Genomic DNA, 55259 nt, shown 5'->3' with positions numbered 1-55259 from the left:
CGATGCGGCCGCCGGCGAGCGAGACGGTGTGCCTCGGGTCGAGGCCGGTGCGCGGGACGTCGATCTCCCACTCCGCGAGGGAGGTCGCGACGCCGAAGCCGTACCGGCCGTAGATCGGGTACTCGGCGGCGATCAGGGTGGCGACGGCCTCACCGCGGGCCTTGGCCGCCGTCAGGTCCGCCGCCATCATCCGGCTGAGCAGGCCCTGGCGGCGGTGGGTGGGGACGACGCCGACGCCGGAGACCGCCGTGGCGGTCACGGTGGCGCCGCCGGGCACGGTGAGCTGCTGGGCGAAGGAGCGGAAGGTGGCGACGCACCGGCCGGTGTCGGTGTCGAAGGCGCCCTGGCAGCGGGAGAGGTCGGTGTACTTGACCTTCTGCGCCACGTCCTCATCGGTGACGACGGGCGGGGTGAGGAAGCCCGTCAGCGTCGTCTGCGTCCACTCCTTGACCTCGGACTCGGTGATCGTGCGGATCTCAGCGCTCATTCCGGTCACGCTAGGCCGGGCGGTCCGGAACGTCACGCGAATTTCCCCCGCGCGTGGCGCGTGTTGGACCGGCCCGGCGGCAGCGGCGCGCCGAGCCCGGCGGACGGCCGGTGCCGCCCGCCTCCCAAGCCTCAGGCCAGCAGATCGTCCACCTGTGCCTCGCCCTCCCGGTACCGCCGGGTGATCTCGGCGCTGCAGTCGTCCGCGGTGCGCTGGAGCGCCTGGCGGCGCCGGGAGACCTGCTGCTCGTACCGGACCAGCCGGCCGAGGCCCTCGTGCAGTTCGCCGTCGGTCCTGGCGTCCAGGTCCGAGAGCTCGACGTCCCCCAGCATCTCCGCCGCGAGCAGCCGGTACTCCTCGCCGTGCGGGGTGCCGAGCGTGACGTGCCGGGCGGAGGTGCCCCGGCTGGAGGGCGCGTCGGCGAGGATCTCCGAGAGCCGGTCCACGACGGGCGCCTCCGGGGCGACCGGCGCCTCGGGGTCGGTACGCCGGGCCAGCTCTGCCCGCAGGATGTCGATGCGCCCCTGGAGCAGACGGCGCACGTAGCTCAGGTCCGCCTCGTCGCGCGTCGCCTCGCGGCGCAGCGTACGCAGTTCGGGCAGCCGCAGCCGGCCCAGGTCGTGCCGGGGCACGTCCGGCAGCGTGCCGCAGCCGGGTCGCTCGCCGGTGCGCTGCACGGGCGGGCGCGCGGCCGTCGGAACGGGTCCAGAGGGCTGCCCGGCACCGGAAGAACTCATCACCATTGTTGTCCCCTCGCTTGGGCGCACGGCCTGCGTGCATCGTGCCACTGACGGTGGCCCCGGTGCAGGCGCACTCCACCCGATCGGCCCCAGACGGGTGCACGCCTGCTACACAAGTGGTATGCGAGCAGTGGTTCAGCGGGTCGACGGCGCGAGCGTCGTGGTGGCCGGAGAGACGGTGGGCGAGATCGTCGGCGAGGGACTGTGCGTCCTGGTCGGGGTCACGCACGAGGACACCCCGGAGAAGGCGGCGCAACTGGCGCGCAAGCTCTGGTCGGTGCGGATCCTGGAAGGGGAGAAGTCCTGCTCGGACGTGAACGCGCCGCTGCTGGTGATCTCCCAGTTCACGCTCTACGGCGACGCCCGCAAGGGCCGCCGGCCCACCTGGAACGCGGCCGCGCCCGGTGACGTGGCGGAGCCGCTGGTCGACGAGGTGGTGGCGCGGCTGCGGGAGCTGGGCGCGACGGTGGAGACGGGCCGGTTCGGCGCGGACATGCGGGTCTCGCTGACGAACCACGGCCCGTTCACCGTACTGCTGGAGGTCTGAGCGGGGCCGGGGCGGCGCTACGGCGCGGTGCGGGGCCGGGCGGCGCTACGGCGCCACGACGACCTCCTGCGCGGCGGCCGTCGTGCCGGCCAGCAGCTCGGCGTCCACCGGGACGTTCCGCTTGACCAGCGCGAGGGCGATGGGCCCCAGCTCGTGGTGGCGCACCGAGGTGGTGACGAAGCCGAGCTGGCGGCCCTCCTCGCCGTCCGACTTCAGCCGCACGGGCGTGCCGTGCGGCGGCAGCAGCACGTCGCTGCCGTCCAGGTGCAGGAAGACCAGGCGGCGCGGCGGCTTCCCCAGGTTGTGGACGCGCGCGACCGTCTCCTGGCCGCGGTAGCAGCCCTTCTGGAGGTGCACGGCCGTGCCGATCCAGCCCAGCTCGTGCGGGATGGTCCGGTGGTCGGTCTCCAGGCCCAGCCGCGGGCGGTGCGCCTCGACGCGCAGCGCCTCGTAGGCCAGGAGGCCGGCGGCCGGCCCGTGCTCGCGGGCGAAGGACTCCAGCTCCGCGCGGGGCAGGAACACGTCCCGCCCGTGCGGGGTGTCGCGTACGACGTGCTCCTTGCCGGCCTCGACGGCCGAGCCCGCGGGCAGGTGGACCACGGCGGTGTCGGCGGTCCGGTCCGCGACCTCGACGCGGTAGAAGAACTTCATCGACTCCAGGTAGGCCGTCAGGGCTTCCCGGGTGCCGGGCTCGACGTGGGCCCAGACGGTCTCGCCGTCGTCGACCAGGTAGAGCGCGTGCTCGATGTGCCCGTTGGCGGAGAGGATCAGCGCCTCGGTGGCCTGGCCGGCGGGCAGGTCGCTGACGTGCTGGGTGAGCAGCAGGTGCAGCCAGCTCAGCCGCTCGGGTCCGGAGACGGTGATGACGCCGCGGTGCGAGAGGTCCACGAATCCGCGGCCCTCGGCGAGGGCGCGCTGCTCGCGGAAGAGGTCTCCGTAGTGCGCGGCGACGCCTTCGTCGCGGCCCTCGGCGGGTACGGCACCGGGCAGGCTGAGGAGCGGGCTGGTCGTCATACGGCCAAGCCTACGACCGGGCCGCCTCGCGCTTCGCGGCGCAGTCGCGGCAGAGGCCGAAGATCGCGAAGTGCTTCATGTCGGTCTCGAAGCCGAAGGTGCCGCGCAGCTTCGCGGTGAAGTCGGCGGCGACCTCCAGGTCGGCCTCGATGACCTCGGTGCAGTCCCGGCAGACCAGGTGGATGTGGTGGTGGCGGTCGGCCAGGTGGTAGGTGGGTGCGCCGTGCCCGAGGTGCGCGTGGGAGACGAGTCCCAGCTCCTCCAGGAGCTCCAGCGTGCGGTAGACGGTGGAGATGTTCACGCCGGACGCGGTCTTGCGCACCTCGACGAGGATGTCGTCCGGCGTCGCGTGTTCAAGGGTGTCGACGGCTTCCAGGACAAGCTGTCGCTGCGGGGTCAGCCGGTAGCCGCGCTGCCGCAGATCGCTCTTCCAGTCGGTGCTCACCACGGGGCCAGTGTAAGCGCGCGGAAGGGGACCGCGGCGGGCCGCGGTCCCCTTCGTTTCAGCGTGCTCGGGCTCTTCCGGTCAGCGGAAGAACGCGATGCCGTCGTCCGGCATGTCCGGGAGGTTGCGGGCCATCTCGGCGACCTCTTCCGGGGTGACGACCTTCTTCAGCTGGGCAGACATGTACGGGCGCAGCTCGACGTCCGGGGTCGCCTTCTCGCCGACCCACATCAGGTCGCTGTTGACGTAGCCGTAGAGGCGCTTGCCGCCGCTGTACGGGCCGGAGGCCGCGGTACGGGCCACCGCGTCGGTGACCAGGTCGATCTGCGGCTTGCCGTCGGCCAGCTCGCCGTACCAGACCTCGACGACGCCCTGGTCGCGGACCATGACGATCTCGACCTTGCGGTCCTTGTCGATGCGCCAGTAGCCGGACTCCGACTCCAGGGGGCGGACCTTCTTGCCCTCGGCGTCGAGGACCCAGCTGCGCGAGGTGTACTCCAGGAAGTCCCGGCCGTCGTGGCTGAAGACGACCTCCTGGCCAAAGTTGCACTTCTCGTCGCCGGGGAAGTCGAAGACGCCAGCGCCTTCCCAGGTGCCGAGGAGGAAGGCGAGGGGTACGAGGTCCGGCTTGAGGTCGGACGGGATCTGGATCATGAGCGACTCAGGCGATCTGTGGGTGCGGAGAGGGGTTCCGGGGTGGTCAGCGCTGACCCTGGTACAGCTTCTTCACGGCCAGGCCGGTGAAGGCGAGAACGCCGACGCAGACCAGGACCAGCAGGGAGGTGAAGACTGCCTCAAGCACGGGGTGCTCCTCGGACGAATCGGTTGGTTCCCCGGCCGCACGGCCGGGGGGAGGGCCGGTCCCAGAGTATCGGGCCGGGACCGGACCCTCTCTGCGAGGTGCGCTCCACCGTCACATCGGGGGACGGGGGCGCGTACGAGGGCGGCGGGCTCAGCCGAGCAGCTGGTCTTGGAGTACGACCGTCTGGTGGAACGGGACCGCGGGGGCGGCGCCCTTCCGGGACTGGATGACGAGGGCGATCACGTCGCCCGCTTCGACGTACGCGTGCCGGACGTGCTCGTCGCCGCGCGGCTCACCCTCGTCGAAGACGGTGATGCTCGTGTTGTCCGCCTCCGCGTCCGCCGGGTAGGCCTCGTCGAGCAGCTCGAACGACTCGATGCCGAGGGGCTTGACGACGGCCTCGGAGGCCCCGCTCAGGTTCGTGCGCATGACCTCGGAAACGACCTGGCTGCTGCCGAAGCGGAGCAGGAAAACGCGGGTGGACGTGCCGTCCGGCATCGTCCAGCCGCGGGCGACGACCTGGCGCAGCCCGTGGTCCACCAGCGCCTGGCGCAGCTCTTCCCGGTCGCCCGGGTCGTACTGGGCGAGGAAGCGCTCCGTCGGAGCGACGTGCGTCTTCGCGTCCCCCAGCGTGGTGTCCGGGCGCGCCCCTGCGGGGGACGGGACGAGCAACGCGGCGAGGTCCGCGTAGTGGACCCGGCCGGGGTTCTCGGGGACGAAGGGCAGCGGCGCCCCCGGGGGCAGCGGCGGCCGGGCGACCGCCGGATACGCCCAGCGCCCGTCGTCCCGGGTGCTCAGCGCCGGCAGGTCGGTCCGCTCCTGGGCGGTGATCGCGTACGCCACACCGCTGCCGACCGCTCCGCAGACGAGCACGGCGGCGGTCCAGCGGGCGAGGGCGCGCAGCGCACCGCGGTCCTTCGGCGGCTGCGGGGCGGGACCGGAGGCGGGCTCCGCCTGGGCACCGACCCCGGGAGCGGCCTCCGGGACGGCTCCGGCGACGACCTCGGGGGTGGTCCCGGAAGTCGCCTCCGGCTGGGGAATCGTCTGCTCGGTCACACGCGCTCCCCGGGGGACGTCAGGTGGTCGAGCTGCTCGCGCAGGATCGACGCGGCTTCGGTGGTCTGGAACGGCTTCGGACCGGTCGCCATCATGCTGACGAGCACGTCGCCCTCGTACGCGCTGCAGAACATGCCGTCGAGCTTCGAGCCGTCCGTCTTCGGCAGCAGGAAGCAGGAGGCCTTCCCGTGGCCCTCGATCTTCGGCCCCTTGCGGAAGATGCCGAGCCAGTCGGCGAACTCCTTCTGGTACTGCGCGAGCTTGCGGCCGTCCTTCGCGTTCTTGATCTGCGCGAGCTTGATCTCCACGACCAGGTCGCCGCCCAGGGCCCGGTAACTGCGCATGGCCATGCCGCCCAGCCCCAGCTTGTCCACGGCCTTGCTCTGCTTGCTCCGCTGCGCGGCGGGCAGGTTGCGGGAGGACTCCTTGAACTGCGCGACGGCCTGCCGCTCGGAGAGCTCGACGTCGCGCCCGAACTCGTCGATGTCAGGACCGAGCTCGTAGCCGCCGGGCACGGGGAGGAGGCTGCCGGCCAGGCCCGCGGGCCGCGTCGGGGCGGGCGTCGCCGAGGCGGTCGGAACCGGGGCCTCCGCGAGGACGACGGTGGGCGCGGTGCGGTCGGCTTCGGCGAGCCTGGCGTCGGCCCAGACACCGCCTGCCGCCAGGGAGGCGAGGACGAGGACGGCCGCTCCCAAGGCGACCGCCTTGCGGTGGGCACCGCGCCGGGCCGCGGGGTCGGCGGGAGCGGCGGCCGGAGCCGGCGTCGCCGTGGCGGCAGCCTCGGGGGTCTCAAGAGGGCTCTCGGGCTGCTCGGTCACAGTCGCTCCCACTGTCGCTTCGCCAGGTCCATGAGGGCCTTCTCGGACACCGGGCGGGTGTTGTTCCGGTAGTAGACCCGCATCACCACGTCACCGCGGCGGGCAATGGCCTGGCCCTGGTAGACGGGCTCGTAGCCGGCCTTCCGGAAGGGCTGGTCGTGCACGAAGACGCGTCCGTTGCCACTGCCGGGCAGGGGTTTGCCGTCGTTGCCCGCGTCCTTCTCCTCGTAACCCTGCTGCTGCTCGGCGAAGTCGGCGGCGGCGAGCTGTGTCGTGTCGTTGAACTGCGTGAGTTCGACGACCACGAAGACCTCGCCGCGCTCCTGCCACTCGACCCGGGCCACCCTGCGCAGGTCCTCGTTGGCGAAGTGCCGGAAGGCGCGGTCCGGCCAGTCGAAGTCCGCGGCGTACGTGACGAGGGGCACCCAGTCCGCCTTGCCGGCGCCGAAGTCCTTCGCGCCCTTCGGCTTCTTCACCAGCAGCTCGCGGAGGTCGCCGTCGGACTTCACCCACCGGTGGACGTTCAGGGTCCGGGCGTTGGTGCGGCCGGGCACACCGGGGGCGGTCTTCGACGGAGCCAGCCGCTGGGCCAGCGGCGGGAGCGGGGTGGGCTCGCGGTCGTACTGGACGGCGTAGCCCGTGACGGTGCCGGCGAGGGCGCCGAGGACCGCGGCGGCGGCGATCAGGAGGGTGGTGCGGCCGCGGCGGCGCGGGCGTACGGCGGCGGCCGGTACCGCTTCCGGTACGGACTCCGGCTCCGCGGGCAGTTCGTTCGCCACCGGGAATTCCGGACTAACCGGCTCCGGTCGGACCTCCCCCTGTTTCCGCTGCTCAGGGATGGTCTGCTCTGGTTCCAAAGGGTCCCCCCACAGGACGTTGCGCCACAGGTTTCGTTACCTGTGCACACAGCAGACCACGGGGCGACGAACAGAGTTGTGCCGTTCCGGATCACGGTTTGATCTCCGCGCGGACGCTATTCGTCCCGCCGCCGCTTTCCGTCCAGTTCGTCCCACCACTCGTCGGACTGCGGGTCCCCTGAAGGGTCGTCCCACCAGCGGTCGTCGGGCCCGCGGCGGTTCGCGATCATCGCCGCGACCGGCGGGATCACCATCGCGACCACGCACATCCCGACCGCCGCCTCCACCGACCACAGCCGCACGAAGGCCCAGGCGGAGACGAAGAGGACGAGGCATCCGCCCATCATCAGGAAGTAGACGCGTCGGCGCCGGGCGTACATGTCTCCAGCGTACGGAAATCCCCCCGCACCGGAACGGCACGGGGGGAGCCGGCGACGGCGCGGAGGGCCGCACCCCGTCCAGTGGCGTCCAACCCCCTGGGGTGCGGCCCTCCGGCCTGTTCTGGTGACCGCGGGCGGTCAGCTCACACCGCGATCGCGACGTCCGTCACGCCGCCCTGCTCGACCACGACGACCTTGCGGTCGGCCTGGCTGCCGGGCACCAGCGCGCGCAGCGTCCACTCGCCGGTGGCGGCGTAGAAGCGGAACTGGCCGGTCGCCGACGTCGGGACCTCCGCGGTGAACTCGCCGGTCGAGTCCAGCAGCCGGACGTAACCGCTGACGGGCTCGCCGTCCTTGGTCACCTGGCCCTGGATGGCGGTCTCACCGGGCTTCAGCGTCGCGAGGTCGGGCCCGCCGATCTGTGCTCCACACATGTTCTCTGTCCTGTCCTAGAGAGGTCGTACGAGGGCGTCGCGTGCCCGGATTACTTGTTGGCGCCGAGCTCGATCGGCACGCCGACGAGGGAGCCGTACTCGGTCCACGAGCCGTCGTAGTTCTTGACGTTCTCCTGGCCCAGCAGCTCGTGCAGGACGAACCAGGTCAGCGCGGAGCGCTCACCGATGCGGCAGTAGGCGATGGTGTCCTTCGACAGGTCGACCTGCTCGTCCTCGTAGAGGGCCTTGAGCTCGTCGTCCGACTTGAAGGTGCCGTCGTCGTTGGCGTTCTTGGACCACGGGATGTTGCGGGCGCTCGGCACGTGGCCGGGGCGCTGCGACTGCTCCTGCGGGAGGTGCGCCGGGGCGAGCAGCTTGCCGCTGAACTCGTCGGGCGAGCGGACGTCGACCAGGTTCTGGGCGCCGATCGCGGCCACCACGTCGTCGCGGAAGGCGCGGATGGAGGTGTCCTGGGCCTGCGCCTTGTACTCGGTGGCCGGGCGGTTCGGGACCTCGGAGCCGTCGACCAGGTCGCGGGAGTCGAGCTCCCACTTCTTGCGGCCGCCGTCGAGGAGCTTGACGTCCTGGTGGCCGTACAGCTTGAAGTACCAGTAGGCGTAGGACGCGAACCAGTTGTTGTTGCCGCCGTAGAGGACGACCGTGTCGTCGTTGCCGATGCCCTTGGCGGAGAGGAGCTTCTCGAAGCCCTCCTGGTCCACGAAGTCGCGGCGGACCGGGTCCTGGAGGTCCTGCTTCCAGTCGATCCGGACGGCGTTGCGGATGTGGTTCTTGTCGTACGCGGACGTGTCCTCGTCCACCTCGACGACGACGACCTTGGGGTCGTCCAGGTGGGCCTCGACCCAGTCGGCGTCGACGAGGACGTCGCTGCGGCTCATGGTGATCTCCTCCGGGGCAGTGTGCGGCGGGCTGTGCGGGTGCTGCGGTGTGGTGCGTGCGCGGTTCCGGGTGCGCCCGGGCGTCCGCGGTCCGGCGGCGCGGGGAGGCGGGCCGGGGCGGGGCTGGCGTCGGGGGTGCGTGTCACGCGGGACGGCCGTCGTGTTCGTACGGCCGGGGAGGGAGCTGCGCGCTTACGTGAAGCGCCGGTCGCTCACATCGATCGACAGAGCATGGCGGCGACGCGGCACAGGTCTACTGCCCGCCGCTTCGTGAGGTCCGCCTGTCGCTTCATGACAATGGATCGTAGGGACGATCCGGGGCCCCTGTCACCGGCGTGTCATATATCGAGACGGGATCGTCCGGATTGCGGGATGGAGTGCGGCCCCCGAAGGCACCGGAAGCCCTGCGGGGCCTGGGCGGCAGGGCATCCATCTGCGGTTCGGACTGCGCCGTCTCACTATGCGGCCAAGGCCCGCTCGGGCGGGGCCTGAGCGGGCCTTGGGAGGAGCCGGGGACGGGGGGCCGGGGCGGAGCCGCTGCGGGTCCGTGGGGGCGCGCCCGGGCACGGGGCTCGGCGCGGCCCTCCGGGCGGTTTCCGGGGCGGGCCCGGTCAGCGGGCGCCGAGGTTCACGTCGGTGCCCTTCAGGACGGCCCGTACGCCCTCGCCGTCCGAGGTGACGGAGGTCAGGCCGAGGCCCTTGGGCAGGGCGTCCACCGGCCGGTCGAAGTCGGTCTTCTTCCGGATCAGCTCCTCCAGGCCCGGGAATCCCTCGCCCGGCACGTGCTCGGCGCGCACCCGCACGACGTTGCCCTTCACCAGGCTGACCGTGGAGGTCACGCTGCGGGAGAAGGTGCGGCCGAGGATCTCGACGGAGGCGGTCACCTTCACCTTGCCCGGCGCGCCCCCGTAGGCGACCGTCACGCCGGTCTGCGAGGCCGCGGTCAGGTCGGCGTACGAGAGGAAGGCCTCGCCGTCGGCCCGGGCGGCGGTGCCGCCGTTGTAGTCGGCGCTCAGCTTCACGTCGTGGAAGCTCGCGTCGATCGAGGTGATGCGCACCCTGCGGCCGGCGGTGTCCGCCTCGATGCCGCGCAGGTGGGCGTCGACCTGTTCCAGCTCGTAGCCCACGACCTGGGTGAGGAAGGGGAATCCCCTGATGTCCACGTCCGTGCTGCCCGCCAGGCCCTGGCTGAAGTGGACCCTGGCGGCCAGCTTGTCCTCCGCGTATCCCACGGCGAACCGGTCGACGGCGACCAGCAGGCCCGTCAGGACCACCCCGATGATCAGCAGTATCCGCAGTGCTCGCACGGTGTTGTAGCCCCCCATGTGTGTCCGTGCCGGATCGTGTGGCGGCGCGGTCGGTGGTCCCGCCGCGCCGCCTTCCCGCCTACCCCGTCCTCAGCCGACGACCCGCCCCACCAGGTAGACCGCCGGCGCGGCGGCGGCCAGCGGCAGCGCGACGCCCGCGGTCATGTGGACGAACTTCGACGGGTAGTCGTACGCGGCCACGCGCAGCCCGATCAGGGTGCACACGCCCGCCGCGAGGCCGACGAGCGCACCGCCCACGCCCACGGAGGTGAGCCCCCCGACGGCCAGGCCCGCGCCCGCCGCGGACAGCAGCGAGGCGGCCACGGAGGGGGCCGGGGGCAGCGGCAGGGCCCGTACCAGGGCCGCCACGCCCACGGCGGCGGCGCCGGTGGTGACGGCCGCCGGGTCGGCGGCGAGGTAGCCGGCGCAGACGATCGCGAGGGCGGCCGAGGCCACGCTCGCCATCAGCCCGTACACCCGCTCGTCCGGGTCGGCGTGGCTGCGGAGCTGGAGCACGAGGGTCAGCAGCACCCAGACGCCGAGGGTGCCGATGATCGCTCCGGGCGCGTGGAGCTCGGCCACCGCCAGCACGGCGGCGTCGGCGGCCAGGGCTCCGGCGAAGGCGAGGGCGATGCCCTGGCGGGCCGGCCACATGCCGTTGAGCCGGAACCAGCCCGCCGCGGTCAGTCCCTGGAGGGCCACCAGCGGGAGCAGCAGGGCATACGCGCCGAACGCGGCGGCGAGCGCCATCAGGGCGCCGAGGCCCGCCGTGAGCAGCGCGGACTGCGGGCCCGGGTCGATGATCGGCGACCGGCCCTCGGCCCGCGCCTGCCGGGGGTCCCGGATCCGGGTGTTCCCGAGGGTCACGGGAGAGGAGTACGCGGGGCCCCCGGGCCCGGTCTCCTCGACGGCGGCGCCGGTGCCGGTGCCGTGCGGCGCCGGGGCGTCGTCCCGGACCGGCGGGAGGTAGGCGGTGGCGGCGGCGTCGGTGCCCTGCGCGGCCGGCTCGCCGTCCCGGACCGGCGGGAGGTAGGCGGTGGCGGCGGCGTCGGTGCCGTAGGGCGCGGGAGCGTCGTCCCGGACGGGCGGGAGGTAGGCGGTCGCCGCTGCGTCGGTGCCCTGCGGGGCGGAGCCATACGAGGCGTCCGCGCCCTGCGGAGCCGAGGTGTACGGGGGGTGCGCACCCTGCCGGGCAGGGGTGTACGGGGCATCGGCACCCTGCGGGCCGGCCGCGTACGAGGCCTCCGCGTCCTGCGGGGCCGGGGTGTACCCGGCGTCGCCCGACAGGCGGGCGTACGGGTCGGCGCCCTCGGAGGACGGGGCGGGGCCCGCTCCGGTGCCGGCCTCGGGCCACACGGGCGAGGCGCCGGTGCCGGGCTCCTGCCACCACCCCGAGGCGGAAGCGGAGGTGCCGCCGGTCTCCGGCCACGGGCCGGCTCCGGTGCCCCGGTCGTCCGCGGCGGCCCAGGACGGGGTGCCCGGGGCCGGGGTGCCCGGGGCCGGGGTGCCCGGGGCCGGGGTGTCGTACTGGCGGGCCCACGAGGGGGCCGCGGGCTCCGGCGGGACACCGGGCGCACCCGTACCCGTGCCCCTACCGACCTCGGGCCAGCCGGAACCGGAGACTCCGGCGTCACCGGCACCCGTACCGGCCCCGCCCCACGGGGCGGCCCCGCCCCCGGCCTGCCCGCCCTGGCCGGCCGAGGCGCCGGGCCACGGGGAAGCCGCACCCGCGCCCGTCCCCGCCTCGGGCCAGGCCGCCGCGCCGGAACCCGTCCCGGCTGCCGGCCAGGCGGCGGAGGATCCGGCCCCCGGCCACTCCTGCCCGGCGCCTGAGGCGTCAGGCCACGCCCGCTCGGGCGACGGCGACGGCGACGGCGACGGCGCCGGATACGCGGCGGAAGAAGAGGAACCGGCAGCGGCCTGCGGCGGCACCGTCGGCTGGTAGGTGGTGTCCCAGGTCTCGGAGGACCAGGTCTGCGTGGCGTACGGGTCGGGGTCCCCCGGCGCCGGCGAGGAGGAGGGGCGTTCGGTCATCTCGGCTCACCCTCCCGCGAACGGCGGAAGGACCTCGACGCTGCCGCCCTCGGTCAGCCGCACCGACTCGTGCGGACGCGTGCCCACCGGGGCGTCGTCCACCAGGAACGAGCAGCGCTTCAGCACCTGGACCAGCTCCCCGGGGTGCCGCTCGCGGGCCGCGTCCAGCGCCTCGGCCAGGGTCGCGGCCGCGTACGGCTCCTCCGCGATCCCGGCCGCGGCCTTGGCCGCCGCCCAGTAGCGGATGGTTCCCGCTGCCACAGCAGCTCCTTTCGTCGGGCCTCCATGATGCCGCCTCGTGCTGCGGCTACCTCACAGCCGTCGCGGCCAGCCAGTCCGCCAGCCGCGCGAGCAGGTCGTCGTCCACCGCGTTCTCGGCGTGGCCCATGCCCGGCTCCACCCACAGCTCGGCCGGCCCGGCCGCGGCCAGCATGTGTCCGTGGTCCACCGGGAAGTAGGGGTCCCGGTCCCCGTGCACGATCAGTACGGGCGTCGGGGCGATCAGCGGCACCGACTCGTACGGGGCGAGCGGCACCGGCGACCACCGCGCCCCGGAGATCCGCGTGCCCAGCCCCGCCCGGGCCACCAGGCGCCCGGCCGGCGTGGTCACGACCCAGTGCAGCCGCCGCATCGGCGCGGTCCCGCGGTAGTACCAGCGCGCCGGCGCACTGACGGCGGCCACCGCATCCGTACGTGCCTCCGTGCGCCCCCCTTGTCCCGCGGCCCCGAGCGCCGCGTGCCGGAGCACCACGGAGCCGCCCATCGAGAAGCCGACGGTCGCGACGCGGGGGTACCCCAGGGCCCTCGCCCAGGCCACCGCGGCATCCAGGTCGAGCACCTCGCGGGCGCCCACCGTGGACCGCCCGCCGGACCGCCCGTGGCCCCGGAAGGAGAACGTGATCACGCCCGCACGCTGGGCGAAGGCCGCCGCGGCCCGCCGCACGGCAGGCCGGTCGGCAGAGCCCGTGAAGCCGTGCGCGACCACGATCGCGACCGGGTGCGGACCCGCCGCTCCGGGGCCCTCCGACGGCACCGCGCAGGGCAGGTGGACCGCCTCGATCGGCACCCCGTCCGCCGTGCGGAGCGTGGTGCGGACCACAGAACCGGGTTTCGCTCGGCCCTCTCCAGCGGCATTCATGTGGGCTATTCTGCTGGGCAGAGGATCCGGGCAACGTTGCCCCCGGGTCCTTTTGTGCTTTCAGCACGTTGAACACAGCACGAACACCGGGACCGGTGGAACCCTTGGTTCATACCGCTTCCGGTGGCGGGCCCCAGGGCGCGGGGACCGCACCTCGTACGAAGCAGTGCCGCGAACGTCCTCGACGGGACCGAGGAGGAACCGACGTGATGGGCCAGCGAAACACGCACGACCGTCCGAACCTGGCAGGTGGTCGGCGATGAGCTCCCTCCTGCTTCTGACCAACGCCCTCCAGCCCTCGACCGAGGTGCTGCCCGCCCTCGGCCTGCTCCTGCACAGCGTCCGGGTGGCGCCCGCCGAGGGCCCGGCCCTGGTGGACACCCCGGGCGCCGACGTGATCCTCATCGACGGCCGCCGGGACCTGCCGCAGGTGCGCTCCCTGTGCCAGCTGCTGCGCTCCACCGGGCCCGGCTGTCCGCTGCTGCTGGTGGTGACCGAGGGCGGCCTGGCCGCCGTCACCGCCGACTGGGGCATCGACGACGTGCTGCTCGACACCGCGGGACCCGCCGAGGTCGAGGCGCGGCTGCGGCTGGCCATGGGCCGTCAGCAGATCGGCTCCGACGACTCCCCCATGGAGATCCGCAACGGCGACCTGTCGGTCGACGAGGCGACGTACTCCGCCAAGCTCAAGGGCCGGGTACTGGACCTGACCTTCAAGGAGTTCGAGTTGCTGAAGTACCTCGCGCAGCACCCGGGACGGGTCTTCACCCGGGCCCAGCTGCTGCAGGAGGTGTGGGGGTACGACTACTTCGGCGGCACCCGGACGGTCGACGTGCACGTACGGCGGCTGCGCGCGAAGCTCGGCCCGGAACACGAGTCGCTGATCGGCACCGTGCGCAACGTCGGCTACCGCTTCGTCGCCCCGGAGAAGGTGGAGCGGGCGGCCGAGGAGGCCCGGAGCAAGGCCGCGGCGGACGCTGCGTCCGAGGCCGGAGCCCCCGTCGCCCGTTAGGGGTACGCGATCGTGATCGTCCGGTGGGCAGACTCCCTGCCCACGCGACGGTCACCCCGCGTAGAATTCCGCGCGTGGCCAAGGTGACGCGGGATGACGTAGCGCGACTGGCGGGTACTTCGACCGCGGTCGTGAGTTACGTCATCAACAACGGACCAAGGCCGGTCGCCCCGGCCACGCGCGAGCGTGTACTCGCCGCGATCAAGGAACTGGGGTACCGGCCCGACCGCGTGGCCCAGGCGATGGCCTCGCGGCGCACGGACCTCATAGGCATGATCGTCCCGGACGCCCGGCAGCCCTTCTTCGCCGAGATGGCACACGCGGTCGAGCAGGCCGCGGCCGAGCGCGGGAAGATGGTGCTCGTCGGCAACTCCGACTACCGCACCGAGCGCGAGGTCCACTACCTGCGGGCCTTCCTCGGGATGCGGGTCTCCGGCCTGATCCTGGTCAGCCAGGGCATGAGCGAGCAGGCCGCCAGCGAGATCGAGGCCTGGGACGCCCGGGTCGTGCTGCTGCACGAGCGGCCCGAGGCGATCGACGACGTCGCCGTCGTCACCGACGACATCGGCGGCGCCCAGCTCGCCACCCGCCACCTGCTGGAGCACGGCCACGAGTACGTGGCGTGCATCGGCGGCATCGAGAACACCCCCTCCGTCGGCGACCCGGTCGCCGACCACGTCGAGGGCTGGCGGCGGGCCATGCTGGAGTCCGGCCGGTCGGTCGAGGGACGGCTCATCGAGGCCCCGTACAACCGCTACGACGCCTACCGCGTGGCACTGGAGGTGCTGGCGCGCCCGGACCGGCCCACGGCGATCTTCTGCGCCACCGACGACCAGGCGATCGGCGTCCTGCGCGCGGCCCGCGAGCTGCGCATCGACGTCCCGAGCGAGCTGGCGGTCGCCGGCTTCGACGACGTCAAGGAGGCCGCGCTCACCGACCCGCCGCTGACCACCATCGCCTCCGACCGGCCGGCGATGGCCCGGGCGGCCGTCGACCTGGTGCTGGACGACGCGCTGCGGGTCGCAGGATCGCGGCGCGAACGGCTGAAGCAGTTCCCCTCCGCGCTGGTCGTCCGGCGCTCCTGCGGCTGCGACCCGGTGGGCTGATCCGGCGCACGCCGGACCTCCGCCACGCGTCTTTACATCGGGCATACAGCCTTCTGTCGGGCTTCTCAGCGCGCACTCAGGAAGCTCTCATGATCGGCGGCGAGAGTCGTGGCCATGACCGACAGCCACCGCCGCGAAGGCGAGCACCCGCAGCAGGAGAACCCGACCCAGCAGCAGCCGGTCTTCGGCGACGACTTCCGGCGCGGCCGTGAGCGGCCGGCCCACGAGACCGGAGCCGGCTCCGGCCACCCGGCGCCGCCGCCGTACCCGCCGGCCGCGCCCGGGTGGTTCGAGGCCCACGCGCCGCAGGTGATCCGCGGCGAGACGGTCCCGCCGGCCGGTGCGCACGGGACCGGCGGCGCCGCGGGGCACGGTGGCGACGTTCCCGCCGGCGACGGGTACGGGTACGGGCACGGTGGCGACCTGCACGCCGGCGGCGGCCACGGCGGCTCCGGCCGGGGTACCGGCTGGAGCACTCCGGCGGCCGCGCCCGGCGAGGGTCCGGCCCACGCCGCCCGCGCCAAGCGCCCGGTCGCGCTGCTGGCGGCGGTGGCCATGGCGGCCGCGCTGATCGGCGGCGGCACCTCGGTGGCGATCCAGGAGTTCCTCACCGACGGCGGCACCGCCGGCCCCGGCGTCCCGGGCACGAACGTCTCCCAGACGAGCAACGGCACGGTCAGCGGCGTCGCCCGGCAGGTGATGCCCTCCATCGTGGAGATCGGCGCCACCACCGGCTCGGGCAAGGCCACCGGCTCCGGCGTGATCGTCACCTCCGACGGCGAGATCGTCACCAACAACCACGTGGTCGCGGGGGCGAGCGAGATCACCGTGCGGACCTCGGACGGCAAGACCTACAAGGCCAAGGTGCTCGGCACCGACCCCGACAAGGACCTCGCCCTGATCAAGCTCGAAGGAGCGAGGGGGCTCAAGGCAGCCAGGCTCGGCGACTCCTCCAAGGTGAACGTGGGCGACCAGGTCGTGGCCATCGGCTCCCCCGAGGGGCTGACCGGCACGGTCACCAGCGGCATCGTCTCCGCCCTGGACCGCGACGTCACGGTCGCCAAGTCCGAAGGGCAGAACGAACAGCAGCAGCAGTGGCAGCAGGGCGGCGGCTGGCCCTTCGAGTTCGGCGGGCGCCAGTTCAACGGCGACACCGGCTCGTCGAAGACCACGTACAAGGCCATCCAGACCGACGCCTCGCTCAACCCGGGCAACTCGGGCGGCGCGCTGATCAACATGAACGGCGAGATCATCGGCATCAACTCCGCGATCTACTCGCCCTCCACCGGCCAGTCGAGCGCCGGCAGCGTCGGGCTCGGCTTCGCCATCCCGGTGAACACCGTCAAGAAGGACCTCGACTCCCTGCGCGACGGCGGCAGCGGCGGCTCCGGCGGCTCCGGCAGCCAGGACTCCGGCCGCGGCTCCGGCGGCGGCCTGTTCGGCACCGGCTTCTGACCGCGCCGTGTAAGTCTGGAGGCCCGGGACCCCCCGGGCCTCCACCCTCTTGAGAAGGACCGGACCCGATGAACCCCGCCGACGGCGACCCGCAGCGCATCCTGATCGTCGACGACGAGCCCGCCGTCCGCGAGGCCCTGCGCCGCAGCCTCGCCTTCGAGGGGTACGGCACGGAGACCGCCGTCGACGGGCTCGACGCCCTGGAGAAGGTGGCCGCGTACGAGCCCGACCTCATCGTGCTCGACATCCAGATGCCCCGGATGGACGGGCTGACCGCGGCCCGGCGGCTGCGTGCCGCCGGCTCCACCACGCCCGTGCTGATGCTCACGGCCCGCGACACCGTCGGCGACCGGGTCACCGGTCTCGACGCGGGCGCGGACGACTACCTGGTCAAGCCCTTCGAGCTGGACGAGCTGTTCGCCCGGATCCGCGCCCTGCTGCGGCGCAGCGCGTACGCCGCCCCCGCGGCCGGCGACGGGCAGCCGGAGGACGTGCTGTCCTTCGGCGACCTGCGGATGGACCTGGCCACGCGCGAGGTGACCAGGTCGGGGCGGCCGGTGGAGCTGACCCGCACCGAGTTCACGCTGCTGGAGTTGTTCCTGGCCCACCCGCGGCAGGTGCTGACCCGGGAGCAGATCCTGAAGTCCGTGTGGGGCTTCGACTTCGAGCCCAGCTCCAACTCCCTGGACGTGTACGTGATGTACCTGCGCCGCAAGACCGAGGCGGGCGGCGAGCCCCGCCTGGTCCACACCGTGCGGGGCGTCGGCTACGTGCTGCGCGCGGGCGACGGCGGGGGCGCCGAATGAGCCCGCTGCGCCGGATCCGGAGCTTCCGCGCGCTCCCGCTGCGCTCCCGGCTGGCCATCCTGGTGGCCGCCGCGGTGGCCTTCGCGGTGGCGGCGGTGGCGGCCGCGTGCTGGTTCATGGTGCGCGGCCAGCTCAGGACGCAGTTGGACGAGTCGCTGAAGGCGATAGACCCCGACGCCGCGGCGCGGGCGGCCAACCAGGTCCTGTCCAGCCCGATCGGCTGCCGGCCGACCGCCCCCGCGGAGAGCGTCGAGGTCGGCGGCAACCTCAACGCGAGCGTCCAGCTGGTCCTGGCCGGCGGCTCGCACTGCTGGGTGGCCGGCCCGCAGACCCTGCCCGTCACCGCCGACGACCTCGCCGTGGCGCGGGGCGACCTGGCCTCCTCGCTGCACGACGTGACCACCGAGGCCGGCACGAAGCTCCGGGTCTACACCCAGCCGGCCACCACCACGCAGCCGAACGGCACCCGCCAGCTCCTCGCCCTCTCGATCGCCAAGCCCCTGGCCGACATCGACAAGCCCCTCGGCACGCTGGCCTGGGTGCTGCTGGGCCTCGGCGGCATCGGCGTGGTCGGCGCCGGGGCGGCCGGCCTGTGGGTGGCCCGGACCGGGCTGCGCCCGGTGGACGAACTCACCGGTGCGGTCGAGCACATCGCCCGTACCGAGGACTTGACCGTCCGGATCCCCGACGAGGGCGAGGACGAGATCGCGCGGCTCTCGCGCTCCTTCAACTCGATGACGGCCGCCCTGGCCTCCTCCCGGGACCGGCAGGCGCAGCTGATCGCGGACGCCGGTCACGAGCTGCGCACCCCGCTGACCTCGCTGCGCACCAACGTCGAGCTGCTCGCGCGCAGCGAGGAGACCGGCCGGGCCATCCCTCCGGAGGACCGCAGGGAGCTGCTGGCCTCGGTGAAGGCGCAGATGACGGAGCTGGCCGCGCTGATCGGCGACCTCCAGGAACTGTCCCGCCCCGACGCGGCGGCGCCCGGGCCGCTCCAGGTGGTGGGCCTGCACGACATCGCGGAGAGCGCGCTGTCGCGGGCCCGGCTGCGCGGGCCGGAGCTGGCCTACATGGCCGCGCTGGAGCCCTGGTACGTACGGGCCGAGCCGGCGGCGCTGGAGCGGGCGGTGGTCAACGTGCTGGACAACGCGGTGAAGTTCAGCCCGTCCGGCGGTGCTGTGGAGGTGGAGCTGCACGGGGGCGAGCTGACCGTGCGGGACCACGGTCCCGGCATCCCGGCGGACGAGCTGCCGCACGTCTTCGACCGCTTCTGGCGCTCCCCGTCCGCCCGCGCGCTGCCGGGCAGCGGGCTGGGGCTGTCGATCGTGGCCCGTACGGTGCAGCAGGCGGGCGGCACGGTGGAGCTGCGGCCCGCGGAGCCGGGGACGGTGGCGGTGCTCCGCCTGCCGGGCGCGCCGACCCCGCCGCCCGAGGTGCCGGGGGGCTAGGGGGTGGCGAGGGCGCGTTCCTTCAGTGTCCGGAAGCGGTCGAGGGCGGCGCGGTCGGCGGGGGTGAGCAGGCGGGCCTCGACAGCGGCCTGGACGGTGGCGACGACTTCCGCGAGGTCCGTGTCGGCCTCGCAGCGGGCGTCCGCCTCCGCCGTACGGATCTCCTCGGCGCCCAGCGCCCTGAGCTTCGCGGGGTCGTTGCCGGCCGCGGCCAGCCTGGCCCCCAGGGCCTTGCGCGGAGCCTGGAGGCCGTCCTCGGCGTAGCCGGGGTACCCGGCCTCCGCCATGCAGGCGGCCCAGCGGGCGACCGCGGCGCGGTGGGCGGGGTCCTGCTCGACGGTGGTGAGGACGCGGTTGGCGAGGGCGTGCGCACCCGCCTCCGGCCAACTTGTCGTACTGGAGCAGGTTGGCGTTGTCGTCGTAGACCTTGCCGGGCGTGCCCCCGCCGTTGATCTGCGGGTACGCGCACAGCGCTCCCGCGGGGCAGTCGGACCAGCCCGCGCTCGCGGTCCCGGCGCCCGCCAGAGGCCGTGGGACGCGGGGGAAGCCGCTAGGGGGTGCCTCCCGACGGGTGGGGAGGGATGAGGGCGATGTGGGATGCCGCCGGGATGCGCCGGCCCGCCCGTGCGAGCAGGGCGCCGAGTGCGAGGCCGGCGAGGAAGGCCGTGGCTGCGGCGAGTTCGCGTACCGGAGGCCGGCCGGGTCGCGGCAGGGACCGATCCGTGGCGGGCTGCGCGGGGGCGGGGTGCGCGGGGGCGCCGGCCTCCAGCCGGGCCCTGGCCCACAGGTCGAGCAACTGGTTGGGCTCGTCGCCGAGTGCGGTGACGAGTTGCTCCACGACCTGGCGGGTGACGGGTTTCTTGCCGTTGAGGAAGCGCTCCCAGGAGGACCGGCTGTAGTGGGTGAGGGCGGCGAGCTTCTCGTAGCTCAGCCCTGCGCTCTCCTTCATCCGGCGCATCTCCCTGACGAGGCGGTCTTCCGCGGTGGTGGGCACGCTCATGTCTGGTCTCCTTGTTCGCACGCGAGGTGGGGGGCGGTGCAGGAGGCGGTGCCGAGGCTGTGCGTGGGGCGGGGGGGTGGGGGGTGGGGGGTGGGGGTGTTGGGGGACGTGGGGGTGGGGGGAGCGCCGCCGGGCGCGGTCAGCCGTTGTGGCGGAGCAGCGCGTCGACGAGGCCGGCGCGGGTGTTCGGGAAGTCCATGGGGACGATGCCGAGGCCGGTCCTGCCCGCCATCTCCGCGCCGTCGACGAAGGCGTGGACCTGCGGGTTGAGGCGGTCGGAGTTCCAGCGGGGCGGGAGCAGCGCGGCGGTGCTCGTGTAGTTCACGAAGAGCCTGCCGGGCTCCCGGACGGCCTTGCGGAAGTGCTCCTCGATGCGGGTGCGCTTGGCGAAGGGCTCCGCCGTGTAGTCGTCCTGGATGTCGAAGACCTCGGCGGATCCGTACCTGACGCCGGGCAGCCCTGCGTTGTCGGCGAGCAGGACGACCTTCCCGCGGGCGCCGCCGAGGTCCGGCAGGGCGGGGTCGAGGTGGAAGAGCGGGCGCCAGCCCCGCCGGTCGAGGTAGTCGTCGAAGACCGCCCGGAAGGTGGCGTCGCTCTCCTCGCTGTACTCCTGCTTCAGGCGCATCAGGACGGTCTCGCGGGGATGCGCGGCGAGGAAGTCCCGGCAGGCGGCGAGCACGTCGCCGAACATCAGGTTCTGGTAGTACGCGCCGTGGTGGATCGCGAACGAGCCGCCGGTGACGCGGCAGCGTACGTCGAGGAAGCGGATCCCGTAGGACAGCTGCTCGGCGATCGAGGTGTTCTGGCACGCCACGTAGAGGCCGCCGTAACGGGCCCCGGAGTCGTGGGTGCCGGGGATGGTCATCCGCCGGAGGGGCGTCGTGTCCGCGAGGGCGCCCATCCAGTCCTGGGCCCCGGCGGCGGCCGCCGTACCGGTGCCCAGTGCCACCGAGGCCCCGGCCGCCACTGCTCCGACAAGAAACGCGCGCCGATCCAGGCTCATGGCCCGTCCCCCCTGGGTTCGCTGTCCCCGCAGTCGCGCGAATTATGGCGTGCTCACGTCACACAAGGAACAGGCCCCACTCGGCCACTCGATCTATACAAACGTATTGCACGACCGTCTTATACGCTCGTATAGTCAGAGTCGCCGGCAGCCCGCCGGTCCCGGAACCGCAAGGAGACCGTCATGAGCAGCGAGTTCACGCGTTCCACCCTGTACGTCGGCGGCCGCGCCCTGTCCTTCCTGGACACCGGCGGCGCGGGCCGGCCGCTCCTCGCGCTCCACGGCCACCTCTCCGAGGGCGCCTCCTTCACCGGACTGGCCGCCGCCCTGGGCCCCGGATGGCGCGTCATCGCCCCCGACCAGCGCGGCCACGGCGACTCCGACCGCGCCCCCGACTACACGCGCGCCGGCTACCTCGCCGACCTCCTGGCCCTGCTCGACCACCTCGGCCTCGACCGGACCGTCGTCCTCGGGCACTCCCTCGGCGGCGTCAACGCCTACCACCTCGCGGCCGCCCGCCCCGGGCGCGTCGAGGCCCTGGTGAACGTGGACGCCCCGGCCGACCTCCCCGACCACGGCACCAGCCCGCTGGCCTTCGTCCTGGGCTTCCCGTACACCGCCCCCTCCCGGGAGGAACTCGTCGCCGCCTGCGGCCCGCTGGGCCCCGCGCTCGCCCCGGCCCTGCGCCCGTTGCCCGACGGGGGCGGCTGGCGGCTGCCCTTCCACCCGCAGGACACGGTGGACTCCGAGAACCTGGTGCACGGCGACCACTGGGCGCAGTGGCTGGCGAGCGACTGCCCCGCCCTGCTCGTCCACGGTCTCAAGAGCCAGGCCCTGCCCACCGAGCAGGCCCTCGACATGGCCGCGCGGCGCCCGGGCACCGCGTACACCGCCCTGGAGACCGACCACTTCGTGCAGCTCCAGGACCCGGAGGGGTTCGCGGCGGCGGTGCGGGCGTTCCTCGACACCCTCTGAGGCGCCGGCTCCGGCGCGGCCACCGGGGGGCCGCCGTGGGGGCGCCGGCACCGGGGCGGCCGCGGCCGGGAACGCCGGAGGGGGCGGCCGGCCGGTGTGGCCCGCCGCCCCCTCCGGGACGCGCTGTGCTGCGTACGCCTTACTTGATGACGGTGATGCGGTCCGCGGCCGGGGGCGCCAGCGGGGCGGCCGCCGAGGAGTGCGCACCGAGGTAGGCGTTGAAGACGTCCAGGTCGGACGCGCCCACCAGCTTGTTCTTGTGCTCCTTCAGGACGGTGAAGCCGTCACCGCCGCCCGCGAGGAACTCGTTCATCGCGACGCGGTAGGTGCGCGCCGGGTCGATGGCCTGGCCGTTCAGCCGGACCGAGTCGACGACGATGCGGTCGGCACCCGTCTTCGTCATGTCGAGGGTGTAGGTGAAGCCCTTGGAGACCTGGAGGATCTTCGGGCTCGTGCCGTTGACCGGGCCGGTGACCTGCTGCTGGAGCATGGTGATCAGCTGGGCGCCGGTCAGGTCCACGACGTTCATCATGTTGGTGAAGGGCTGGACCGTGAAGGCCTCGCCGAAGGTCACCACGCCGTCGCCCTCGGCCCCGGAGGCCTTGTACGCGAGGTCCGAGCGGATGCCGCCCGGGTTCATGACGGCCAGCTCCGCGCCGCCCTTGGCGGCCGGGGACAGGGCCTCCAGCTGCGCGTCCGCGATCAGGTCGCCGAGCGGCTTCTCCGGCGCGCTCGAACCGCGGCCGTTGATGTCACCCGAGATGTAGCCGACCGGGCGGTTGGCGACCGGGGCGGCCAGCGCGTTCCAGCGCTGGATCAGCTCGGTCATGTCCGAGGCCTTGGGCTGGTCGCGGTTGACCACGTGGTTGGCCGACTTGACCGCGGTGCGGACGATGTCCTTGGTCGCGCGGTCGTAGGTCAGCGTGGTCTCGGTGAACAGGCGGCCGAGCGAGGCGGCCGAGGTGACCGTGCGCGGCTGGCCGGCCGGGTCCGGGATGGAGCAGGCGTAGGCCTGGTGGGTGTGGCCGGTCACCAGGGCGTCGACCTTCGCGTCGATGTTCTTGGCGATGTCCACGATCGCGCCCGAGATGCCCGCGCCGGCACCCGGGGTGTTGCAGTCGTAGTTGTACGCGCCGGAGGCGGGCAGGCCGCCCTCGTGGATGAGCGCGACGATCGACTTCACGCCCTGCGCGTTGAGCTGCGCGGCGTACTTGTTGATCGTCTCGACCTCGTCGCCGAACTTCAGGCCCTTGACGCCCTCGGCGGTGACGACGTCCGGGGTGCCCTCCAGGGTCACGCCGATGAAGCCGATCTTGACGCCGTCCTTCTTCCACACCCAGGTGGGGGAGAGGAGGGGGCGCTTGGTCTTCTCGTCGGTCACGTTGGCGGCGAGGTACGGGAACTTCGCGCCCTCGAAGGTCTTGCCGTACTCGAAGCAGCCCTCGACGGCGTGGCAGCCGCCGTACTGCATGCGGCGCAGCTCGTTGCGGCCCTCGTCGAACTCGTGGTTGCCCACGCTGGTGACGTCGAGGCCGAACTTGTTCATCGCCTCGATGGTCGGCTCGTCGTGGAACAGACCGGACAGCATCGGGCTGCCGCCGATCATGTCGCCGGCGGCCGCGGTGATGGTGTGGGTCTTGCCCTCGCGCGCCTTGCGCAGGGAGGTCGCCAGGTACTCGACACCACCGGCGGGTATCGCCTTGGTCGTGCCGTCCGCCTGCAGCTCGGTGACGTTGCCGGAGGAGCCCTGCGGGGGCTCCAGGGTGCCGTGCAGGTCGTTGAGGGACAGCAGCTGTACGTCGACCAGCCGGTCGGACGCCGCACTCGGGGCCGCCCCGGCGGGCAGCGCGGCCACGATGAGGGCGCCCGCCCCTGCCGTGACGGCGAGGGCGGCGGCGGTCAACCGGCGTGCCCGGCGGTGTCGTTGGGTGGTCGCTGTCATCAGTTCCCCTTCGAGGCAGCGTGCGATCGGGAGGTCAGGTGCGGAAATCGCGTCCGCAGCCTACGGTCAACGCGCGTAGCGCGACAGGGGGTGGCAGGTTACCGTTCAGTTGCGCTGCGGCGTAGGGGGACGAAACGGACCGGTGCGGGCGGACGCCTGGCCGGGGTTGCCCGGGGGGCGCGGGCCCGGCGCCGTACGCTCGACGTATGACTGACGCAGCAGCGGCGCTGGAGCCCGGACGGCAGATCCAGGAACTCGACGAACTGACGCAGGAACAGGCCGGAGCGGTCCTCGGCCTGATCGAGGAGGCCAGGCTCACCGACGGCACCACCGCCGTGTCGGAACAGGGCCGCCTCCAGCTCACCGGGGGCCGTCGCGAGGGCATCCGCCACTTCCTGCTCACCGAGCACGGCCGGCTGGCCGGGTACGCCCAACTGGAGGACACCGACCCGGTGGAGGCGCCCGCCGCCGAGCTGGTCGTCCACCCCGCGCTGCGCGGCCGTGGCCACGGACGCGCCCTCGGCACGGCCCTCCTGGCCGCGTCCGGCAAGCGGATCCGGGTCTGGGCACACGGGGGCAAATCGGCCGCCCGGCACCTCGCCCAGGTCCTCGGCCTCACCCTCTTCCGCGAACTCCGCCAGCTGCGCCGCCCCTTGAACGACGGCGCGCCCATCCCCGAGCCGGTGCTCCCCGAGGGCGTCACCGTCCGCACCTTCGTGCCGGGCCGGGACGACGAGGCGTGGCTCGCGGCGAACGCCGCCGCCTTCGCCCACCACCCCGAGCAGGGTGCGCTGACCCAGCGGGACCTGGACGACCGCAAGGCGCAGCCCTGGTTCGACCCGAAGGGCTTCTTCCTCGCCGAGCGCGAGGGGCACCTCGTCGGCTTCCACTGGACCAAGGTCCACGCGGCGGAGCGGCTGGGCGAGGTCTACGTGGTCGGCGTGCTCCCCGGCGAGCAGGGCGGCGGCCTGGGCAAGGCCCTCACCGCCATCGGCCTGCACCACCTGGAGGACGCCGGCCTGCCGACGGCGATGCTCTACGTGGACGCGGACAACCCGGCCGCCCTCGCCGTGTACGAGCGCCTCGGCTTCCTGACGCACGAGGTGGACCTGATGTACCGCTCCGAGTCCTAGCTGTATTGCCTCGGGAGGCGGGCCGGGCCGGGTAGGGGACACGCTCCCGGCCCGGCCCGGCCCGGATGGCGGGCGCGGGGTGCCGGTGCCGGTGCCGGGGAGCTTCCCGTACCGCCGGGAGGCCTCCCGTACCGCCGGCGAGCGGCCCGTACACCCGTTCAGGTGACGGGAAGGTCACGGGCTTGCCCCGCGGGTCCCCTGCAAGCCACACGCCATTAACCGGGCATTCAGACGCCCTTGCGACGCTCGCGCAATGCAGCCCGTCGCCGACCCGTCCAAGCGCAACGGACTCCGTCAACCGACCGACCCCGTCGCCCTGCGCCTCACCGCGCCCCCTTCCGACGCGCCTGTACTGCCGCGTGCGCGGAAGAATGGACGCATGAGCCAGCAGAGCAGCACAGAGGTCCCCGGCCAGCAGAGCCCCCAGGGGTCGGGTGCCAGGCACCCGCAGCCCTCCGTAGGGTCCATAGCCGCGCACCGGCCGCACACCGTCGCCGCGGTCGTGTCCGACCTGGAGCCCGACCTGGACGCGGATCTGGACTCCTACGACGAGGACGGCTCGGCCACCGAGCTGCCCACCGGCCGGTTCCTCGACCGCGAACGCAGCTGGCTCGCGTTCAACGAACGCGTGCTGGAGCTGGCCGAGGACCCGGCGACCCCGCTCCTCGAACGGGCCAACTTCCTGGCCATCTTCGCCAGCAACCTGGACGAGTTCTTCATGGTCCGGGTGGCCGGCCTGAAGCGGCGCATCGCGACCGGCGTCGCCACCCGCTCGGCCTCCGGCCTCCAGCCCCGCGAGGTGCTGGAGCTGATCTGGACCCGCTCCCGCGAGCTCATGGCCCGGCACGCCGCCTGCTACCAGCAGGACGTCGCCCCGGCGCTCGCCGAGGAGGGCATCCACCTGATCCGCTGGCCGGAACTCACGGAGAAGGAACAGGCCCGCCTGTTCACGCTCTTCCGGAACCAGATCTTCCCGGTGCTGACCCCGCTGGCCGTCGACCCCGCGCACCCCTTCCCGTACATCTCCGGCCTCTCCCTGAACCTGGCCGTCGTCGTGCGGAACCCGGTCAGCGGCCACCGCCACTTCGCGCGCGTCAAGGTGCCGCCGCTCCTCTCGCGCTTCCTGGAGGCCTCCCCGCAGCGCTACGTCCCGCTGGAGGACGTCATCGCCGCGCACCTGGAGGAGCTCTTCCCCGGCATGGAGGTGCTCGCGCACCACATGTTCCGGGTGACCCGCAACGAGGACCTGGAGGTCGAGGAGGACGACGCCGAGAACCTCCTCCAGGCCCTGGAGAAGGAGCTCATGCGGCGCCGCTTCGGCCCGCCCGTCCGCCTGGAGGTCGAGGAGTCCATCGACCCCGGCGTACTTGACCTGCTCGTCCAGGAGCTCAAGGTCAGCCCCGCGGAGGTCTACCCGCTGCCCGGCCCGCTCGACCTGACGGGCCTGTTCGGCATCGCCTCCCTCGACCGGCCCGAGCTGAAGTACCCGAAGTTCATCGCCGGCACCCACCGCGACCTGGCCGAGGTCGAGTCCGCCTCCGCGCCCGACATCTTCGCCGCGCTCCGCGAGCGGGACGTGCTGCTGCACCACCCGTACGACAGCTTCTCCACCTCCGTGCAGGCCTTCCTGGAGCAGGCCGCCGCGGACCCGGACGTGCTCGCCATCAAGCAGACGCTGTACCGCACCTCCGGCGACTCCCCGATAGTCGACGCCCTGATCGACGCGGCCGAGTCCGGCAAGCAGGTGCTCGTACTCGTCGAGATCAAGGCCCGCTTCGACGAGCAGGCCAACATCAAGTGGGCGCGCAAGCTGGAGGAGGCGGGCTGCCACGTCGTGTACGGCCTGGTCGGGCTGAAGACCCACTGCAAGCTGTCGCTCGTGGTCCGCCAGGAGGGCGAGCTGCTGCGCCGCTACTCGCACGTCGGCACCGGCAACTACCACCCCAAGACGGCCCGGCTCTACGAGGACCTCGGCCTGCTCACCGCCGACCCGCAGGTCGGCGCGGACCTCTCCGACCTCTTCAACCGGCTGTCCGGCTACTCGCGCCGCGAGACCTACCGCCGCCTGCTGGTCGCGCCGAAGTCGCTGCGCGACGGGCTGATCTCCCGGATCAACAAGGAGGCGGCGCACCACCGCGCCGGCCGCCCCGCCTACGTCCGCATCAAGGTCAACTCCATCGTCGACGAGGCCCTGATCGACGCCCTCTACCGCGCCTCCCAGGCGGGTGTGCCCGTCGACATCTGGGTGCGCGGCATCTGCGCCATCCGCCCGGGCGTCGCCGGACTCTCGGAGAACGTCCGGGTCCGCTCCGTGCTCGGCCGCTTCCTGGAGCACTCCCGGCTCTTCGCCTTCGGCAACGGCGGCGAGCCCGAGATCTGGCTCGGCAGCGCCGACATGATGCACCGCAACCTCGACCGCCGTATCGAGGCCCTGGTCCGGGTCACCGACCCGGCACACCGAGCGGCACTGGACCGGCTGCTGGAGACCGGCATGTCCGACGCCAGCTCCTCCTGGCACCTGGGCCCGGACGGGGACTGGACCCGGCACAGCACCGACGCGGACGGCATGCCGCTGCGGCACGTACAGGAGATGCTCATAGACGCCCGGAGGCGCCGGCGTGGCTCTGCAACACCATGACTCCAGCGCGGGGGACGTGCTCGGCGCCTACCTCCGCTCTCAGGCGACCGCCTTCCTGCGCGGACTGAGACTGCACGAGGAGAGCGGTGCCGACGCGGCCGAGGGGGTGGAGGCGGCCCGCGCGCTGCGGGCCGCGGCCCGCCGGATCAGCGGTTCGCTGGCCACCTTCCGACCGGTCACGGACTCCGCCTGGGCCGACGCGCTGCGCACGGAGCTGACCTGGCTGTCGGCGACGCTGGCCGACGAGCACGCGTACGCGGCCCGGCTGACCCGGCTGCTGGACGCGCTGCACCGGCTGTCGGGCGCCCCGGACGCGCCCGGCGTGCCCGGCCCGCGAGGAGCGGCGCGGGGGTCGCTCACCGTGGGTTCGGCGCGCGCCGCCGCGCTGCTGGAGCGGCAGCTGACCCTGGCCAGGACCCGGGCCCACTCGGCGACCCTGCACGCGCTGGGGTCCTCGCGGTTCCACGCCGTGGCCGACGCGGTGGCCGTGCTGGCCTCCGAGGTGCCGCTCGACCGCATCGCGGCGGCCGGGCGCACGGACGAGGTGCTGGTGCCGCTGTCGGCCCAGGTGGCGGACCGGCTGCACGTCGCCGCCGGCGAGCTGCCGCTCGTACGGGCCGCCCACCCGTACAACGCGGAGGCGCTGGTCGACGACGAGACCCAGGACGCGCCCTGGCACCGGGTGCGCAGCCTGCTGCGGGTGCACCGGTACGCGCAGGAGGCGCTCGGGGCGGACGTCACGCTGCTGACGGCCGCCTGCACGGCGCTGGACCGGCACCGGGAGGCGGCGGAGGCGGCCGCGGCCTCGGCGCAGGCGGCGCGCACGCCCCGGATCGCCCCGGCGACGGCGTACGCGCTGGGCGTGCTGCACGCCGACCAGCGGCACGAGGTGGAGGCGGCGCGCTTCGACTTCCAGCGGGTCTGGCAGCCTGCCGGCTCGGCGTCCGCGGTGGTCACGTGAGGGCCCGTACCGGCCGCCTGAGGGCGGGCACGCCGTGACGGCCGGGCGCCTCGTGCGGGTGGGCACGCCGTGACGGACTGGCCGAAACCGCTGGTCGCCGCCGGGTGCGTGCTCTGGCGCCGGTCGGCCGCGGACGGCCGGCCCGAGCTGTGTCTGGTGCACCGGCCGAAGTACGACGACTGGTCCTTCCCCAAGGGCAAGCTGAAGCGGGACGAGACCCCGGAGCGGGCGGCCCGGCGCGAGGTGCTGGAGGAGACCGGGTACACGTGTGAGCTCGGCGCCCCGCTGCCGACCTCCCGGTACCTGGTCGAGGGACGGCTGAAGACCGTGCACTACTGGGCCGCCGAGGCACTGGAGGGCGGTTTCGTGCCCTCCCTGGAGGTGGACCGGCTGCTCTGGCTGCCGCCGTACGGGGCGCGGCTGCGGCTCACGCACCTGCGCGACCGGCCGCTGGTGGACGCGTTCCTCGAAGTGCTGGAGCGCTGAGCCGGGACGGGTGGGGGCGGCGGGCCGGGACGGGTGCGGGCGCTGGTCCGTACGGGTGGCGGGCCCCCCGTAGCGCCACGGCGCACATGGCCGGAAACTGGCCCTTGGGGGTGTGCGGCCCACCGGTCCCGCCCCGTATACACGTGCCGGGTGCGTCTGCGCGCCCCGGCGCGCCGGGAGGCAGGGCCACACCGGGCCGTCCGCCATGGTTCACCGTCCGTTCACTCACCCCCGTTGGCCGCTTCACCTGATCTGCCTAATTTCGGCAGTGCACGGTGCGGGTCGCAGGCGAAGAGCCGGTGGCTACCGGGCAACCAGACGTAGTCCTCTTCGCACGCCGCCCCGTAACGAGACCGGCAGGCGGCTCCTGGAAGGAACACCCGAAAGTGAAGCTTCAGCGCAAGAACCGGCTTCGTGCCTCTGCCCTCGGGGCCCTCGTCGTGTCCGGCGCACTGGCCCTCACGGCGTGCGGCTCCGACAACAACACTCCGAAGGACGGCGGCAGCAGCAAGGCCGCGGCCCCGACCGGCGACGCCTCGCAGTGCGCGGGCGCCAAGGGTCAGCTGCTGGCCTCCGGCTCCTCCGCGCAGAAGAACGCCATGGACCTGTGGGTGAACGGCTACATGGCCACCTGCGCCGGCGTCGAGGTCAACTACAAGTCCTCCTCCTCCGGTGAGGGCATCGTCGCCTTCAACCAGGGCACCGTCGGCTTCGCGGGCTCCGACTCGCCGCTGAAGCCCAAGGAGGTCGAGGAGTCCAAGAAGGTCTGCACCGGCGGCCAGGGCGTGAACCTCCCGATGGTCGGCGGCCCGATCGCCATCGGCTACAACGTCTCCGGCGTGGACAACCTGGTCCTCGACGCCCCCACCCTCGCGAAGATCTTCAACGACAAGATCAAGAAGTGGGACGACGAGGCGATCAAGAAGCTCAACCCGAACGCCAAGCTCCCCTCCACCGCCATCCAGGCCTTCCACCGCTCCGAGGACTCGGGCACCACCCAGAACCTCGGCAAGTACCTGTCGAAGACCGCCACCGCCGACTGGCCGTACGAGCCCGAGAAGAAGTGGCCGGCCCCGGGTGGCCAGGCCGCCTCCGGCTCCGCCGGTGTCGCCGCGCAGGTCAAGCAGGTCGACGGCGCGATCGGCTACTTCGAGCTCTCGTACGCCGCCTCGCAGGGCATCAAGACCGTCGACATCAACACCGGTGCGGCCGCCCCGGTGAAGGCCACCTCCGAGAACGCCTCGAAGGCCATCGCCGCCGCGAAGATCGAGGGCAAGGGCAAGGACCTCGCCCTGAAGCTCGACTACGCCACCAAGGCCGAGAGCGCGTACCCGATCGTCCTGGTCACCTACGAGATCGTCTGCGACAAGGGCAACAAGGCCGAGACGCTCCCGACCGTCAAGTCCTTCCTGAACTACACGGCCAGCGACGCGGGCCAGAAGCTCCTCTCCGAGAAGGGCTACGCGCCGATCCCGACCGAGATCAACGCCAAGGTCCGCAAGGTCATCTCCTCGCTCTCCTGAGCACGACTCCGGGGGGAGGGTCCGCTCCCGTCCGAGTGGACCCACCCCCGGAACCTCCGGTGCACCGCCGCCAGGGGGCCCCGCCCCCATCCAGACCGGAAAGATCATGGCTACTTTCACACCCACCCAGACAGACCAGGCTCCGCCGGTCTCCTCGAGCGGGTCCACCGGCCGGGCCGGTGACAAGATATTCGCGGGGCTCTCCAAGGGCTCCGGGATCCTGCTCCTGGTGATCATGGCGTCGATCGCCGTCTTCCTCACCTACCGCGCCGTCCTGGCCCTGTCGAAGAACGAGGGCAACTTCCTCACCACCTTCGACTGGAACGCCACGGGCGAGCCCCCCGTCTTCGGCATCGCGGTGCTCCTCTACGGCACCGTGGTCAGCTCCGTCATCGCGATGGTCATCGCGGTCCCGATCGCGGTCGGCATCGCGCTGTTCATCTCGCACTACGCACCGCGCAAGCTGGCCGGTCCCCTCGCCTACGTCGTGGACCTGCTGGCCGCAGTGCCGTCGATCATCTACGGCATCTGGGGCGCCCTCTTCCTCGTCCCGTACCTCAGCGGGCTCACGTCCTGGATGGACGAGTTCCTCGGCTGGACCTACGTCTTCGACAAGACCCAGGCGGGCGTCGACCGCTCCCTGTTCACCGTCGGCATCCTGCTAGCGATCATGATCCTGCCGATCGTGACCAGCGTCAGCCGCGAGGTCTTCCTCCAGGTCCCGCGCATGAACGAGGAGGCCGCCCTCGCCCTCGGCGCCACGCGCTGGGAGGTCATCCGGATGTCGGTGCTGCCCTTCGGCCGCTCCGGCGTCATCTCCGCGTCGATGCTCGGCCTCGGCCGCGCCCTCGGCGAGACGATGGCCGTCGCCACCGTCCTCTCCCCGAGCTTCCTGATCTCCGGCCACCTGCTGGACCCGGGCGGCGGCACGTTCGCCCAGAACATCGCCGCGAAGTTCGACGAGGCCAACGAGTACGGCCGTGACGCGCTGATCGCCTCCGGTCTCGTCCTCTTCCTCCTCACCCTGCTGGTCAACGGCGCCGCTCGCATGATCATCGCGCGCCGCAAGGAGTACTCGGGGGCGAACGCCTGATGAGCCACGCACTGCAGGACCAGCGGCCCGTACGCAGCCGCAAGTCCGCCGCCCCCACCAGCCTCACCCGAGGCGGCCTGCCCCGCTGGGCCCCCGCCGCCATCGCCGCCGTGTCCCTCGCGCTCGGCACCGGCATCGGCGCGGTCGCCGGCCTCGACAGCAAGATGCAGTGGGGCCTGATCGCCGCCGCGCTGTTCGTCGTGATCACGTACACGGCCAGCACGATCGTCGAGAACTCCCGCCAGGCCAAGGACCGCGTCGCGACCTCCGTCGTGTGGGTCTGCTTCGTCCTCGCCGTCGTCCCGCTGCTCTCCCTGATCTGGGTGACCATCGTCCGCGGCATCCAGGTGCTGGACGCCTACTTCCTGAGCCACTCGATGGCCGGTGTCGCCGGCATCGAGCCCGGCGGCGGCGTCTACCACGCCCTGCTCGGCACCATCGAGCAGGTGCTGCTGGCGACCGTGATCGCCGCCCCGATCGGCCTGCTGACCGCCGTCTACCTGGTCGAGTACGGCCGCGGCGCGCTCGCCCGGGCCGTGACCTTCTTCGTTGACGTCATGACCGGCATCCCCTCCATCGTCGCGGGTCTCTTCATCCTCACGACGTGGACGCTGATGCTGGAGCAGGGCCCCTCCGGCTTCGCCGGCTCGCTGGCCCTCTCGATCCTGATGATGCCCGTCGTCGTCCGCTCCACCGAGGAGATGCTCAAGCTCGTCCCGAACGAGCTGCGCGAGGCCTCCCTCGCCCTCGGTGTGCCGAAGTGGCGCACGATCCTCAAGGTCGTGCTCCCCACCGCCATCGGCGGCATCGCGACCGGCGTGATGCTGGCCGTCGCCCGCATCACCGGTGAGACCGCGCCGATCATGCTGCTGGTCTTCGGCTCGCAGCTGATCAACGGCAACCCCTTCGAAGGCGCCCAGTCCTCGCTCCCCCTCTACATCTGGGAGCAGTACAAGATCGGCAGCGACGCCTCCTTCGACCGGGCCTGGGCCGCGGCACTCGTCCTGATCGCCTTCGTCATGATCCTCAACCTGGTGGCCCGCGGCATCGCCCGCTGGAAGGCCCCGAAGACCGGCCGCTGACCGGCCACGAAAGAAGCTCTGAATCCCATGGCCAAGCGCATCGACGTCTCCGGTCTCTCCGCCTTCTACGGCAACCACAAGGCCATCGACGACATCTCGATGACCGTCGAGCCCCGCTCCGTCACGGCCTTCATCGGCCCCTCCGGCTGCGGCAAGTCCACCTTCCTGCGCACCCTGAACCGCATGCACGAGGTCACCCCGGGCGGCCGCGTCGAGGGCAAGGTGCTGCTGGACGACGAGAACCTCTACGGCGCCGGCGTCGACCCGGTCGCCGTCCGCCGCACCGTCGGCATGGTCTTCCAGCGCCCGAACCCCTTCCCCACCATGTCGATCTTCGACAACGTGGCCGCGGGCCTGCGCCTGAACGGCAAGTTCAAGAAGAGCGAGCTCCAGGACATCGTCGAGCGCTCCCTCAAGGGCGCCAACCTCTGGAACGAGGTCAAGGACCGCCTGAACAAGCCCGGTTCCGGCCTCTCCGGCGGCCAGCAGCAGCGCCTGTGCATCGCCCGCGCCATCGCGGTCGAGCCCCAGGTCCTGCTGATGGACGAGCCCTGCTCCGCCCTCGACCCGATCTCCACCCTCGCCATCGAGGACCTGATCGGCGAGCTGAAGGAGCAGTTCACCATCGTGATCGTCACGCACAACATGCAGCAGGCCGCCCGCGTCTCCGACCGCACCGCGTTCTTCAACCTCGCGGCCGTCGGCCAGCCCGGCAAGCTCATCGAGATCGACGACACGGACCGGATCTTCTCCAACCCCTCCGTCCAGGCCACCGAGGACTACATCTCGGGCCGCTTCGGCTAGGAGGACCGCGGCTGCGCCGCCGCACGAGCCGTACGGCTCCCCCACACGTCCTGCGGTGCTGCATGGCGGTGCCACCGCAAGGCGAATCCGGGCCCGCCCCCTCTGGCAGGGGGCGGGCCCACCCACGTTCCGGGACATCCCGGGTGTGACCCGGGTCACCACAACCATCCCGCGGGCACATCGGTCAACTCTCTGTCAGGAGCATGATCCACGGGGGGTTGTCTTGCACAGGAACACGTACGTCGTCCTGGCCACGCTGGCCGCGGCGGCCGCACTCGGCACGACGGCAACGGCGGGCGCGGCCACGGCAACGGCGGGCGCGGCCACGGCACCCGCCTCCGCGACCGCCAGCACCGCGGCTCCGAAGCCCGCGGCCGACTTCAACGGCGACGGGTACGGCGACCTCGCCGTCTGGGCCCCCGACACCCCCGGCCCGCGCTCGGCGAACGGCGGACACCTCGCACCCGACGCCGGCGGCATCTCCGTCGTGTACGGCTCTCCCACCGGCCTCCGCCGGGACGGCGCCACCCTGCTGACCCAGGACACCCCCGGCATCCCCGGCGACCTCACGGCCAACGCCCGCTGGGGCAACCTGGCCGGCCGCGGCGAACTCGACGGCGACGGCCACACCGACCTGGTCGTCCGCACACCCGAGGGCTACCTCGTCCTGTGGGGCTCCCCCCAGGGCATCACCGGGGCCTCCACCCTGGTCGCCGCCCCGACCACGCTGCCCGCCCCCGGCACCCCGAGCACCGGCGTGGCCGTGGCCGACGTGACCGGCGACGGCACCGCCGACATCGTGGCCGCCGGGTCCACCACCCGGGACGGCGTACGGACCTACGGCGTGCGCCTGCTGGCCGGCCCGGTCGGCCGCACCACCGGCAAGCCGGCCTCCACCACGTTCACCGGCACCGGCCTGCTGCACCCCACCGTCGTCCACGCCGGCGACATGACCGGCGACGGCACCGCCGAAGTGGTCGCGGCCACCAAGGACCCCGCGAAGCCGGCCGGCCTCGTCCTGCGCCACACCCCCGCCGGCCTCTTCCCCGTCGGCACCGCCACGGCCGGTCCCGGCGGCGCCTTCGGCGACCTGAACAAGGACGGCTACCCCGACTTCGTCGGCGGCGACGGGCACGCCCTGACCGGCTCCGCACCCCGCTCCGGGGGCCGGATCTCCGTCACGTACGGCGGCCCCCATGGCGTCAGCACCACGCTGCCCGCCCGCGAGTTCTCCCAGGACAGCCCCGGCGTACCGGGCAAGGACGAGCCGTACGACCGGTTCGGCCAGTCCCTCGCCGTGACCGACACCGACCGCGACGGGTACGCCGACATCGTGATCGGCGCCGCGGGCGAGGACCCCTCGGGCCAGGGCAGCGCCGGATCCGTCACCGTGCTGCGCGGCGGCCCCAAGGGCGTCACCACCACCGGAGCGCGCGTGGTCACCCAGGGCACCGCGGGCGTGCCCAGCGCCTCCGAGGCCACGGACCTGTTCGGCTGGTCCGTGCTGGCGGCCGACACCGACGGCGACGGCGCGGCCGAGGTGCTGGTCGGCGGGCCCGGCGAGGACACGTACTCGGGCCGCGTCTGGATCCTGCGCACCGGCCCCGCCGGCCTCACCGGAACCGGCGCGACGAGCCTGTACTCCCGCGCCCTCGGCGGCTCCACCGCCCACATCCACTTCGGCGACCAGCTCACCGGCTGACCCGCCCGCCGCCGACCGGCGGCGGCCCCACCACCCACCGAGGCATCCATGCGCAAGCACCTGCTCACGACCGCCGCGGTCTGCGTGGCCACCGCCCTCGGCGCAGCGGCCCTCACCCCGGCCGCCGCGGCCGCCGCCCCGGTCCCGGAGCCCCGTACCGCCGACTTCGACGGCGACGGCTACCCCGACCTCGCCATCGGCGCCCACACGGCCACCGTCAACGGGCTCAAGGGCGCCGGCGTCGTCACGGTCGCCTACGGCTCGGCCGGCGGGCTGAAGTACGACACCGCCACCGTCGTCAGCCGTGCCACCCCGGGCGTACCCGGGGACCCGGCCGAGAACGGCAGGTGGCGGGCCATCAGCGGCTTCGGTGACCTGGACGGCGACGGGTACGACGACCTCCTGGTCCGCCACCGCGAGTCGACCCTGGTGCTGTGGGGCGGCAAGGCCGGGATCACCGGCGCCTCCACCCCCGTCACCGGCAGCGGCACCGCCGCCGACCCCAAGGTGCTCCCCGGCTTCCACGGCCTGGGCGACGTCAACGGCGACGGCACCGACGACCTCGTCACCCGGGGCCACGACGGAACCGAGTACGGCGTCAGCGTGTTCCTGGGCCCGCTCGACCGGAAAACGGGCAGGGCGGCCAAGGTCTGGCACCGCAACACGCAGCGGGTGGACGGCTTCTCCGTCGGCATCTCGCTGTACGTCGGCGACATGACCGGGGACCGCACCGACGACATCGTCCTCACCGGCCTGGGCGGCCCGGGCATGGTCCTCAAGGGCGGCGCCGCGGGACTGGCCCCGGGGGCCAGGCTCCAGATGGACGGCTCCGGAGGCGCAGGCACCTTCGGCGACCTGGACAAGGACGGCCACCAGGACCTGGTCATCGGCCTGGGCGGCAAGATCAGCGTCCAGTACGGGGGGCCCGGACGGCGCCAGCACGACGAGGCCCGCGGCATCTACGGGCAGGACCAGCGCGGCATCCCCGGCGTCGAGCAGTCGGGCGAGGGCTGGGGCAACGCCGTGGGCATCGCCGACACCAACCGGGACGGGTACCCGGACCTGCTCGTCGGCGCTCCGGGCAAGTCCGGCAACCAGCTCGGCGAGGAGGGCTCCGGCTCACTGACGGTGTTGTTCGGCAGCGCGAGCGGCGGCTTCGGCGGCACCGGCGCCACCAGCTTCGGCCTCACCGCCCTCGGCGGCCCGGCGGGCTGGGCGAACTTCGGCCTCGGCCTGGCCGGCTGACCCCGGAGGGTCCACCTCCGCACACGACGACGCCCCCGCCGGAACGGTCCGGCGGGGGCGCTGTCGTACGGGTGGAACGGGCCGTCACCCGAAGGCGAGGTTGACCACCCAGAAGCACAGCGCGGCGACCAGGGCCGCGGCCGGCATGGTGATGAACCAGCCCAGGATGATGTTCTTGGCGACGCCCCAGCGGACCGCGTTGACCCGCTTGGTCGCGCCCACGCCCATGATCGCGGAGGTGATCACGTGGGTGGTGGAGATCGGCGCGTGGAAGAGGAACGCCGAGCCGAACATGATCGAGGCGCCGGTGGTCTCCGCCGCGAAGCCCTGCGGCGGGTCCAGCTCGATGATCTTCCGGCCCAGGGTCCGCATGATGCGCCAGCCGCCCGCGTACGTACCGAGGGACAGCATCACCGCACAGGCGATCTTGACCCACACCGGGATCGGGTCGCCGGCCTGCTCGACGTCGGCGATGACCAGTGCCATCACGACGATGCCCATCGTCTTCTGGGCGTCCTGGAGGCCGTGGCCGAGCGCCATGCCCGCCGCCGAGACGGTCTGGGCGATGCGGAAGCCGCGCTTGGCCTTGTGCGGGTTGGTGCGGCGGAACATCCACATGATCGCGACCATCACCAGGTAGCCGACGATCAGGCCGACGAACGGCGAGACGAACATCGGGATGATGACCTTGTCGACCACACCGGACCAGATGACCTCCGTACCGCCCGCCAGCGCCGCGCCGACCATGCCGCCGAAGAGCGCGTGCGAGGAGGACGAGGGCAGGCCGAAGTACCAGGTGATCAGGTTCCAGACGATCGCGCCGACCAGCGCCGCGAAGAGGATCCACATGCCCGTGGCGCCGTGGGGCGTCTCGATGAGGCCCTCGCTGACGGTCTTGGCGACCCCGCTGCCCAGGAAGGCGCCGGCGAGGTTCATCACGGCGGCCATGGCCAGGGCCGCGCGGGGGGTCAGGGCCCGCGTGGAGACCGAGGTGGCGATGGCGTTCGCGGAGTCGTGGAAGCCGTTGGTGTACGTGAAGCCGAGCGCGACGCCGATGGTCACGACCAGCGCAAAGGTGTCCACGACGGTCAGGACTCCTTGACGGCGATGGTCTCCACCGTGTTCGCCACGTGCTCGAAGGCGTCGGCCGCCTCTTCAAGCACATCGACGATCTGCTTGAGCTTGAGGACCTCGATGGCGTCGTACTTGCCGTTGAAGAGGTGGGCGAGCAGCTTGCGGTGGATCTGGTCGGCCTGGTTCTCCAGGCGGTTGACCTCGATCCAGTACTCGGTGAGGTTGTCCATCGTCCGCAGGTGCGGCATGGCCTCGGCGGTCAGCTCCGCCGCCCGCGCCAGGACCTCGATCTGCTGCTCGACCCCCTTGGGGAGCTCCTCGACGTTGTAGAGGACGACGAGGTCGACGGCCTCCTCCATGAAGTCCATGATGTCGTCGAGCGACGAGGCGAGGGAGTAGATGTCCTCGCGGTCGAACGGCGTGATGAAGGAGGAGTTGAGCTGGTGGAAGATCGCGTGGGTCGCGTCGTCGCCCGCGTGCTCCGCTGCCCGCATCCGCTCCGCGATCTCGGCCCGGGCGGACGAGTCCGCCCCGAGCAGTTCCATCAGGAGCTTGGAGCCCGTGACGATGTTGTCCGCGGATGCGGCGAACATGTCGTAGAAGCTCGTCTCCCTGGGGGTCAGACGAAATCGCACGTGAGGTCCTCGGGGTGCATCGGATTCGGTCAGGCTGATGCTAGGCGCATCCTCCGGCCACGGCTAACCGGCGGTTCCCCAGTGTCCTCCATCAGGCACAGTGAGGAGCAGGAGCCCCTGCCCCTTCGGGCAGAGCCGAGTAACCTATACCCATGAGGGGTATGCAGCCCCCTTACCGGACACCGGGAGACACGATGACGACCACCGAGGCGGCGGGCACCACCGAGGCGGCCGGTCACGCGGCTGACCAGACGGCGGGCCAGGCCGCCGATCACGCACACGGGGTCCACGGCTACCACCACCAGAAGGCCGAGCACCTCAAGCGGCTCCGGCGCATCGAGGGCCAGATCCGGGGGCTCCAGCGGCTGGTGGACGAGGACGTCTACTGCATCGACATACTCACGCAGGTTTCGGCCAGCACGAAGGCCCTGCAGTCCTTCGCCCTCCAGCTGCTGGAGGAGCACCTGCGGCACTGCGTCGCGGACGCCGCGGTCAAGGGCGGGGACGAGATCGACGCCAAGGTGGAGGAGGCCACGAAGGCCATCGCCCGCCTGCTGCGCACCTGACGCCATCCCTCCGGACACCATCCCGCCGGACGCGGTCCCGGGCCCGGCCTCAGGCCGTCGGCCCGGACCCCGCCAGCAGCACCTCGTCGATGCGGTCCTGGCTCAGCCTGTCCTCGTGGGCGGCCGAGGCGGCGATGATCAGCTCGCCGCACAGCTCGATCTCGGCGAGGGCCACGTAGTCCTGGACAGTCGCACCGCCTGCCGGTGTCACGCGCATCACCCTCTCTCTGCCGCCGTCGGCTTCTCAGCGTAGGGAGGCCGCCACGCGCCGCGCATGACACGGATGGACCATTTCCGGATACCCCCCGGCGGCCGGCCCGCGTCGCCCCGCCGCCTACTCCGCGATCTTCCCCGCGAAAATGTCCCGGCTTGCCGGCAATTGCACCGTCACCGGTGTCCCGAACCCGTAGAGGAGCGTGGTCGAGGAGACATCGATCACGCCATTGTTCACGTAGCTGAACCGGTGCCGGACCTTCCGCAGCCGCCCCTCCTCGTCGAGGTACGCGTCGAACGGCACCAGGTCCGTGCTGAACCCTTTCGCCGCCGCCTCCAGCGCCCCGCGCGCGTGCGGCGACGCGCTGCGCGCCGCCCGGCCGATGTCCGTGGTCCCGCGGTAGTGCCGCACCTTGGTGCCGGCCAGCTCGGTCTCACCCACGTACGTCACGTCGCGCGCCCCGCGCAGCAGCTCGGCCGCGGCCACCGGGTCGGTGGCGCCGCCCGTGACCAGGTTGCCGTCGGAGAGGGCGGTCGTGTCCACCCGTACCCACTTGTCGGCCGGCACGCCCGCGCCGCGGTTCTTCATGTACAGCGCGCCCGGTGTGAGCAGTTCGGTGATCGGCCGGTGCTCCGACTTCCCCGCCGCGTCGGCCGGCAGCATGACCAGCAGCTGCCCCATCCGGTTGCGGAAGTCGACCCCGCCCTCACCGCGGATCGTCACCCGCGTCCCGCCGGTGGCCATCTCCATGGCCGTCCGCGCGCGGGCGCTGCCGGACCGCGCGAGCACGTCGGCAGCGCCCCGCACCGCCTCGGCGCCGTCGGGCGCCGGTCCGGGTCCCTCCGTGCCGCACCCGGAGAGCAGTCCCGCCATCACCCCCGACACGACCGCGGCGGCGGCCACCGCCCCGCCCCTGCGCCTGTGCTCGTGCACCACCATCGCCTGCCAACCCCCAACGCGTCACCGCTGCTTGCCCGAGGCCCCCACCCGCTCCGCATAACGACGTCCGGGGTTCACCGTCACGGTCGGGAACCCGCCGGTGCCCCGTCGGCGGCGGGTACCTTTGTGGCGTGGACACGCACTCCGAAGCCCGGCCGTCCCTTCCGCTTACCGCCCCTGCCGGTGCCGCGTACGACGCGGAGGTCCCGGCGCCGCGCACCGCCGGGGAGGACGGGGGCCAGTCCACCGGCAACTCCGGCCCCGGGCACGTCACCGAGACCTCCGAGCGCGGTTCGTTCTGCACCGCCCGGTGCAGCTGCGGCTGGCGGGGACCGGCACGCCGCTCGCGGGATCTGGCCCGGAAGGACGCGGCGGCCCACGTGGGGCGCCCGCTGTAGGGCCCGCGGCGCGGCCCCCTCTCGCGCGGGGGCGTCCCGGGCGGGGACCGTCCCGCGCGGGGGACCGTACGACACCTGCCGGGCGCCCGGTCACCCGTAAGGAGTGCGCCGGCTGGCGTACCCGGCGCCGGGCGGTTGCCCTGGTCGGAGGAGGGGGGACCACCTCCACAGGGCGGAGTCACATGCGACCCATGCGTCCCAGCTTCACCGTCGTCGCGTACGCGATCGTGCTCGGCTTCGCACTGGCCCCCGGCCTCGCCCAGGCGGCGGGCACGGCGCGGGGCGCCTCGGGCGGCGCGTCGGACGGGGACCCCGACCACAAGCCCGTCGGTACGGCGGACGGCCCGGCGGACGTCGCCCTGGCCCTGGGCACCACGGGCGCGGCGGCGACGGCCACCGGCCTCTGGCTGCGCTCGCGCCACCGGCGCGACGAGGGGCCGGAGCGCGGCGAGGAGCGCGAGCCCTGAACGGGGGCCGGTCGCGGACGGCGGTGCGGGCCTGCTTCGGTGCGGCGGCGCTGTGCCTGCTGGCCGCGGGATTCCTGGCCGTACTCCGCCTGCTGACGGGGTGACACCGCTCAGGCGGCGAGGTCGCTCTCCTGCGTGAACTCCTCGGCGCCCTGGGCCTTGGCCAGTTCGACGGGCCGGGGCGCGCACGCCCGGCGCGAGCGGACGATCCACCCGGTACGCGGGGAGCGCGCGACGGCGCGTACCACCGGCGTGAGCAGCGCCATGGCGAGCGGGGCGAGCAGCAGCACGGCGGCGGTGCCCAGCGCGAACCCGCCGACGACGTCGGTGGGGTAGTGCACGCCCATGTAGACGCGGGTGAGGCCCTCGACGAGCGCGAGGCCGATGCCGACGAGCCCGATCCGGCGGTTCGCGACGAACAGGCCTACACCCAGGGCCATCGCGAGCGTCGCATGGTCGCTGACGAAGGAGAAGTCCGTCTTGCCGGCGGCCAGCACCTCCAGCCCCTCGTGCTGTTCGAAGGGGCGGGGCCGGCCGACGAACCCCCGCAGCGGGACGTTGACGAGCAGGGCGATGCCGGCGGCCAACGGCGCCCAGACCAGGGCGGCGAAGGTCTCGACGGACTCGGTGTCGCCGCGGCGCCGGGCACCTCGCCAGCAACACAGGACGAGCAGGACGAGCGCCAGGACCAGGCCGTACTCGCCGACCAGGCCCACAGCGCGGTCGAACCAGTCGGGGGCGTCCTGCGCGATCCCGTTGACGCGGTACAGCAGGCTCACATCGGGGTTCGGCCCACCGGCCGCGAGATCAGCCATCGTGCTACGGCCCCTTGCCCTTGCGTCGTCCCCTGCGGGCGCACGCCGTCGTGCGCCCCTTCGCCCCCGCGTTCAGCCCCTGATGACCATGGAACGCCCGTTCTGGCGCGTACGTTCCACTCTCCACCGAATGATCACCCCAACGTTATCGAAAGGTGACTCATCGTCGCAGCTCAGGGCCTTCGCTTAACGGAGTGTCGCTAGACCCGGGGCCGGGTCGGCAGGGCTTCCGCACCGTCCTCGGTGACACGGGTGGCACCGAAGTAGTCCGGGGTGTCGATCTTGTCGAAACGGATCACCGCCCCGGTGAAGGGGGCGTTGATCATATAGCCGCCGCCGACGTACAGACCGACGTGCCGGATCGCCCGCGAGTCCGTCAGATCGTCGGAGAAGAACACCAGATCGCCCGGGAGCAGCTCCTCGCGCGAGGGGTGCGGCCCGGCGTTGTACTGGTCGTTCGCCACGCGCGGCAGCTCGATCCCCACGGTCCGGTACGCGGCCTGCGTGAGCCCGGAGCAGTCGAACCGCCCCCGGTGCTCGGGCGTGCCCTCGCCGCCCCACAGGTACGGCGTCCCGAGCTTGCGCTGCGCGAAGTCGATGGCCGTCGCGGCCTGCCGGGAGGGCGCGACGCGGCCCACGGGCGCGGCGAAGCTCTGCTGGAGGGTGGTGATGACCTTCACGTAGTTCTGCGTCTCGCGGTACGGGGGCACGCCGCCGTACTTGATGACCGCGTACGCGCCCGCGTTGTAGGCGGCGAGCATGTTGGCGGTCGGGTTGCCGGGCACCTTCCTGACGTACCGGGCGAGTTCGCAGTCGTACGTGGCCGCCGAGGGGATCGCGTCGGCCGGGTCCCAGACGTCGCGGTCGCCGTCCCCGTCGCCGTCGATGCCGTGGCCCGACCAGGTGCCGGGCATGAACTGGCCGATGCCCAGGGCCCCTACGGGGCTGCGGGCCTGCGGGTTCCAGCCGCTCTCCTGGTAGAGCTGAGCGGCCAGCAGGGCGGGGTTGAGCGCCTCGCAGAGGTTCCCCCACTTCTGCACGAGCGACTGGTACCGCGCCGGGACGGCACCCTTGGCCAGCCCCACGGCCCGTCCGCCGCCGCTGCCGACCAGTCCGGCGGCAGCCGAGTACGTCCCTATGACGAGCAGCCCGAGGAAGCTCAGGCACAGCCCGATGCCGATACCGCCCGCGACCCAGAATCTGCGCACCCGTCAACCCTCCCCCAGACCCACCGGGTTCAGTGGGCTTTTGCGTGTGCCGTTATGACTATTCCACCCGGAAGCCCGGCCACGCGACGCCCCCGCACGACCCCCGGGTGCACACGCCCCCGCAGCGGGGCGCACGGAACCGGCCCCGGGGCGCACACCGGAGAAGCCCCCGGCTACCTGGGCGTGACGAACAGGCTCTGCACGCCGCGCCCGATGGGCCCCTTCTCGTCGTGCAGCACCGAGTCGGCGAGCCCGATCCCGGCCGCGTCGACGCTCGTACGCGCCTCCACGCACACCCACTCGCCGACGGGGTGCCGGTGCAGGTGCACCGTCAGATCGGGATTGACGAACACGAACTTCCCGAAGTCCAGCACGTTGCTCACCCCGTTGCCGGAATCGGCGGCGACCAGCACCCGGTCCAGCGGCCGAGGCTCGTCACCGGCCACCAGCGGCACCCGCATCCGCATCCAGCAGGTCCCCGGACCGGTCTCGGTGAACGCCCCCTCGGCGAACCGCGTCTCCATCGCGGTGTGGTACCCCACGTCCCAGGGCACCGGGAAGAACGGCGTCTCCCCCAGCTCCCCCGGCGGCGCCACCCGCGGCCCCGGCGCCACGGCCGGCACCGGCTCCGCCGCTGCCCTGATCCGCAGTGCCCGTGCCAGCATCACCGGCGCGTCCGCTCCCTCGGGCACCAGCGCCGCCTGCACGACCTCCGTACCGCGCCCGGCCCGCAACACCTCGGTGGTCACCCGCAGCGCGCCGATCGGCACCGGCCGCAGGATCTCGTACGTCACCCGGGCCAGCCGCATGTCCTCCCGCGCCCCGGGCCGCTCCTCGACGGCCCGGCCCAGCAGCGCCGCCGGCGGCCCCGCATGCTGCGCCCCGGCATCCCACGGCCCGCGCGTGAACTCGCTCGCCACGTAGTGCCCCTGGCCGACCCGCTCGTAGAACGCCTCACCCATCCCGGCAGGCTACCCATCAGTAGCCTGGCCCGCCAGGCCCCACAGCGAGCAGCGGCCGCACAAGCCCCCGGCGTCAGCGGGCGACCGCCAGGGTCGCGCCCAGGCCCACCAGGACCGAGCCGATGGCGCGGTTCAGGGCCTTCTGTGCGCGGAGCATGCGGTTGCGGAGGGCCGGGGTGGAGAAGAAGAGGGCCACCGCGGAGAACCAGGCCACGTGTGCCAGCGACATGAAGAGGCCGTACGCGGACTGCTGCCACAGCGCCGTGTCCGGGCCGACGACCTGCGTGAAGGTGGAGACGACGAAGAGGGTGGTCTTGGGGTTCAGGACGTTGGTCAGGAAGCCCCCGCGCAGCGCGCCGAGCGGCGTCAGGCCGGGCCCGGCGGCCAGGTCGACGGTGAGGTCGGCGCGGGCGCGGAAGGTGCGGACGCCGATGTAGACGAGGTACGCCGCACCCGCGAGCTTGATCGCCGTGAAGAGGGCGGTCGAGGAGGCGATCAGCAGGCCCACGCCCAGCATCGTGTACGCGACGTGCACGAGCACGCCGGCGCCGACGCCGGCGGCCGCGAAGAGGCCGGTGGGCCGCCCGTACAGGTAGCTGTTGCGGACCACCATCGCGAAGTCGGCGCCCGGGCTGATGACGGCGAGCACGGTGATGACGGCCACGGCGATCAGTTCTGTCATGCTCCCGATCCTTCCCCGAGGCCCCTGTGCCGATCAACGGAGATCCGGATACTGGGAGTTGTGATCACACTCCGGGACTTCGACCTGGCGCGGGACGGCGCGGCACTCAGGGACTGGGTCGGCGGCTCGCGGGCGGGGCTCGTGACCTGGGCCGGCACCACCTTCGACTGGCCGCTGGACGACGCCCAGCTCGCCGCGTACGCCGCCGACGCCCGGCTGCGGAAGTTCGCCGCCGCGGAGACCGCGACCGGCGCGACGGTGGGGCACTTCTCCCTCGGCGTACCGCCCGGGGGCGGCGAGACCCGGCTCGGCCGGGTGATGATCGCTCCGGAGGCACGCGGCCGGGGGCTGGCCCGGGCCATGCTGACCGAGCTCGTCCGGTACGCCTTCGAGGAGCTGCACGTCCCGTCCCTCACCCTCGGCGTCTACACGCACAACACCCGCGCCCACCACCTCTACGAGAGCCTCGGCTTCCGCACCCACCGGGTGCTGGCCGACTGCGTGGAGGTCGACGGCACCCCCTGGACCGCACTGGAGATGCGGCTCACCGCTCCGGGCCCGACGGCACCCGGGCCCGCCGGATGGAGATGAGGGGACAATGAGGGGTCCCGCACCGCACCCAGGAGCCCACCGTGCCCCACCCGACCGCCCCCGCCCACCTCCAGGCGGACTGCGCCAGCTGCTTCGGGCTCTGCTGCGTGGCCCTGCCCTTCGCCGCCTCCGCGGACTTCGCCCGGAACAAGCCGGCGGGCACGCCCTGCACCAACCTGCGGGACGACTTCCGGTGCGGCATCCACACCCGGCTCCGCGACGAGGGCTGGCGCGGCTGCACCGTCTTCGACTGCTTCGGCGCCGGCCAGAAGGTCTCCCAGATCACCTTCGGCGGCCGGGACTGGCGCGCCCACCCCGGCACCTCGCGCGAGATGTTCGAGGTCTTCCCGGTCATGCGGCAGCTTCACGAGCTGCTCTGGTACGTGACCGAGGCCCTCACCCTCCCCGCCGCCCGCCCCGCGTACGACGGGCTGCGCGGCGCGCGGGAGAAGGTCGAGGCCCTGACCCGCGCCGACGCCGCGACGCTGGCCGCCCTGGACGTGGGTGCGCTGCGCCAGGAGGTCAACGTCCTGCTGCTGGAGACCAGCGAACTCGTACGCGCCGGGGCGCCGGGCCGCAAGAAGAAGAACCACCGCGGCGCCGACCTCATGGGCGCCCGGCTGGCCGGGGCCGACCTGCGCGGCGCCAACCTCCGCGGCGCGTACCTGATCGCCGCCGACCTGAAGAAGGCGGACCTGCGCGGTGCGGACCTGATCGGCGCCGACCTGCGGGACACCGACCTCGCCGGCGCGGACCTCACCGGCTGCATCTTCCTCACCCAGGCACAGCTCAACGCCGCCCGCGGCAACGCCGCCACCCGCATCCCGCCGGCCCTGACCCGGCCGGCGCACTGGACCTAGGCACGGGAGCCGCCGGGATCCCCGCCCGATGGTCCCGGGCCCGCCGCGTACGAACGCCACCGCGCCGCCGACCGGCTCGTGCTCCGGTCGGCGGCGCCGTGCGGTGGGGGTGCTACGGGAGCGGGGCCTGGACGTCATCCCAGGCCTCGATGCACGTGACCGGTACCGGCCCGTTGATGGTGCAGTGCGTGCGCCACACGACCCCGCCGGTCGTGATCGCGTACACGTAGAGGTCGTTGCCCTGAAGGCCCGCCGAGACGTCGCAGACGTTTCGGGGGTAGTCCTGGTTGTTGGACAGGTTCAGCCACGTGAGGTTGCCGAAGCCGCCCATGCCACGGGCGCGGTGGCCGAGGTAGGTGTTGCCCTGCTCGTTGAGCGCGGCGACGAACTCCTGGGAGTTCATGTCCAGCACGTTGTCGACCGAGACACACGGCGCGGCAGGCCCGGGGGGCCCGGACGGCCCCGGTGACCCGGAAGGCCCAGGCGGCCCAGACGGTCCGGGCGGGCCCGAAGGCCCGGGCGGACCAGGAGGTCCGGGCGGGCCGGGGCACCCCTTGCTGCCGGTCGGCAGCGCCTGACCGACCAGTCCGGGCGCCTCCCCGGCCGATCGCGGCCGCGGCGGCTTCGGGCAGTCGTCCCCGCCCCCGCCGCCCGCCTTCGTCACCTGGGCGGCCGTGCCGGCGCTGTTGTCGGCGAACACCGGACTGCTGAGGCCCGCCAGGCCCAGCGCGATCGGCAGTACGAGACCACCGACGAGCGCAGCCTTGCGTCTAGTCCTGGAATCAGGACCCATACGTCTGCTCCTTCGTCGTACCGAACCTCGGACGCTCCGGCCGGAAGCAGGTGGAGCATCCCCCGGAACACGGCCCGGCGATGGAACGAAAGCCGGAATGTCGCACATATGTCAGCGCTTTGGCCGTACGGGCCTCCCGCCGCCTACGCCGAACGGGACCACCGAACCGGCACAAACCCCCGTACAACGGAAAGCACCACCCCGTGGACACGCGTGAGCCCGAACGGCTCCCCCACACGGGCGACACCCTTGGCCCGGTCGCCGGTCATTGCCCGGCGTCACCCCCCGTGATACACAGAGTGACCATACGGGCTTTCGCATACAAACGGTCCGGGCCCCCGCCCGGAGCGGCTCCGCGCGAGGTCAGAGCGCCCGAAGCGGACGTCAGCGGACCGGCGTACCGAGAGATCGGGCAAAGATAGCCGCCAAGTCGACATACGGCGGCGGTTTCATCAGGGAAGATAGTGCGTGACCCCTGCCGGAGGGCACGGGCTGACGGAACTACCCAACAGGGGCGGTGAGTTACATGATCCTGGCAGCCGAAAAGGGCGACATCACCACCATCATCGGCGGAATCGCCCCGAACTGGGGCCCGTTCGGGAGCCTCGGCAACGAAGCGAAGGTCATGATCGAGGTGGTCATGGCCGTCGCAATCCTCCTCTGCCTCGCCATCGCCATCTGGGGCGCGGCCAAACAGCGGATCGGCGCGACCGCCCTGCGCGACACCTTCAGCGCGGAACAGGGCAAGGGACTCATCGTCGCCGGGCTGACCGGGGTGTTCATCATCGGATCGCTCGGCACCCTCTTCACCATCGTGTACGGGATGGCCGTCTAGCCCCCGCAGGACGCCACCCGACCGCACGCCGGCCCCCGCCGCCCCCGTCCCCGACCCCTCTGCACGTCCACCGCCCACCGGCTGAGGTTGCGTTTCCTGATGACGACTCACCACTCCGCGCCCATGCGGGAACCGGCACAGCTACCGTCGTACCACGACACTGCTGAGGGGGCGGGCGCGGCATGAGCCACGACGAGGGGTACGGCTACGACGACGGCGAACGGGTCGGCGGTACGGGCCAGACCCGCACCCGCCTCCCGGACGCCCCCGGCGGGGACCCGTACAGCGGTGCCCGCCGCCCCGCCCGCGCCTCCCGCGGACTGGTGACGGTCGTCGGCGTCGTGGTGCTGCTCATCGCCGCGATCGCGTTCGCGAACCAGGGCGGCGGCAAGGAGGAGGCGGGCAGCGGCGACGCCAAGTCCCCCACCACCGGCGCCACCGCCCCCACGGGCACCCGCCCCGTCGCGGGCCGGCACAACGGCGTGCCGGCGGGCTTCGGGCACACGGAGCAGGGGGCGGCGTCGGCCGCCGCCAACTTCGCCGTCGTGCTGAACTCCGACGCCATGTACGACGCGCGGCGCCGCCGGCAGATCGTGGCCGCCGTCGGCAACGAAGTCTCCCTGACGCGACTTCAGGCTGCCTACGACAGCGCGTACTCGGCGGAGCTGTTCAAGAAGATCGGCCTCACCGACAACGGAACCGCGCCCCCCGACACCACCTTCGTCAGCCGCACCTCGCCCGTCGGCACGAAGGTGCTGAGCTACACGGACGCCGCCGCCGAAGTCGACGTCTGGTGCCACGGGCTGTTCGGGCTCACCGGCGAGAAGTCGACCAAGCCCGTCACCAGCTCCTGGTACACCCTCACGGTCAAGCTCACCTGGAACGGCTCGGACTGGAAGGTCCTCGGCACCACCCAGCGGACCGGCCCCACACCGGTCACCGGTGACAACCCCGTCTCCAGCTCCGACGACATCGCCGGGGCGGTCAACGAATTCGGAGGGTTCACCTATGCCCGGTAGCCCCCGGCGGCCCCTGCGCCACGCCGTCACCGCCAGCGCCGCAGTCGCGGCCGTACAGACCGCGCTCGTGCTCTTCGCGACCCGCGCCACGGCCGCGCCCGCCCCGACGCCGACGCCCACCAGCGGCACCGCCTCGCCGGCACCCTCGGGCAGCAGCGATCCCTGCGCGCTGCTCGGCGGCGGCGCCCTGAACGCCTGCCGCGGCCAGGCGCCCGACGGGTCCGCCAACCCGCCGAACTACCGCTCCCCCGGCGACCCCGGCTCGTCCCTCGACCCCCTCTCCTCCCTCGCGAAAGGCTGCGCCGACGCCGGCGCCTGGATCGTCGGGAAGCTCAGCGAAGCGGTCAAGGGCACGGCCAACGTCGACTTCACCAACGCCGCCTTCCTCCGCCAGTACGCCGTCGTCTTCGCCGCCTCCACGGTGCTGACGCTCGTCCTCTGGCTGCTCGCCGTCGCCAAGCGCGCCATCCGCGGCGTCCCCCTGACCACCGCCCTCTCCGAGGCCATCGGCTTCCTCTGGCTGACCGTCCTCGCCTCCGCCTTCACCCCCCTGATCCTCTACACCGTCGTCTCCGCCACCGACGGCGTCACCGAGGTCATCGCCACCGGCACCGGCAGCCAGACCGACGTGTTCTTCGGCTCCTTCGCCGAAGCGCTCAAGAAGGGCGAGGACATCGGCGGCGGACCGATCATGCTGATCGTCGTCGCGCTCGTCACCGTGCTCGCCGCCGGCGTGCTCTGGCTCGAACTGGTCATCAGGGCCGCCCTGCTCTACGTCGGCGCCCTCCTGGGAACCGCGGTGTACGCCGGACTCGTCGACCGCAACATGTGGGGGCACGTCAGGCGCTGGGCCGGAATCATGATCGCGGTGATCCTCGTGAAGCCCGTGATCGTCATCGTCCTCGGCCTCGCCGGGGCCCTCGCCGGCGACGACGGGCCGGACGCGTTCTCCGCCGTCGTCTCAGGACTCGCCATCATCCTCCTGGCGATCTTCGCGTCCGCGATGATCTACCGTTTCGTACCCGGCTTCGGTGACGAGATCGCCTCCGCCCGTACGAACCGCAAGCAGGCCACCGACGGCGCCCAGGCGGCCGCCGTCATCAGCTCCCCGGCCTCGCTCGTCTCGCAGGGCATCAAGACCCACAGCAGCCGCGGCGCCCACCGCGCCGGCGGCGGCGAGTCCAGGCCCGCCAACCCGCTCGCGGGCGGAGTGGCGGCCCACAGCAGCCGGGGCTCCTCCGGCGGGACCGGGGTCGGCGGCGGAACTGTCCCCTCCGCCGCACCCCCGCCCCGCGGCTCCGGAGTGAGCACGCCGCACACCAGCAGGTCCACAGGCACAGGAGGTGACGGGCGTTGACGACCCAGTCCCATCAGATCCACCCGGTCGCACCCCGCCGTACGTACCTCATCGGCCGGGCCCGGCCGAACGCGGTCATCGGCAAGAACCGCGAGACCGGCGAGATCGCGCTGATCATCTTCGGCGCGTTCCTCGGGATGATGAGCGGACTGCTCGTCCCCCACCTGATGCTGCGGATCATCAGCCTGGCCGGCTTCCCCATGCTGGCGCTGATGGCTGTGTACGTCCCGTACAAGCACCGCACCTTCTACAAGTGGTTCGAGATCAACCGCAGTTACAAGCGGACCCTGCGCCGGGGCACCACCTACCGCTCCGGCGCCATGGAGGCCGGCACCCGCGCCGCCGACGGCCGCGAGGTCGAGGTCGGGCCGCCTCCGGGCATCGGCCGCATCAGCTGGCTCGCCGCACCCTTCGGGCCGGACGAGATCGCCGTACTGCTCCACGCGGACCGCCGCACCGTCACCGCCGCCATCGAGATCGAGGGCCCCGGCGTCGGCCTGCGCGACAGCGAGGACCAGGAGGCCCTCGTCGACCGCTTCGGCACCCTCCTCAAGCACGTGGCCAACGGCGACGGCTTCGTCACCCGCCTCCAGATGCTCGCGCGCACCCTGCCGGCGGACCCCGACGCACACGCCAAGGACGTCGCCCAGCGCGGCGACCAGCAGGCCCCCGGCTGGCTCAAGGACTCGTACGACCAGCTCCAGTCCATGGTCTCCACCTCCAGCGAGCAGCACCGCGCCTACCTCGTGGCCTGCATGCACTACACCCGTGAGCTGGCCGCCGAGGCCCACGCCATGGCCCGTGCCGCCGCCCCCCAGAAGGGCCGCCGGCTCGACAAGGACGCCGGCCTCGCCGTCGTCATGGCCCGCGAGCTGACCGACATCTGCGCCCGCCTCGCCGAGGCGGACATCCGCGTCCGCCAGCCCCTCGGCCAGGGCCGCCTCGCCTCCCTCGTGCACTCCATGTACGACCCGGACCACCCCATCGACCACATCCAGGCCATGACCAAGCGCAACGCCTGGCCGGCCGAACTGGACGCCGTCGAGCCCACCTACCTCCAGGCCAAGACCCGCGAGTCCCAGACCCGCGCCCCCTGGTGCCACGCCACCGCCTGGGTGAAGGAGTGGCCGATGACCCCCGTCGGCGTCAACTTCCTCGCCCCGCTGCTGGTCCACACCCCCGACGTCATCCGCACCGTCGCCGTCACCATGGACCTCGAACCCACCGAGATCGCCATCGAGCGGATGCTCACGGAGAAGACCAACGACGAGGCCGAGGCCTCCCGCGCCGCCAAGATGAACCGCACCGTCGACCCCCGGGACATCGCCGCCCACGGACGGCTCGACCAGAGGGGTGAAGATCTCGCGAGCGGTGCGGCGGGGGTCAACCTCGTCGGGTACATCACCGTGTCGTCGCGTTCACCGGAAGCCCTCGCCCGCGACAAGCGGACCATAAGGGCCTCGGCGGGCAAGTCGTACCTGAAGCTCGAATGGTGCGACCGCGAGCACCACCGCGCCTTCGTCAACACCCTGCCGTTCGCCACCGGCATCCGACGCTAGCTGGAGGGCAGACCCGCCATGCGAGATCCGCTGTCCGCGTTGACGGACGCCTTCACCAGCTTCCTCTTCGGGAAGGTCGAGACCACCCGGCTGCCCGTCCGCACCTCCACCGGCCAGGCCCAGGCCGTGTACCTCCCCACCGCGGCCCCCGGCCTCGGCGACTCCGGCGTGATCATCGGCCGCGAGGTGTACAGCGGCAAGGGCTACATCTACGACCCCTTCCAGCTGTACGGCCAGCAGCTCCCGGCACCCCACTGGCTCGTCCTCGGCGAGTCCGGCAACGGCAAGTCCGCGCTGGAGAAGACGTACGTCCTGCGCCAGCTGCGCTTCCGCGACCGCCAGGTCGTGGTCCTCGACGCCCAGGGCGAGGACGGCGTCGGCGAGTGGAACCTCATCGCCCAGCAGCTGGGGATAACCCCCATCCGCCTCGACCCGGTCGCCGCCGCCGACGGCGGGATCCGGCTCAACCCGCTCGACCCGGCCATCACCACCACCGGGCAGCTCGCGCTGCTGCGCACCATCATCGAGGTCGCGATGGGGCACGGCCTCGACGAGCGGGCCGGCTTCGCCCTCAAGGTCGCGCACGCCTACGTCAACGAGACGATCCTCGACCGCCAGCCGGTCCTCACCGACATCGTCGAGCAGCTCCGCCATCCCGAGCCGGAATCGGCGGAGGCGATGAACGTCGACATAGACGACGTACGCGCCTGGGGCCTGGACGTGGCCCTGGTGCTGGACCGCCTCGTCGACGGCGACCTGCGCGGCATGTTCGACGGACCGACCACGGTCGGGATCGACCTCGACGCGCCCCTGATCGTCTTCGACCTGTCCCACATCGACCGCAACTCCATCGCCATGCCCATCCTCATGGCGATCGTCGGCGTCTGGCTGGAACACACCTGGATCCGCCCAGACCGGAAGAAACGCATCTTCCTGGTCGAAGAGGCCTGGCACATCATCAACTCGCCCTTCGTCGCGCAGCTGTTCCAGCGGCTGCTGAAGTTCGGGCGCCGCCTCGGCCTGTCCTTCGTCGCCGTCGTCCACCACCTGTCCGACGTCGTGGACGGCGCCGCCGCCCGCGAGGCGGCGGCCATCCTCAAGATGGCCTCCACACGGACCATCTACGCCCAGAAGGCGGACGAGGCACGGGCCACCGGACGTGTCCTCGGCCTGCCCCGATGGGCGGTCGAGATCATCCCCACCCTCACCCCGGGCATCGCGGTGTGGGACGTCAACGGCAACGTACAGGTCGTCAAACACCTGATCACCGAGGCCGAACGCCCCCTCGTCTACACCGACCGGGCCATGACCGAGTCCTCGGCCTCCGCCGGGCACACGCTCCCCGCCGACCTGCTGGCGGCCGAACTGGAGGCGGAGGAACGCGCCATGCTGATCGAGCAGGGCCTGCACGGCGATTCCGCGGAATCCACGGTGGCGTGAGATGCCGCGGGACGCATCACGGGGGCACGCCGGCGGGGGGACGCACGGAGGGCAGGAACAGTCCCGGGGCGTCCCCGACGCCCTGCTGGTGGGCCTCCTGGCCTTCCTGCTCGGACTGACCGTCCTGGTCTGGACGGCGACCGGCCTCGCCGCGCTCTTCGCACGCGGCGCCTGGCCGGACACCGTCACCTTCTCCCGTACGCCCGTCGCCCTGCGGCAGCTGGTGGCCCAGCCGCACGACCTGGCCGGCGCCTGGCCGGACACGCCGCCCGCCGCACTCTCCGGCTGGGGCCTCTTCTGGGGCATCCTCATCAGCCAACTGCTGGTGCTGTTCGTGCTGGTGATCTTCGCCATGGGCGTGCTGGCCCGCCACAAGGCCCGCCGCGCCCTGGCCCGTACGTCGCCGCCCGAGGCGTACGAGCCCCCGCCCTCGGAGCCCTACGAGCCCCGGCACCCGGCGCAGGCCAAGGCACCCGCACCGCCGGTACGCACCCCGGCCCCGGCACCCGAAGCCCCGGCGGCACCCGCCGCGCGGGAACCCGCGCCCGAGCCCGAGCCCGAGCCCGTACCCGCCCCGCGCCCCGCGGAGGCACCCGCGGCGGCCCCCACCAGACCCGCGTGGGGGGAGGACGACGCCAAGGGACCCCAGGTCCGCTACGCCGGCCCCGAGGACCGGTACCGCGCCGCGGCCCGCCGCATCGCGGAGGCGGAGGGCGCCGCCCTCGTGGTGACGTCCTCGCCCGCCCTCTGGGCCGCGACGAAGGACGCCCGGGCCAAGCTCGGCCCCGTCCTCCTGTACGACCCCACGCACCAGTGCGACACCCCGGCCCGGCTCCACTGGCACCCCGGCACCGGCTGCGCCGACCGGGACACCGCGGCCGCACGGGCAGTCGCCCTGCTGGCCCCCGTGCGCCCCCAGGCCCGCATCGACGCAGCCGTGGCCGACACCGCGGAAACGCTCCTGCGGAGCTGGCTGCACGCCGCCGCCCTCGAAGACCGGCCCTTCAAGCAGCTGCACCGCTGGGCCCTGGGCGCCGGCACGCAGGAGCCGGTACGCATCCTCCGCACCCACCCCAAGGCCGCCCCCGGCATGGCGGGCGAGCTGGAGAACGCCCTCACCGCGCACCCGGAGCGCCGGGAGATCGCCCGCGAGCTCACCGCACGGGCCCTGTCCTCCATGTCGTCCGTGCACATCAGGGACGCCTGCACCCCGAATCGAACCGACTCGCTGGCACTGGCATCTTTCCCCGCCGAAGGGGGCACGCTCTACGTGGTGGGTGAGCCCATCGAGGATCCCCGGACCTCTCCCGGAGCGATGCCCCTGCTCACCGCACTCGCGTCAAGCGTGGTCGAGCACGGCCGCCGCATGGCCGCACGGTCATCCGACGGTCGGCTCGACCCACCAATGACCCTGGTGCTGGACGACGTCGCGGCCGTGGCACCCGTGCCGCAGCTGCCCGCACTCCTCTCCCCCGGCGTGGGAGACCCCTCGCTGCCCCTGCTGGCGCTGCTGCGCAGCCGCGAGCAGGGGCGGGCCCGCTGGCCGGGCGCCGAGCTGCCCGAACTGCCGAGCGTCACGCGCGGCTGAGCGCGTACTCGACCTCACGGGCCCCGGTGGTGCCGGGCACGGGCACGGTCTTGCCGGTGGCGGCGAAGCCGAAGCGCCGGTAGAAGGCGGCCGCCCTGGCGTTCTCCTCGTGCACGAAGAGGCGTACGCGCTCCAGCTCCGGCTCCCGGAGGGACCAGGCCCACTCGACGGCCGCGGAGAACAGGGCCTCGATCAGCCCGGTGCCGCGGTGCTCGGGCCGCACGTAGACGCCGACCAGGTGGGCCTGGTTCTGCTCGATGGGGTCCTCCAGCACGCTGTCGCTGCCGGCCCGCTCCACGAGCACGCTGACGCTCCCGCCCCAGACGCCGGCGGCGTCCTCGGCGACGAACTGGCGGACCACGTTGCCCGAGGCGGCTCCCTCGGTGCGCTCCTGCCAGAAGCTGTCGGGCCGCGCGGAGGCGGCTTCGTGGGTGTCGAGGAACGCGATGTGGGCGACGGGGTCGGCGAGGGAGGCCAGGCGGATCTCCTTGACCTTCTCCCACTCGTCGGCGCGGACGGGACGTATGACGTGCTGCTGGGCTTCCTTCTGGATCATGGATGGATCCTACGCAAACGCAGAGAAGCCCCGCACCACGATTCTTTCGAATCAGGTGCGGGGCTTTCCCACAATGATTGTTCGGCGGCGTCCTACTCTCCCACAGGGTCCCCCCTGCAGTACCATCGGCGCTGAAAGGCTTAGCTTCCGGGTTCGGAATGTAACCGGGCGTTTCCCTAACGCTATGACCACCGAAACACTATGAAGTTGACCAACCGGGCAGAATCACGGTCGTTACTTCAGAACTAACACAGTGGACGCGAGCAACTGAGGACAAGCCCTCGGCCTATTAGTACCAGTCAGCTCCACCCGTTACCGGGCTTCCACATCTG

Annotated in this window: 58 protein-coding genes, 1 rRNA gene and 1 pseudogene (1 of these 60 running past the window's edge); 28 read left to right on the top strand and 32 right to left on the bottom strand. The window is 72.7% G+C overall.

What is annotated here, in order from left to right; translation table 11 throughout:
- Together ACIF6F_RS00300 and ACIF6F_RS00295 are read right to left on the bottom strand one after the other, a co-directional pair.
- Positions 1-487: the 5' end (the start) of a GNAT family N-acetyltransferase gene (locus ACIF6F_RS00300; RefSeq protein ID WP_399939038.1), read on the bottom strand. It extends 764 nt beyond the left edge of the window; the window shows 487 of its 1251 coding nt (coding positions 1-487); its start codon is at positions 485-487; its stop codon lies beyond the left edge, outside the window.
- A gap of 131 nt (positions 488-618) precedes the next feature.
- Positions 619-1224, bottom strand: a complete 606-nt coding sequence (locus tag ACIF6F_RS00295; RefSeq protein WP_399939035.1) for an ABC transporter substrate-binding protein — start codon at positions 1222-1224, stop codon at positions 619-621.
- Between the two features lie 124 nt (positions 1225-1348).
- Between ACIF6F_RS00295 and dtd the strand changes: the two genes are divergently transcribed.
- Positions 1349-1774 carry a D-aminoacyl-tRNA deacylase gene (gene dtd / locus ACIF6F_RS00290; RefSeq protein WP_399939033.1) on the top strand — a complete coding sequence of 142 codons (426 nt, stop codon included), beginning with the start codon at positions 1349-1351 and terminating at the stop codon, positions 1772-1774.
- A 45-nt stretch (positions 1775-1819) separates the two neighbouring features.
- Here the strand turns inward: dtd and ACIF6F_RS00285 are convergent, their stop codons facing one another.
- The 14 genes from ACIF6F_RS00285 to ACIF6F_RS00220 form a co-directional block, all read right to left on the bottom strand.
- Positions 1820-2788 (bottom strand): YgfZ/GcvT domain-containing protein, encoded by a 969-nt coding sequence (locus tag ACIF6F_RS00285; protein WP_399939030.1) that lies wholly within the window; start codon positions 2786-2788, stop codon positions 1820-1822.
- A 10-nt stretch (positions 2789-2798) separates the two neighbouring features.
- Positions 2799-3236, bottom strand: a complete 438-nt coding sequence (locus tag ACIF6F_RS00280; RefSeq protein ID WP_399939028.1) for a Fur family transcriptional regulator — start codon at positions 3234-3236, stop codon at positions 2799-2801.
- A gap of 78 nt (positions 3237-3314) precedes the next feature.
- Positions 3315-3887, bottom strand: coding sequence for an FABP family protein (locus ACIF6F_RS00275; protein ID WP_399939026.1), 573 nt, complete (start codon positions 3885-3887; stop codon positions 3315-3317).
- Between the two features lie 298 nt (positions 3888-4185).
- On the bottom strand, positions 4186-5091 hold the full coding sequence (locus ACIF6F_RS00270) for a hypothetical protein (protein WP_399939023.1): 906 nt from the start codon (positions 5089-5091) through the stop codon (positions 4186-4188).
- Positions 5088-5909: a hypothetical protein gene (locus ACIF6F_RS00265; protein ID WP_399939020.1), complete on the bottom strand. Its 822-nt coding sequence runs from the start codon at positions 5907-5909 to the stop codon at positions 5088-5090. Before ACIF6F_RS00265 ends, ACIF6F_RS00270 begins: the two co-directional genes overlap by 4 nt.
- Positions 5906-6688 (bottom strand): hypothetical protein, encoded by a 783-nt coding sequence (locus tag ACIF6F_RS00260; RefSeq protein ID WP_399939017.1) that lies wholly within the window; start codon positions 6686-6688, stop codon positions 5906-5908. Before ACIF6F_RS00260 ends, ACIF6F_RS00265 begins: the two co-directional genes overlap by 4 nt.
- Positions 6689-6882: 194 nt before the next feature.
- On the bottom strand, positions 6883-7146 hold the full coding sequence (locus ACIF6F_RS00255; protein WP_399939014.1) for a DUF3099 domain-containing protein: 264 nt from the start codon (positions 7144-7146) through the stop codon (positions 6883-6885).
- Positions 7147-7289: 143 nt separating this feature from the next.
- Positions 7290-7580: a DUF1416 domain-containing protein gene (locus ACIF6F_RS00250; RefSeq protein ID WP_399939012.1), complete on the bottom strand. Its 291-nt coding sequence runs from the start codon at positions 7578-7580 to the stop codon at positions 7290-7292.
- 50 nt (positions 7581-7630) lie between these two features.
- On the bottom strand, positions 7631-8476 hold the full coding sequence (locus tag ACIF6F_RS00245) for a sulfurtransferase (RefSeq protein ID WP_399939009.1): 846 nt from the start codon (positions 8474-8476) through the stop codon (positions 7631-7633).
- Positions 8477-8688: 212 nt separating this feature from the next.
- On the bottom strand, positions 8689-8769 hold the full coding sequence (locus ACIF6F_RS00240; RefSeq protein ID WP_365035947.1) for a putative leader peptide: 81 nt from the start codon (positions 8767-8769) through the stop codon (positions 8689-8691).
- A gap of 318 nt (positions 8770-9087) precedes the next feature.
- Positions 9088-9783, bottom strand: coding sequence for a DUF2993 domain-containing protein (locus ACIF6F_RS00235; RefSeq protein WP_399940478.1), 696 nt, complete (start codon positions 9781-9783; stop codon positions 9088-9090).
- Positions 9784-9873: 90 nt separating this feature from the next.
- On the bottom strand, positions 9874-11817 hold the full coding sequence (locus tag ACIF6F_RS00230) for a hypothetical protein (protein ID WP_399939006.1): 1944 nt from the start codon (positions 11815-11817) through the stop codon (positions 9874-9876).
- Positions 11818-11823: 6 nt separating this feature from the next.
- Complete coding sequence (locus tag ACIF6F_RS00225) at positions 11824-12078, bottom strand: MoaD/ThiS family protein (RefSeq protein ID WP_399939003.1); 255 nt, start codon at positions 12076-12078, stop codon at positions 11824-11826.
- Between the two features lie 46 nt (positions 12079-12124).
- The gene (locus ACIF6F_RS00220; RefSeq protein ID WP_399939000.1) at positions 12125-12955 is read right to left on the bottom strand and encodes an alpha/beta hydrolase family protein; all 831 of its coding nucleotides are present in this window, start codon (positions 12953-12955) and stop codon (positions 12125-12127) included.
- 259 nt (positions 12956-13214) lie between these two features.
- Between ACIF6F_RS00220 and ACIF6F_RS00215 the strand changes: the two genes are divergently transcribed.
- The 5 genes from ACIF6F_RS00215 (at position 13215) to ACIF6F_RS00195 (ending at position 18782) form a co-directional block, all read left to right on the top strand.
- Positions 13215-13967: a winged-helix domain-containing protein gene (locus tag ACIF6F_RS00215; protein WP_399938997.1), complete on the top strand. Its 753-nt coding sequence runs from the start codon at positions 13215-13217 to the stop codon at positions 13965-13967.
- 74 nt (positions 13968-14041) lie between these two features.
- A complete protein-coding gene (locus ACIF6F_RS00210; protein WP_399938995.1) occupies positions 14042-15073 on the top strand; it encodes a LacI family DNA-binding transcriptional regulator in 1032 nt (343 codons plus the stop codon).
- Positions 15074-15187: 114 nt separating this feature from the next.
- Positions 15188-16528 carry a S1C family serine protease gene (locus tag ACIF6F_RS00205; protein ID WP_399938993.1) on the top strand — a complete coding sequence of 447 codons (1341 nt, stop codon included), beginning with the start codon at positions 15188-15190 and terminating at the stop codon, positions 16526-16528.
- A gap of 68 nt (positions 16529-16596) precedes the next feature.
- Positions 16597-17334, top strand: coding sequence for a response regulator transcription factor (locus tag ACIF6F_RS00200; RefSeq protein WP_399938990.1), 738 nt, complete (start codon positions 16597-16599; stop codon positions 17332-17334).
- Positions 17331-18782 (top strand): ATP-binding protein, encoded by a 1452-nt coding sequence (locus tag ACIF6F_RS00195; RefSeq protein ID WP_399938987.1) that lies wholly within the window; start codon positions 17331-17333, stop codon positions 18780-18782. Before ACIF6F_RS00200 ends, ACIF6F_RS00195 begins: the two co-directional genes overlap by 4 nt.
- Here the strand turns inward: ACIF6F_RS00195 and ACIF6F_RS00190 are convergent.
- The 4 genes and pseudogenes from ACIF6F_RS00190 to ACIF6F_RS00175 all read right to left on the bottom strand — a co-directional run bounded on the left by ACIF6F_RS00190 (position 18779) and on the right by ACIF6F_RS00175 (position 20785).
- A complete protein-coding gene (locus ACIF6F_RS00190) occupies positions 18779-19069 on the bottom strand; it encodes a hypothetical protein (protein WP_399938984.1) in 291 nt (96 codons plus the stop codon). The two genes, ACIF6F_RS00195 and ACIF6F_RS00190, sit on opposite strands and share 4 nt — an antisense overlap.
- A gap of 121 nt (positions 19070-19190) precedes the next feature.
- A pseudogene (locus ACIF6F_RS00185) lies at positions 19191-19307 on the bottom strand (peptidase inhibitor family I36 protein); the annotation flags it as partial.
- 25 nt (positions 19308-19332) lie between these two features.
- Positions 19333-19782, bottom strand: a complete 450-nt coding sequence (locus tag ACIF6F_RS00180; RefSeq protein ID WP_399938982.1) for a helix-turn-helix domain-containing protein — start codon at positions 19780-19782, stop codon at positions 19333-19335.
- 139 nt (positions 19783-19921) lie between these two features.
- Positions 19922-20785, bottom strand: a complete 864-nt coding sequence (locus ACIF6F_RS00175) for a phosphatidylinositol-specific phospholipase C (protein ID WP_399938980.1) — start codon at positions 20783-20785, stop codon at positions 19922-19924.
- A gap of 183 nt (positions 20786-20968) precedes the next feature.
- Between ACIF6F_RS00175 and ACIF6F_RS00170 the strand changes: the two genes are divergently transcribed.
- Positions 20969-21760, top strand: coding sequence for an alpha/beta fold hydrolase (locus ACIF6F_RS00170; protein WP_399938978.1), 792 nt, complete (start codon positions 20969-20971; stop codon positions 21758-21760).
- Between the two features lie 139 nt (positions 21761-21899).
- Here the strand turns inward: ACIF6F_RS00170 and ACIF6F_RS00165 are convergent, their stop codons facing one another.
- The gene (locus tag ACIF6F_RS00165) at positions 21900-23702 is read right to left on the bottom strand and encodes a bifunctional metallophosphatase/5'-nucleotidase (RefSeq protein ID WP_399938976.1); all 1803 of its coding nucleotides are present in this window, start codon (positions 23700-23702) and stop codon (positions 21900-21902) included.
- 206 nt (positions 23703-23908) lie between these two features.
- On the opposite strand from ACIF6F_RS00165, the gene mshD reads away from it, so the two are divergent.
- The 10 genes from mshD (at position 23909) to ACIF6F_RS00115 (ending at position 36369) form a co-directional block, all read left to right on the top strand.
- Positions 23909-24835 carry a mycothiol synthase gene (mshD, locus tag ACIF6F_RS00160; protein ID WP_399938974.1) on the top strand — a complete coding sequence of 309 codons (927 nt, stop codon included), beginning with the start codon at positions 23909-23911 and terminating at the stop codon, positions 24833-24835.
- Positions 24836-25214: 379 nt separating this feature from the next.
- Positions 25215-27473, top strand: coding sequence for an RNA degradosome polyphosphate kinase (locus ACIF6F_RS00155; RefSeq protein WP_399938971.1), 2259 nt, complete (start codon positions 25215-25217; stop codon positions 27471-27473).
- Positions 27454-28434 (top strand): CHAD domain-containing protein, encoded by a 981-nt coding sequence (locus ACIF6F_RS00150; RefSeq protein ID WP_399938970.1) that lies wholly within the window; start codon positions 27454-27456, stop codon positions 28432-28434. The genes ACIF6F_RS00155 and ACIF6F_RS00150 overlap by 20 nt, the downstream gene beginning before the upstream one ends.
- A gap of 69 nt (positions 28435-28503) precedes the next feature.
- Positions 28504-28920, top strand: coding sequence for an NUDIX hydrolase (locus ACIF6F_RS00145; protein ID WP_399938967.1), 417 nt, complete (start codon positions 28504-28506; stop codon positions 28918-28920).
- A 386-nt stretch (positions 28921-29306) separates the two neighbouring features.
- Complete coding sequence (pstS, locus tag ACIF6F_RS00140; RefSeq protein ID WP_399938965.1) at positions 29307-30443, top strand: phosphate ABC transporter substrate-binding protein PstS; 1137 nt, start codon at positions 29307-29309, stop codon at positions 30441-30443.
- A gap of 106 nt (positions 30444-30549) precedes the next feature.
- Positions 30550-31536, top strand: a complete 987-nt coding sequence (pstC, locus tag ACIF6F_RS00135) for a phosphate ABC transporter permease subunit PstC (RefSeq protein WP_399938962.1) — start codon at positions 30550-30552, stop codon at positions 31534-31536.
- Positions 31536-32618 carry a phosphate ABC transporter permease PstA gene (pstA, locus tag ACIF6F_RS00130; protein ID WP_399938959.1) on the top strand — a complete coding sequence of 361 codons (1083 nt, stop codon included), beginning with the start codon at positions 31536-31538 and terminating at the stop codon, positions 32616-32618. The genes pstC and pstA overlap by 1 nt, the downstream gene beginning before the upstream one ends.
- 27 nt (positions 32619-32645) lie before the next feature.
- Complete coding sequence (pstB, locus tag ACIF6F_RS00125; RefSeq protein WP_399938957.1) at positions 32646-33422, top strand: phosphate ABC transporter ATP-binding protein PstB; 777 nt, start codon at positions 32646-32648, stop codon at positions 33420-33422.
- Positions 33423-33645: 223 nt separating this feature from the next.
- Positions 33646-35124 (top strand): FG-GAP and VCBS repeat-containing protein, encoded by a 1479-nt coding sequence (locus ACIF6F_RS00120; RefSeq protein ID WP_399938954.1) that lies wholly within the window; start codon positions 33646-33648, stop codon positions 35122-35124.
- 48 nt (positions 35125-35172) lie between these two features.
- Positions 35173-36369, top strand: coding sequence for an FG-GAP repeat domain-containing protein (locus tag ACIF6F_RS00115; RefSeq protein ID WP_399938952.1), 1197 nt, complete (start codon positions 35173-35175; stop codon positions 36367-36369).
- A gap of 84 nt (positions 36370-36453) precedes the next feature.
- Here the strand turns inward: ACIF6F_RS00115 and ACIF6F_RS00110 are convergent, their stop codons facing one another.
- Entirely contained in the window at positions 36454-37452 is a 999-nt protein-coding gene (locus tag ACIF6F_RS00110; protein WP_399938949.1) for an anion permease, read from the bottom strand.
- A 5-nt stretch (positions 37453-37457) separates the two neighbouring features.
- Positions 37458-38078, bottom strand: a complete 621-nt coding sequence (locus ACIF6F_RS00105; protein ID WP_028797706.1) for a DUF47 domain-containing protein — start codon at positions 38076-38078, stop codon at positions 37458-37460.
- A gap of 194 nt (positions 38079-38272) precedes the next feature.
- On the opposite strand from ACIF6F_RS00105, the gene ACIF6F_RS00100 reads away from it, so the two are divergent.
- A complete protein-coding gene (locus tag ACIF6F_RS00100) occupies positions 38273-38644 on the top strand; it encodes a metal-sensitive transcriptional regulator (RefSeq protein ID WP_399938947.1) in 372 nt (123 codons plus the stop codon).
- 49 nt (positions 38645-38693) lie between these two features.
- Here the strand turns inward: ACIF6F_RS00100 and ACIF6F_RS00095 are convergent, their stop codons facing one another.
- Positions 38694-38855 carry a hypothetical protein gene (locus ACIF6F_RS00095; RefSeq protein WP_399940582.1) on the bottom strand — a complete coding sequence of 54 codons (162 nt, stop codon included), beginning with the start codon at positions 38853-38855 and terminating at the stop codon, positions 38694-38696.
- Between the two features lie 123 nt (positions 38856-38978).
- Positions 38979-39797 (bottom strand): hypothetical protein, encoded by an 819-nt coding sequence (locus ACIF6F_RS00090; protein WP_399938944.1) that lies wholly within the window; start codon positions 39795-39797, stop codon positions 38979-38981.
- 131 nt (positions 39798-39928) lie between these two features.
- Between ACIF6F_RS00090 and ACIF6F_RS00085 the strand changes: the two genes are divergently transcribed.
- Together ACIF6F_RS00085 and ACIF6F_RS00080 are read left to right on the top strand one after the other, a co-directional pair.
- On the top strand, positions 39929-40195 hold the full coding sequence (locus ACIF6F_RS00085; protein ID WP_399938941.1) for a hypothetical protein: 267 nt from the start codon (positions 39929-39931) through the stop codon (positions 40193-40195).
- A 191-nt stretch (positions 40196-40386) separates the two neighbouring features.
- The gene (locus tag ACIF6F_RS00080; RefSeq protein ID WP_399938939.1) at positions 40387-40662 is read left to right on the top strand and encodes a hypothetical protein; all 276 of its coding nucleotides are present in this window, start codon (positions 40387-40389) and stop codon (positions 40660-40662) included.
- Between the two features lie 110 nt (positions 40663-40772).
- Here ACIF6F_RS00080 and ACIF6F_RS00075 read toward each other — a convergent pair whose 3' ends face one another.
- The 4 genes from ACIF6F_RS00075 to ACIF6F_RS00060 form a co-directional block, all read right to left on the bottom strand.
- The gene (locus ACIF6F_RS00075) at positions 40773-41477 is read right to left on the bottom strand and encodes a phosphatase PAP2 family protein (RefSeq protein WP_399938937.1); all 705 of its coding nucleotides are present in this window, start codon (positions 41475-41477) and stop codon (positions 40773-40775) included.
- Between the two features lie 200 nt (positions 41478-41677).
- Entirely contained in the window at positions 41678-42685 is a 1008-nt protein-coding gene (locus tag ACIF6F_RS00070) for an NlpC/P60 family protein (protein WP_399938934.1), read from the bottom strand.
- Between the two features lie 173 nt (positions 42686-42858).
- A complete protein-coding gene (locus tag ACIF6F_RS00065; RefSeq protein ID WP_399938932.1) occupies positions 42859-43647 on the bottom strand; it encodes a thioesterase family protein in 789 nt (262 codons plus the stop codon).
- 73 nt (positions 43648-43720) lie between these two features.
- Entirely contained in the window at positions 43721-44329 is a 609-nt protein-coding gene (locus ACIF6F_RS00060; protein WP_399938930.1) for a LysE family transporter, read from the bottom strand.
- A gap of 60 nt (positions 44330-44389) precedes the next feature.
- On the opposite strand from ACIF6F_RS00060, the gene ACIF6F_RS00055 reads away from it, so the two are divergent.
- The gene (locus tag ACIF6F_RS00055) at positions 44390-44920 is read left to right on the top strand and encodes a GNAT family N-acetyltransferase (protein ID WP_399938926.1); all 531 of its coding nucleotides are present in this window, start codon (positions 44390-44392) and stop codon (positions 44918-44920) included.
- Positions 44921-44961: 41 nt separating this feature from the next.
- Positions 44962-45780, top strand: a complete 819-nt coding sequence (locus tag ACIF6F_RS00050) for a pentapeptide repeat-containing protein (RefSeq protein ID WP_399938923.1) — start codon at positions 44962-44964, stop codon at positions 45778-45780.
- 112 nt (positions 45781-45892) lie between these two features.
- Here the strand turns inward: ACIF6F_RS00050 and ACIF6F_RS00045 are convergent, their stop codons facing one another.
- A complete protein-coding gene (locus ACIF6F_RS00045) occupies positions 45893-46183 on the bottom strand; it encodes a hypothetical protein (protein ID WP_399938921.1) in 291 nt (96 codons plus the stop codon).
- 916 nt (positions 46184-47099) lie between these two features.
- On the opposite strand from ACIF6F_RS00045, the gene ACIF6F_RS00040 reads away from it, so the two are divergent.
- The 6 genes from ACIF6F_RS00040 (at position 47100) to ACIF6F_RS00015 (ending at position 54371) form a co-directional block, all read left to right on the top strand.
- Positions 47100-47408 carry a hypothetical protein gene (locus tag ACIF6F_RS00040; RefSeq protein ID WP_399938919.1) on the top strand — a complete coding sequence of 103 codons (309 nt, stop codon included), beginning with the start codon at positions 47100-47102 and terminating at the stop codon, positions 47406-47408.
- Positions 47409-47590: 182 nt separating this feature from the next.
- Positions 47591-48427, top strand: coding sequence for a hypothetical protein (locus ACIF6F_RS00035; RefSeq protein ID WP_399938918.1), 837 nt, complete (start codon positions 47591-47593; stop codon positions 48425-48427).
- Entirely contained in the window at positions 48417-49784 is a 1368-nt protein-coding gene (locus ACIF6F_RS00030; protein WP_399938916.1) for a hypothetical protein, read from the top strand. Before ACIF6F_RS00035 ends, ACIF6F_RS00030 begins: the two co-directional genes overlap by 11 nt.
- The gene (locus tag ACIF6F_RS00025; RefSeq protein ID WP_399938914.1) at positions 49781-51343 is read left to right on the top strand and encodes an SCO6880 family protein; all 1563 of its coding nucleotides are present in this window, start codon (positions 49781-49783) and stop codon (positions 51341-51343) included. The genes ACIF6F_RS00030 and ACIF6F_RS00025 overlap by 4 nt, the downstream gene beginning before the upstream one ends.
- Before the next feature lie 18 nt (positions 51344-51361).
- Positions 51362-52783, top strand: a complete 1422-nt coding sequence (locus ACIF6F_RS00020) for an ATP-binding protein (protein ID WP_399938911.1) — start codon at positions 51362-51364, stop codon at positions 52781-52783.
- A 1-nt stretch (position 52784) separates the two neighbouring features.
- Positions 52785-54371 carry a type VI secretion protein gene (locus ACIF6F_RS00015; protein WP_399938908.1) on the top strand — a complete coding sequence of 529 codons (1587 nt, stop codon included), beginning with the start codon at positions 52785-52787 and terminating at the stop codon, positions 54369-54371.
- Here the strand turns inward: ACIF6F_RS00015 and ACIF6F_RS00010 are convergent.
- Both ACIF6F_RS00010 and rrf read right to left on the bottom strand, forming a co-directional pair.
- Entirely contained in the window at positions 54358-54927 is a 570-nt protein-coding gene (locus ACIF6F_RS00010; protein WP_399938905.1) for a GNAT family N-acetyltransferase, read from the bottom strand. The two genes, ACIF6F_RS00015 and ACIF6F_RS00010, sit on opposite strands and share 14 nt — an antisense overlap.
- A gap of 79 nt (positions 54928-55006) precedes the next feature.
- Positions 55007-55123, bottom strand: a 5S ribosomal RNA gene (gene rrf / locus ACIF6F_RS00005).
- Between the last annotated feature and the right edge of the window lie 136 nt (positions 55124-55259).

The sequence above is a fragment of the Streptomyces sp. NPDC086023 genome, assembly GCF_044540325.1.
Taxonomy (GTDB): domain Bacteria; phylum Actinomycetota; class Actinomycetes; order Streptomycetales; family Streptomycetaceae; genus Streptomyces.
This window is presented reverse-complemented; position numbering and strand designations above follow the sequence as displayed.

What these genes read in the sequence shown, in the direction of transcription:
- ACIF6F_RS00295 (WP_399939035.1), bottom strand. Translation starts at nt 1,224, where the DNA reads ATGAGTTCTTCCGGTGCCGGGCAGCCCTCTGGACCCGTTCCGACGGCC.
- dtd (WP_399939033.1), top strand. Translation starts at nt 1,349, where the DNA reads ATGCGAGCAGTGGTTCAGCGGGTCGACGGCGCGAGCGTCGTGGTGGCC.
- ACIF6F_RS00285 (WP_399939030.1), bottom strand. Translation starts at nt 2,788, where the DNA reads ATGACGACCAGCCCGCTCCTCAGCCTGCCCGGTGCCGTACCCGCCGAG.
- ACIF6F_RS00275 (WP_399939026.1), bottom strand. Translation starts at nt 3,887, where the DNA reads ATGATCCAGATCCCGTCCGACCTCAAGCCGGACCTCGTACCCCTCGCC.
- ACIF6F_RS00255 (WP_399939014.1), bottom strand. Translation starts at nt 7,146, where the DNA reads ATGTACGCCCGGCGCCGACGCGTCTACTTCCTGATGATGGGCGGATGC.
- ACIF6F_RS00250 (WP_399939012.1), bottom strand. Translation starts at nt 7,580, where the DNA reads ATGTGTGGAGCACAGATCGGCGGGCCCGACCTCGCGACGCTGAAGCCC.
- ACIF6F_RS00245 (WP_399939009.1), bottom strand. Translation starts at nt 8,476, where the DNA reads ATGAGCCGCAGCGACGTCCTCGTCGACGCCGACTGGGTCGAGGCCCAC.
- ACIF6F_RS00240 (WP_365035947.1), bottom strand. Translation starts at nt 8,769, where the DNA reads ATGAAGCGACAGGCGGACCTCACGAAGCGGCGGGCAGTAGACCTGTGC.
- ACIF6F_RS00230 (WP_399939006.1), bottom strand. Translation starts at nt 11,817, where the DNA reads ATGACCGAACGCCCCTCCTCCTCGCCGGCGCCGGGGGACCCCGACCCG.
- ACIF6F_RS00220 (WP_399939000.1), bottom strand. Translation starts at nt 12,955, where the DNA reads ATGAATGCCGCTGGAGAGGGCCGAGCGAAACCCGGTTCTGTGGTCCGC.
- ACIF6F_RS00215 (WP_399938997.1), top strand. Translation starts at nt 13,215, where the DNA reads ATGAGCTCCCTCCTGCTTCTGACCAACGCCCTCCAGCCCTCGACCGAG.
- ACIF6F_RS00205 (WP_399938993.1), top strand. Translation starts at nt 15,188, where the DNA reads ATGACCGACAGCCACCGCCGCGAAGGCGAGCACCCGCAGCAGGAGAAC.
- ACIF6F_RS00200 (WP_399938990.1), top strand. Translation starts at nt 16,597, where the DNA reads ATGAACCCCGCCGACGGCGACCCGCAGCGCATCCTGATCGTCGACGAC.
- ACIF6F_RS00195 (WP_399938987.1), top strand. Translation starts at nt 17,331, where the DNA reads ATGAGCCCGCTGCGCCGGATCCGGAGCTTCCGCGCGCTCCCGCTGCGC.
- ACIF6F_RS00190 (WP_399938984.1), bottom strand. Translation starts at nt 19,069, where the DNA reads ATGGCGGAGGCCGGGTACCCCGGCTACGCCGAGGACGGCCTCCAGGCT.
- ACIF6F_RS00180 (WP_399938982.1), bottom strand. Translation starts at nt 19,782, where the DNA reads ATGAGCGTGCCCACCACCGCGGAAGACCGCCTCGTCAGGGAGATGCGC.
- ACIF6F_RS00175 (WP_399938980.1), bottom strand. Translation starts at nt 20,785, where the DNA reads ATGAGCCTGGATCGGCGCGCGTTTCTTGTCGGAGCAGTGGCGGCCGGG.
- ACIF6F_RS00170 (WP_399938978.1), top strand. Translation starts at nt 20,969, where the DNA reads ATGAGCAGCGAGTTCACGCGTTCCACCCTGTACGTCGGCGGCCGCGCC.
- ACIF6F_RS00165 (WP_399938976.1), bottom strand. Translation starts at nt 23,702, where the DNA reads ATGACAGCGACCACCCAACGACACCGCCGGGCACGCCGGTTGACCGCC.
- mshD (WP_399938974.1), top strand. Translation starts at nt 23,909, where the DNA reads ATGACTGACGCAGCAGCGGCGCTGGAGCCCGGACGGCAGATCCAGGAA.
- ACIF6F_RS00155 (WP_399938971.1), top strand. Translation starts at nt 25,215, where the DNA reads ATGAGCCAGCAGAGCAGCACAGAGGTCCCCGGCCAGCAGAGCCCCCAG.
- pstC (WP_399938962.1), top strand. Translation starts at nt 30,550, where the DNA reads ATGGCTACTTTCACACCCACCCAGACAGACCAGGCTCCGCCGGTCTCC.
- pstA (WP_399938959.1), top strand. Translation starts at nt 31,536, where the DNA reads ATGAGCCACGCACTGCAGGACCAGCGGCCCGTACGCAGCCGCAAGTCC.
- pstB (WP_399938957.1), top strand. Translation starts at nt 32,646, where the DNA reads ATGGCCAAGCGCATCGACGTCTCCGGTCTCTCCGCCTTCTACGGCAAC.
- ACIF6F_RS00115 (WP_399938952.1), top strand. Translation starts at nt 35,173, where the DNA reads ATGCGCAAGCACCTGCTCACGACCGCCGCGGTCTGCGTGGCCACCGCC.
- ACIF6F_RS00100 (WP_399938947.1), top strand. Translation starts at nt 38,273, where the DNA reads ATGACGACCACCGAGGCGGCGGGCACCACCGAGGCGGCCGGTCACGCG.
- ACIF6F_RS00090 (WP_399938944.1), bottom strand. Translation starts at nt 39,797, where the DNA reads ATGGTGGTGCACGAGCACAGGCGCAGGGGCGGGGCGGTGGCCGCCGCC.
- ACIF6F_RS00080 (WP_399938939.1), top strand. Translation starts at nt 40,387, where the DNA reads ATGCGTCCCAGCTTCACCGTCGTCGCGTACGCGATCGTGCTCGGCTTC.
- ACIF6F_RS00075 (WP_399938937.1), bottom strand. Translation starts at nt 41,477, where the DNA reads ATGGCTGATCTCGCGGCCGGTGGGCCGAACCCCGATGTGAGCCTGCTG.
- ACIF6F_RS00065 (WP_399938932.1), bottom strand. Translation starts at nt 43,647, where the DNA reads ATGGGTGAGGCGTTCTACGAGCGGGTCGGCCAGGGGCACTACGTGGCG.
- ACIF6F_RS00060 (WP_399938930.1), bottom strand. Translation starts at nt 44,329, where the DNA reads ATGACAGAACTGATCGCCGTGGCCGTCATCACCGTGCTCGCCGTCATC.
- ACIF6F_RS00045 (WP_399938921.1), bottom strand. Translation starts at nt 46,183, where the DNA reads ATGAACTCCCAGGAGTTCGTCGCCGCGCTCAACGAGCAGGGCAACACC.
- ACIF6F_RS00040 (WP_399938919.1), top strand. Translation starts at nt 47,100, where the DNA reads ATGATCCTGGCAGCCGAAAAGGGCGACATCACCACCATCATCGGCGGA.
- ACIF6F_RS00035 (WP_399938918.1), top strand. Translation starts at nt 47,591, where the DNA reads ATGAGCCACGACGAGGGGTACGGCTACGACGACGGCGAACGGGTCGGC.
- ACIF6F_RS00030 (WP_399938916.1), top strand. Translation starts at nt 48,417, where the DNA reads ATGCCCGGTAGCCCCCGGCGGCCCCTGCGCCACGCCGTCACCGCCAGC.
- ACIF6F_RS00020 (WP_399938911.1), top strand. Translation starts at nt 51,362, where the DNA reads ATGCGAGATCCGCTGTCCGCGTTGACGGACGCCTTCACCAGCTTCCTC.
- ACIF6F_RS00015 (WP_399938908.1), top strand. Translation starts at nt 52,785, where the DNA reads ATGCCGCGGGACGCATCACGGGGGCACGCCGGCGGGGGGACGCACGGA.
- ACIF6F_RS00010 (WP_399938905.1), bottom strand. Translation starts at nt 54,927, where the DNA reads ATGATCCAGAAGGAAGCCCAGCAGCACGTCATACGTCCCGTCCGCGCC.